The sequence below is a fragment of the Ruegeria sp. HKCCD9138 genome (genome assembly GCF_057220975.1).
Genome location: NZ_JBWVAZ010000002.1, coordinates 453,149 through 510,819, shown reverse-complemented (window position 1 = coordinate 510,819; position 57,671 = coordinate 453,149). Strand labels below are relative to the sequence as shown.

51 protein-coding genes and 1 tRNA gene (2 of these 52 running past the window's edge) are annotated in these 57,671 nt (G+C 53.4%); 26 read left to right on the top strand and 26 right to left on the bottom strand.

All coding sequences use genetic code 11. The annotated features are described in order from the left end of the window. From AC2TEL_RS05730 to AC2TEL_RS05675, 12 genes are all read right to left on the bottom strand, one after another. Positions 1–4, bottom strand: partial view of a hypothetical protein gene (locus tag AC2TEL_RS05730; protein WP_480862012.1) — the 5' end (the start) only. It extends 767 nt beyond the left edge of the window; 4 of the gene's 771 nt are visible here — the first part of the coding sequence; the start codon lies at positions 2–4; the stop codon falls past the left edge of the window. A 25-nt stretch (positions 5–29) separates the two neighbouring features. After that, positions 30–644, bottom strand: a complete 615-nt coding sequence (locus tag AC2TEL_RS05725) for a DUF2026 family protein (protein WP_480902468.1) — start codon at positions 642–644, stop codon at positions 30–32. A gap of 124 nt (positions 645–768) precedes the next feature. Continuing rightward, positions 769–2,085: a hypothetical protein gene (locus AC2TEL_RS05720; protein WP_480862010.1), complete on the bottom strand. Its 1,317-nt coding sequence runs from the start codon at positions 2,083–2,085 to the stop codon at positions 769–771. Then, positions 2,072–3,124, bottom strand: a complete 1,053-nt coding sequence (locus AC2TEL_RS05715) for a hypothetical protein (RefSeq protein WP_480862009.1) — start codon at positions 3,122–3,124, stop codon at positions 2,072–2,074. The genes AC2TEL_RS05720 and AC2TEL_RS05715 overlap by 14 nt, the downstream gene beginning before the upstream one ends. 211 nt (positions 3,125–3,335) lie before the next feature. Beyond that, entirely contained in the window at positions 3,336–4,895 is a 1,560-nt protein-coding gene (locus AC2TEL_RS05710; RefSeq protein ID WP_480862008.1) for an argonaute/piwi family protein, read from the bottom strand. Continuing rightward, positions 4,892–6,271, bottom strand: a complete 1,380-nt coding sequence (locus AC2TEL_RS05705) for a toll/interleukin-1 receptor domain-containing protein (protein WP_480902467.1) — start codon at positions 6,269–6,271, stop codon at positions 4,892–4,894. Before AC2TEL_RS05705 ends, AC2TEL_RS05710 begins: the two co-directional genes overlap by 4 nt. A gap of 503 nt (positions 6,272–6,774) precedes the next feature. Next, complete coding sequence (cuyB, locus tag AC2TEL_RS05700) at positions 6,775–8,214, bottom strand: cysteate racemase (protein ID WP_480862006.1); 1,440 nt, start codon at positions 8,212–8,214, stop codon at positions 6,775–6,777. Continuing rightward, positions 8,211–9,581: an aspartate ammonia-lyase gene (locus tag AC2TEL_RS05695; RefSeq protein ID WP_480862005.1), complete on the bottom strand. Its 1,371-nt coding sequence runs from the start codon at positions 9,579–9,581 to the stop codon at positions 8,211–8,213. Before AC2TEL_RS05695 ends, cuyB begins: the two co-directional genes overlap by 4 nt. A 9-nt stretch (positions 9,582–9,590) precedes the next feature. Next, positions 9,591–10,349, bottom strand: coding sequence for an amino acid ABC transporter ATP-binding protein (locus AC2TEL_RS05690; protein ID WP_480862004.1), 759 nt, complete (start codon positions 10,347–10,349; stop codon positions 9,591–9,593). 11 nt (positions 10,350–10,360) lie between these two features. Further along, the gene (locus tag AC2TEL_RS05685; RefSeq protein WP_480862003.1) at positions 10,361–11,221 is read right to left on the bottom strand and encodes an amino acid ABC transporter permease; all 861 of its coding nucleotides are present in this window, start codon (positions 11,219–11,221) and stop codon (positions 10,361–10,363) included. 10 nt (positions 11,222–11,231) lie between these two features. Beyond that, positions 11,232–11,987: an amino acid ABC transporter permease gene (locus AC2TEL_RS05680; RefSeq protein ID WP_480862002.1), complete on the bottom strand. Its 756-nt coding sequence runs from the start codon at positions 11,985–11,987 to the stop codon at positions 11,232–11,234. Between the two features lie 61 nt (positions 11,988–12,048). Next, positions 12,049–12,882, bottom strand: coding sequence for a transporter substrate-binding domain-containing protein (locus AC2TEL_RS05675; protein WP_480862001.1), 834 nt, complete (start codon positions 12,880–12,882; stop codon positions 12,049–12,051). A gap of 189 nt (positions 12,883–13,071) precedes the next feature. Between AC2TEL_RS05675 and AC2TEL_RS05670 the strand changes: the two genes are divergently transcribed. Next, positions 13,072–13,968 carry a LysR family transcriptional regulator gene (locus AC2TEL_RS05670; protein ID WP_480862000.1) on the top strand — a complete coding sequence of 299 codons (897 nt, stop codon included), beginning with the start codon at positions 13,072–13,074 and terminating at the stop codon, positions 13,966–13,968. 788 nt (positions 13,969–14,756) lie between these two features. Next, positions 14,757–15,251 (top strand): GNAT family N-acetyltransferase, encoded by a 495-nt coding sequence (locus AC2TEL_RS05665; protein WP_480861999.1) that lies wholly within the window; start codon positions 14,757–14,759, stop codon positions 15,249–15,251. 98 nt (positions 15,252–15,349) lie between these two features. On the opposite strand, the gene AC2TEL_RS05660 is transcribed toward AC2TEL_RS05665, so the two are convergent. The 3 genes from AC2TEL_RS05660 to AC2TEL_RS05650 all read right to left on the bottom strand — a co-directional run bounded on the left by AC2TEL_RS05660 (position 15,350) and on the right by AC2TEL_RS05650 (position 18,286). Next, complete coding sequence (locus AC2TEL_RS05660) at positions 15,350–16,825, bottom strand: gamma-aminobutyraldehyde dehydrogenase (RefSeq protein WP_480861998.1); 1,476 nt, start codon at positions 16,823–16,825, stop codon at positions 15,350–15,352. A 29-nt stretch (positions 16,826–16,854) separates the two neighbouring features. After that, the gene (locus AC2TEL_RS05655; protein ID WP_480842152.1) at positions 16,855–17,295 is read right to left on the bottom strand and encodes a nuclear transport factor 2 family protein; all 441 of its coding nucleotides are present in this window, start codon (positions 17,293–17,295) and stop codon (positions 16,855–16,857) included. 97 nt (positions 17,296–17,392) lie between these two features. Beyond that, positions 17,393–18,286, bottom strand: coding sequence for an alpha/beta hydrolase (locus tag AC2TEL_RS05650; RefSeq protein ID WP_480902466.1), 894 nt, complete (start codon positions 18,284–18,286; stop codon positions 17,393–17,395). 420 nt (positions 18,287–18,706) lie between these two features. Between AC2TEL_RS05650 and AC2TEL_RS05645 the strand changes: the two genes are divergently transcribed. From AC2TEL_RS05645 to AC2TEL_RS05625, 5 genes are all read left to right on the top strand, one after another. Then, on the top strand, positions 18,707–19,330 hold the full coding sequence (locus tag AC2TEL_RS05645) for a TetR/AcrR family transcriptional regulator (protein ID WP_480861996.1): 624 nt from the start codon (positions 18,707–18,709) through the stop codon (positions 19,328–19,330). 90 nt (positions 19,331–19,420) lie between these two features. Continuing rightward, positions 19,421–20,596, top strand: coding sequence for an ABC transporter substrate-binding protein (locus AC2TEL_RS05640; RefSeq protein ID WP_480861995.1), 1,176 nt, complete (start codon positions 19,421–19,423; stop codon positions 20,594–20,596). Between the two features lie 51 nt (positions 20,597–20,647). Next, positions 20,648–21,487 (top strand): ABC transporter permease, encoded by an 840-nt coding sequence (locus AC2TEL_RS05635; RefSeq protein ID WP_480861994.1) that lies wholly within the window; start codon positions 20,648–20,650, stop codon positions 21,485–21,487. A gap of 8 nt (positions 21,488–21,495) precedes the next feature. Further along, complete coding sequence (locus AC2TEL_RS05630; RefSeq protein ID WP_480861993.1) at positions 21,496–22,326, top strand: ABC transporter permease; 831 nt, start codon at positions 21,496–21,498, stop codon at positions 22,324–22,326. A gap of 37 nt (positions 22,327–22,363) precedes the next feature. Then, complete coding sequence (locus AC2TEL_RS05625) at positions 22,364–23,401, top strand: ABC transporter ATP-binding protein (RefSeq protein WP_480861992.1); 1,038 nt, start codon at positions 22,364–22,366, stop codon at positions 23,399–23,401. A gap of 923 nt (positions 23,402–24,324) precedes the next feature. On the opposite strand, the gene AC2TEL_RS05620 is transcribed toward AC2TEL_RS05625, so the two are convergent. Genes AC2TEL_RS05620 through AC2TEL_RS05610 form a run of 3 tightly spaced genes read right to left on the bottom strand, consistent with a single transcriptional unit; the run spans position 24,325 to position 26,137 of the window. After that, positions 24,325–24,876 (bottom strand): hypothetical protein, encoded by a 552-nt coding sequence (locus tag AC2TEL_RS05620; protein ID WP_480902463.1) that lies wholly within the window; start codon positions 24,874–24,876, stop codon positions 24,325–24,327. Beyond that, positions 24,873–25,820 carry a glycoside hydrolase family 19 protein gene (locus AC2TEL_RS05615; RefSeq protein WP_480902521.1) on the bottom strand — a complete coding sequence of 316 codons (948 nt, stop codon included), beginning with the start codon at positions 25,818–25,820 and terminating at the stop codon, positions 24,873–24,875. The genes AC2TEL_RS05620 and AC2TEL_RS05615 overlap by 4 nt, the downstream gene beginning before the upstream one ends. Beyond that, positions 25,817–26,137, bottom strand: coding sequence for a hypothetical protein (locus tag AC2TEL_RS05610; RefSeq protein WP_480902461.1), 321 nt, complete (start codon positions 26,135–26,137; stop codon positions 25,817–25,819). Before AC2TEL_RS05610 ends, AC2TEL_RS05615 begins: the two co-directional genes overlap by 4 nt. A 1,033-nt stretch (positions 26,138–27,170) precedes the next feature. On the opposite strand from AC2TEL_RS05610, the gene AC2TEL_RS05605 reads away from it, so the two are divergent. Then, positions 27,171–28,199, top strand: a complete 1,029-nt coding sequence (locus AC2TEL_RS05605) for a type 2 periplasmic-binding domain-containing protein (protein WP_480902460.1) — start codon at positions 27,171–27,173, stop codon at positions 28,197–28,199. 9 nt (positions 28,200–28,208) lie between these two features. Then, positions 28,209–30,266 (top strand): adenylate/guanylate cyclase domain-containing protein, encoded by a 2,058-nt coding sequence (locus tag AC2TEL_RS05600; RefSeq protein ID WP_480902458.1) that lies wholly within the window; start codon positions 28,209–28,211, stop codon positions 30,264–30,266. 108 nt (positions 30,267–30,374) lie between these two features. Here the strand turns inward: AC2TEL_RS05600 and AC2TEL_RS05595 are convergent, their stop codons facing one another. The 3 genes from AC2TEL_RS05595 to AC2TEL_RS05585 are packed head-to-tail and all read right to left on the bottom strand — an operon-like array spanning position 30,375 to position 33,165. Further along, positions 30,375–31,052, bottom strand: a complete 678-nt coding sequence (locus tag AC2TEL_RS05595; RefSeq protein WP_480902455.1) for a GntR family transcriptional regulator — start codon at positions 31,050–31,052, stop codon at positions 30,375–30,377. Continuing rightward, positions 31,049–32,080 (bottom strand): Gfo/Idh/MocA family protein, encoded by a 1,032-nt coding sequence (locus AC2TEL_RS05590; RefSeq protein WP_480902453.1) that lies wholly within the window; start codon positions 32,078–32,080, stop codon positions 31,049–31,051. Before AC2TEL_RS05590 ends, AC2TEL_RS05595 begins: the two co-directional genes overlap by 4 nt. Further along, positions 32,077–33,165, bottom strand: coding sequence for an isocitrate/isopropylmalate dehydrogenase family protein (locus AC2TEL_RS05585; protein ID WP_480838808.1), 1,089 nt, complete (start codon positions 33,163–33,165; stop codon positions 32,077–32,079). Before AC2TEL_RS05585 ends, AC2TEL_RS05590 begins: the two co-directional genes overlap by 4 nt. A gap of 136 nt (positions 33,166–33,301) precedes the next feature. Between AC2TEL_RS05585 and AC2TEL_RS05580 the strand changes: the two genes are divergently transcribed. Genes AC2TEL_RS05580 through otnC form a run of 7 tightly spaced genes read left to right on the top strand, consistent with a single transcriptional unit; the run spans position 33,302 to position 39,624 of the window. Continuing rightward, positions 33,302–34,309, top strand: a complete 1,008-nt coding sequence (locus AC2TEL_RS05580; protein ID WP_480838806.1) for a Bug family tripartite tricarboxylate transporter substrate binding protein — start codon at positions 33,302–33,304, stop codon at positions 34,307–34,309. Between the two features lie 56 nt (positions 34,310–34,365). Beyond that, the gene (locus AC2TEL_RS05575; RefSeq protein WP_480902452.1) at positions 34,366–35,115 is read left to right on the top strand and encodes a hypothetical protein; all 750 of its coding nucleotides are present in this window, start codon (positions 34,366–34,368) and stop codon (positions 35,113–35,115) included. A gap of 4 nt (positions 35,116–35,119) precedes the next feature. Further along, entirely contained in the window at positions 35,120–36,631 is a 1,512-nt protein-coding gene (locus AC2TEL_RS05570) for a tripartite tricarboxylate transporter permease (protein ID WP_480838802.1), read from the top strand. Further along, positions 36,631–36,918: a putative quinol monooxygenase gene (locus tag AC2TEL_RS05565; protein WP_480902450.1), complete on the top strand. Its 288-nt coding sequence runs from the start codon at positions 36,631–36,633 to the stop codon at positions 36,916–36,918. Before AC2TEL_RS05570 ends, AC2TEL_RS05565 begins: the two co-directional genes overlap by 1 nt. Further along, entirely contained in the window at positions 36,915–37,712 is a 798-nt protein-coding gene (locus AC2TEL_RS05560; RefSeq protein ID WP_480902448.1) for an N-acyl homoserine lactonase family protein, read from the top strand. The genes AC2TEL_RS05565 and AC2TEL_RS05560 overlap by 4 nt, the downstream gene beginning before the upstream one ends. Continuing rightward, positions 37,709–38,986 carry a 3-oxo-tetronate kinase gene (otnK, locus tag AC2TEL_RS05555; protein WP_480902446.1) on the top strand — a complete coding sequence of 426 codons (1,278 nt, stop codon included), beginning with the start codon at positions 37,709–37,711 and terminating at the stop codon, positions 38,984–38,986. The genes AC2TEL_RS05560 and otnK overlap by 4 nt, the downstream gene beginning before the upstream one ends. Further along, positions 38,983–39,624: a 3-oxo-tetronate 4-phosphate decarboxylase gene (gene otnC, locus AC2TEL_RS05550; protein WP_480838794.1), complete on the top strand. Its 642-nt coding sequence runs from the start codon at positions 38,983–38,985 to the stop codon at positions 39,622–39,624. The genes otnK and otnC overlap by 4 nt, the downstream gene beginning before the upstream one ends. Before the next feature lie 291 nt (positions 39,625–39,915). On the opposite strand, the gene AC2TEL_RS05545 is transcribed toward otnC, so the two are convergent. After that, positions 39,916–40,245, bottom strand: a complete 330-nt coding sequence (locus AC2TEL_RS05545; RefSeq protein ID WP_480838792.1) for a hypothetical protein — start codon at positions 40,243–40,245, stop codon at positions 39,916–39,918. Positions 40,246–40,280: 35 nt separating this feature from the next. Here AC2TEL_RS05545 and AC2TEL_RS05540 point away from each other — a divergent pair, with 35 nt between their 5' ends. From AC2TEL_RS05540 to AC2TEL_RS05515, 6 genes are all read left to right on the top strand, one after another. Further along, a complete protein-coding gene (locus tag AC2TEL_RS05540; RefSeq protein ID WP_480902443.1) occupies positions 40,281–42,482 on the top strand; it encodes a tetratricopeptide repeat protein in 2,202 nt (733 codons plus the stop codon). Positions 42,483–42,652: 170 nt separating this feature from the next. Beyond that, positions 42,653–43,984 carry an MFS transporter gene (locus tag AC2TEL_RS05535; RefSeq protein ID WP_480902440.1) on the top strand — a complete coding sequence of 444 codons (1,332 nt, stop codon included), beginning with the start codon at positions 42,653–42,655 and terminating at the stop codon, positions 43,982–43,984. A gap of 251 nt (positions 43,985–44,235) precedes the next feature. Continuing rightward, positions 44,236–45,204 (top strand): carbon-nitrogen hydrolase family protein, encoded by a 969-nt coding sequence (locus AC2TEL_RS05530; protein WP_480902437.1) that lies wholly within the window; start codon positions 44,236–44,238, stop codon positions 45,202–45,204. A gap of 77 nt (positions 45,205–45,281) precedes the next feature. Further along, complete coding sequence (locus AC2TEL_RS05525; RefSeq protein ID WP_480902519.1) at positions 45,282–47,999, top strand: aminotransferase class I/II-fold pyridoxal phosphate-dependent enzyme; 2,718 nt, start codon at positions 45,282–45,284, stop codon at positions 47,997–47,999. Between the two features lie 19 nt (positions 48,000–48,018). Then, a complete protein-coding gene (locus tag AC2TEL_RS05520; protein WP_480838784.1) occupies positions 48,019–49,470 on the top strand; it encodes a biotin carboxylase in 1,452 nt (483 codons plus the stop codon). A gap of 5 nt (positions 49,471–49,475) precedes the next feature. After that, positions 49,476–50,444, top strand: a complete 969-nt coding sequence (locus AC2TEL_RS05515; RefSeq protein WP_480902435.1) for a C45 family autoproteolytic acyltransferase/hydrolase — start codon at positions 49,476–49,478, stop codon at positions 50,442–50,444. Between the two features lie 621 nt (positions 50,445–51,065). Here AC2TEL_RS05515 and AC2TEL_RS05510 read toward each other — a convergent pair. Next, a tRNA-Arg gene (locus AC2TEL_RS05510) sits at positions 51,066–51,142 on the bottom strand. Positions 51,143–51,257: 115 nt separating this feature from the next. On the opposite strand from AC2TEL_RS05510, the gene AC2TEL_RS05505 reads away from it, so the two are divergent. Both AC2TEL_RS05505 and AC2TEL_RS05500 read left to right on the top strand, forming a co-directional pair. Beyond that, the gene (locus AC2TEL_RS05505; RefSeq protein WP_480838780.1) at positions 51,258–52,283 is read left to right on the top strand and encodes a LacI family DNA-binding transcriptional regulator; all 1,026 of its coding nucleotides are present in this window, start codon (positions 51,258–51,260) and stop codon (positions 52,281–52,283) included. Positions 52,284–52,287: 4 nt separating this feature from the next. Continuing rightward, complete coding sequence (locus AC2TEL_RS05500; RefSeq protein WP_480902432.1) at positions 52,288–53,502, top strand: winged helix-turn-helix domain-containing protein; 1,215 nt, start codon at positions 52,288–52,290, stop codon at positions 53,500–53,502. A 3-nt stretch (positions 53,503–53,505) separates the two neighbouring features. Here AC2TEL_RS05500 and AC2TEL_RS05495 read toward each other — a convergent pair whose 3' ends face one another. From AC2TEL_RS05495 to AC2TEL_RS05485, 3 genes are all read right to left on the bottom strand, one after another. Then, entirely contained in the window at positions 53,506–54,429 is a 924-nt protein-coding gene (locus AC2TEL_RS05495; protein ID WP_480902431.1) for a helix-turn-helix transcriptional regulator, read from the bottom strand. Between the two features lie 107 nt (positions 54,430–54,536). After that, positions 54,537–54,971, bottom strand: a complete 435-nt coding sequence (gene hpaR, locus AC2TEL_RS05490) for a homoprotocatechuate degradation operon regulator HpaR (protein WP_480838774.1) — start codon at positions 54,969–54,971, stop codon at positions 54,537–54,539. Between the two features lie 58 nt (positions 54,972–55,029). Then, entirely contained in the window at positions 55,030–56,190 is a 1,161-nt protein-coding gene (locus AC2TEL_RS05485; protein ID WP_480902428.1) for a DUF3095 domain-containing protein, read from the bottom strand. 132 nt (positions 56,191–56,322) lie between these two features. Between AC2TEL_RS05485 and AC2TEL_RS05480 the strand changes: the two genes are divergently transcribed. Both AC2TEL_RS05480 and AC2TEL_RS05475 read left to right on the top strand, forming a co-directional pair. Next, complete coding sequence (locus AC2TEL_RS05480) at positions 56,323–57,495, top strand: MFS transporter (RefSeq protein WP_480902426.1); 1,173 nt, start codon at positions 56,323–56,325, stop codon at positions 57,493–57,495. Between the two features lie 32 nt (positions 57,496–57,527). Continuing rightward, positions 57,528–57,671, top strand: partial view of a glycosyltransferase family 4 protein gene (locus AC2TEL_RS05475; protein ID WP_480902424.1) — the start only. The gene runs 894 nt beyond the window's last position; only the first 144 of its 1,038 coding nucleotides appear in the window; its start codon is at positions 57,528–57,530; the stop codon falls past the right edge of the window.

The following is a 57,671-nucleotide window of genomic DNA, read 5'->3' as shown; positions in this document are numbered from 1 at the left end:
TCATGCTTGCGCTACAACCTTACAATGCCTCACCAGTTCGACCTAAGTGAAACTGCTTTGAGTTTGATCGGGCGCATTTTTCCGTTTTGATCCACGGTAGCTGCAGACATTTGTATTTTTCTTGGCGTCTTCTTAAACCACTGAGAACACAGCTTTGCCAAATCTTGAATGCCAAGATGTTCGACGATTGGCATCAATACTTCTTCTGACAGTTCCGGACTATGCTTGAGAAAAAAATCACCCGCATGGGTCATATCGTTCGGGTGTTCCGCCATGTCTCCCACTCGCTTTTGGAACATCCTTGGACGGACCGTGAATTCTGTTTTCTTAAGTGCTCCGAACCTCGGGGCCATGAAATCAAGGAACCACCCGTCAGCCTCGACCCAGCAATGAAATCCTTCGTTTGTGCTCGTGACGCCCAAAGGGGTTTCCTCGCCAAAACAAAGAACCTGATGGTCATCGCCTAAGTGATAGGTAGCCAAGCCACAACGAACCTTCGCGTCTATTCTGAAGTGATCAACCAAAATGTTTGCGCCAAAAAGGCTGTAGTGAATGCAGGCATGCGCAGGATTGCCCTCTTCGCTTTCGACTACCGCCGAAATGATCTGAAAAATTCTTTCATAGTCTTTTAATTTGATGAGCATTAGCTGTCTCTGAGTTGCCCAAATTCTTCCGGCTAATCACAAGCATTAGGAACCTAACGACTTCTGGCAAATTAACCCACGGATATCTCTACGGTGCGGTTAGGCATTCCAACTGGCACATTATTCACTGTCTCAGGAGTGACGTGGCATTTGTTGTGATAACAGATGCCTTTGCCGTATCGCCGGTTACCGAAGCGGCCAACAACGCACCCAGCGGTTTGCTGCTCGTAACTGGCGCTTCGATTTCAGAAGCTCCAAGTGTACTAATCCAGCGCTTGGCGCAATCCGGGTTAGTGAGCTTCGAAAGGATAACCGAGTCTTGAGGCAATTGTTGCGTCAAATAATAGGCCCATCTATCGGAAGTCATGGTTTCGAGAATCTGGTCGGCATATTGCTGGGCGTCCCAAGAGACCCCATACCGGTTACCCAACTTAACGACCAGAACGGCAGTCATAACACTGGCAAAGGCTGGCCCGGGGATCGAAGAACCCATCGCGGCCAACTCCCTCATGGGTTTGGGTTCGTTGTAAAAGTTATTCATACCTTGATGAGCTGTAAGAACCGCATGCGCGGCCTTAGTGAAGCTGTTTGAGCGGAGGCTTTCGGGGACATAGTCAAACCCACTTGTTGCGACCAGAACACTATGAAGTGTCTTTATCGCAGCACTCTTGCCGTCGTTAAAAAGCTCCGAATAGGCTTGCCCCACTTGCCACTTTTCGGGACCTTTTAGTTCAGGCCAAACTAGTGGCACTATAGATGCGGTGTTTCTACTGCCGTTTTCGAGAGCTGCGCCCTTCGCAGATTTTAGAATATTCAAAAGAATACTGACGCAAGTTTTTTTGAAAAAGTAGGGTGATGATAGCAACTGAAGTACTTCAGGAGCGTCACTGCTTAGAGTTGTTGAGCTAAGTTTTTCTCGGAAATCGATGAAGCTTTGGGCAGCCTCCACTTTTTCGAGGCCCAAGACCGATTGCACACAAACTTTAATGCAACCGAGGGCCTCTTCCTGCAACATGTCAGCGCCATCATCGTTTGCATCGAACGAACGGGCAAAGTGACTAACAACGTCGGCAGAAACAAGAAGCCGCATTCGCTGTGTCTTGTTTATGGCTCCAAGTTCAAATGCGAGATCAATAGCTTCGAAATCCGAGACAGCTTGAGACGGATCAGAGTCAGCATCGATATCGGGCCTTTGCAGAAGCTCGCCGATGAAGTCCATTCCCATTGAGGCCAAGTTCATTTTCAACAAGGCCATTGATTTCGTCCAGACGTAGCTGCTGGCCATCTCGTAATTCTCAAGTTCGAAGTTGGAGATGATCTGCTTTTGCTCTTTTGGACGAAGGTTTATTGCCTTCCCAATAATCACGCTGGGCTCGAGCACCTTGTCCAACGAAACGAGGTTTTCAACCGGTTGCCATGGGACAACATTAGACTGGCTCATTGGAAACCTCCTTGTACTCTGTCGTGCCGTCTTGAGATCTAAAAAGCGCTGACTTTAGTTCATTAGATTGTAGCGAGGTCACGCCAGCAAATGCCCGCCTCCGCGCACCTCCGACTACTTGCTGTGCTTCCCCATTCTCCGCCGCTTCATAGAACACCCTGTACGAATTTATTTTGCCTTCAGGGGAAAATGTGATCATTCCATCGCAAGACAGAAATCCCTTTAATAGGTCTTCAGCCCGTTGAAGCTCGAGAAGCGATTCTGCATCATTGGATTTGCAGAAAGCCTCAAAAAGGCTGTACAAATCAATTTTTTCGTCCAGTGAAATACAGTCCTCAATACAGACCGATTTTTCATGAACATCATCTGAAGCGCACAATAAGATCGTTCCGTGACACTCCGTTAACTCTCTTATCAGCAACCTAGTTAGGTACTTCTTGAATCCATCTGTATCAGCATCGATCTCAGAAATTACGTCATCAATGAATTTGGAGATTTCTGCATCCGAGTCGTCGTCTTCCCGCACAGTCGACATTAATATGGAGACCGAATTACCTTTAGAGCCCAGCACCTTAAGGGTCGTCGGGGATGATTTCTTGATTAAAGCTGCAAACTGAGTTTCATCTAGAGTGAGGGCTTCCTCAATCCCTATTGCCGTTGGAGAGCGTAAAAAGGAGAAAACACCGTAGTCGAGTTTTTCACCTTGGCCGCAGCGCTCAACGAAGATTAGACTGCTTTCTCCTGTTAACGGCGCACAGTCCTTTAGAATCCTCTTCGCGGCTTCTTCACTAGAAGCGCAGTCGCCAATCACTAAACGCGAAAAGCCTGGAAGCTTTTGGGAAAACGCAACAATATCGTCAGCAAATATGATCGAAGGGCTGAGCTCGACACCTTCTTCTTTGTAATTCCAGAGCTTTCCAATAATTCCGGATATAACTTTATTTGAATAAGCGCAGTCCTTACCTTCGCGCTCTAGGAATTCAGCCAGTTCGCCGCGCGTGGAAACGCGCAAACTGACGGTCTTCTGCTCCACTGCCAAAATCGACCTCCATGTCGCTATGAGGGGATAGTATGTGCTACTTTTTCCCAATCCTAGATGCTGAGCATCAAAAATATGACTTCTTTACAATTACTTATATCTTAATTCCAGAACGGAAGCCAACTTTGATCAATCTCCCATCTTGTGGTCGATTCGGGCAGGCTCGGTTTATCCTTCACAGATTCGAACTCATTCCGAAACCCTTGGTTGCTCAGATATAGAACTTGAAGGGCTGCCTCTCGGCGTCTTGAGCGCTTCCCATCACTAAGACATCACCGACCTTATCTGCGAAACGGATCGTGACGGGTAGACCATCGTTGTAGTTTGCGGCGTTGTAGTTGATCTTAGTCAGATTCATGATGTCTTGAAGAACTGTTTCAATTCTTGGTGGATCATCCGTCGACCTCAATACCGTTACCGAAATCGGATTGGGTGTCTCTGGTCCCATATATGTATCGATGCGCGGAACGTATCCCGAAGTCCAAAGGAAGGCGTCGCTTTCCCCTAGGACTATCGCAGTCCCTCGAATGCAAGGATAGTCGCCTTCCCGAAAGAGCTTTACCTCTCCATGTGTCGGTCGAATTCGAACAGTGACAATGTTTGTCCCATCAGGTGCCGCCTCGGAGAACGCTTCCCACTCCTCCGCGCTAAATTTGGTCTTCCCGTGAATGAACAGCTCTCTTGGGTTTGAGCCGAACTTGTCTCGATAGGTTGCAAGAACTGAGTTGATCAGACCTTTTGCTGCGTCCTGTGAAAGATGAAACTCCTTATTTTCGGTCATCCAAGGTCCATTTGCCCCACGAAACACCACGCCATCCCCTTCACTTAGGAACATCTGAGCAGCACAACATGCGTGATTGTCCCGATGGTTCGGCAACAGCTTGAAAACCAGCCCAATGTAGCAGACTCCCTCCCTCATACCTGCGATTTTCCAAGGAGGCGAAGCTTGACTCTTGTAATAAATTGCCGTCGCCAAGTTCCACGAAATCGTTGCAGCGTCTTGGACGCCGCGGATGGGGTTACCGGCACGATTGAGGAATTTGCTAGGTGTCAACGTCGTTTCTCGTACTAGCTGGCAAACCTCTCCGATAGTTAGGAGTTTTGCTTTGATTTGACGATGGAAGTCGGGAATATCATCAAAGATATCCTCACCCGTCATTGTGGGATCTCCGGCAAATAATGGCAGATCCTCGCGTTTCTTTTGACGTTTGCTGAACTCACCAGGCACCAAACTTACCGATGCTCGACGTTTTATTGCCTCGGGCCTACATCGTTCGTGTACAATCTCCGGAAGCACCAAGAGCCAGACATCGACGGTTTCCTCCTCCTCGCGCTGGTGCCGAACAATAATGTCAACAAACAAATCTGCGGTCTTCGCAACGGCTTCATGACCGTTTTCAATTGAAGATGCTTCGTCAATTTCATCAAGTGTAAGCGTGTACTCGGTCAGCGCATCAACATCGACTTTGATACTGAGCGCTTCAGCAAGACCAGGAAAATCGGACAAGTGAAGCCGAACGTCCTTATCACGTTCTGTTCGCGCTGGAACGGCCACGCCCCTCAGCAATCGGGATAACCAATCTTTAAAGTCGGAGATGCCGTTAGAGGTACCGATAACCCCAAGCTTCACCTCCTTTCGCGACAGCTTCCCCTCAGGGCCGTAGAGGAATAGACCATCTTTGGGGTGATCTAAGACCTGCCCCAAGCCGAATTCCAACTCCGGTTCATCGATATGAATAACTTGAAGTGATGTTTCAGGAAAATCGATCACGCGTCATCCTCCGCAAAAAAGCCGTCGACCGTCGAAAGATCATTCTCTTCGCCATCCTCACCAAGCTTGTTTCTTTGACGCGCCGAAACTGGAGAGGTGGCTTGGATTGGCATTGCATCAAGCACAATAAACTGCCCTACACCAACCGGGAGGGACACATATGGGCTTTCTCCGGCCAACAACTCCATGAAGGCCATCATTCGTCCATGCCAAGCTTTGTTTCGCCATGTACTACAAATTGAACGGCGAAGGCGATGCTGAACCTTGGCGTCCTCAATCGACGCAACCTTCTCCTTCCCGTTCGCTTCCGAAAACAACACCCGTGCTTTTAGACGGAAATGCGGGAATGGGAAGAAACTTGGCTGGGCACTAACGCCGTACTCCCATACCTTTTTGCGCGCGATGTTTCGCAACATTGAATTTCGGCGATTTCCTTGCCGCCCCCAAGAAATGCGCTGTGAGATTCGAGCTCTTTCATCGCCAACAATGAAAGCAACACCATTTGCAAAACCAGCTTCTGTGAATCGCTGTCTCCGAAGGTGGAGTTCCCAAGCTTGACGGAATAAGTTCATAAGAGTCTTCTTCGCTTCGTTAGGTTCGACTCCTTGTTCAGGCCAACCCTCATCACGAAAATCCGAAAAACCCACTGATCCAACTATGTCAAACGATCCTATGCCCGGGAAGGACTGTTCAAAATCAAACGGACCCGCAAAGGTCAGATAGCCTTCTCCAAATGGAACAACGGGAAAATCGGAGTTGTTACAAATACCCTCCTTAGTTTTCTTTCCGATGCTGCCGACGGGAGCGACAAAGTTAACACTGTCAGGGGCGCTCAGTACCCGTAGCCAGTTCGATGTGAGGTTTTCAGGGCGAGCTTGGAGAGACACACTCTTCCTGCGCTGATACTTAGCCCAGTTCTGCTTTACATTAGGAGTACGGAGCTTGGGGATGTCTTCCTCTTCAAGAAAGGCGAGAAGTTGCGTAAGCCCCTCCGCCCAACTTCGTTCGAAGTCTATGTATTGAAGCCCGCCAATTCCAAATAGCTTTTTGTAGCGTTCCATTTTCAACGGAATGATGAAATTGGGGTCGGATAAATTCTTTGACAAGTCTTTGGCGATCTCAATTTCCTCAATGACGCCTTCTCGGTTAAGGGTTGCGTCGCTACAGCACAGCACCATTTTCGCGGCTTCGTCTTGAAGCGTTTTGGTAATCTTTAGTCGCCACCCATCACCCGGTCTGAGTTTTAGGATATCAGCAAAGACTTCATAACCCTCCGCTTCCAATCGAGGTGCAAGCCAAAGTGCAAACGCATCGTCGCCGGGCGTCGCTTTCGAGATAAAGACTATTTTTCGGTTTGCGTTTTGCTCGTTGCTCATAGTTTTAAGGTAGTGGTTGTCGGCCACAATTTATAGGGGTGTCAAAGCCCTTACCCACAACAAAAGGTGGGGCCACGAGGCATACTGATCGCTGCACGTCTCCGGTCAACCCGATTATCCATAGTGCAACAGAGGGCGAGTTTCCATCTTCGCTGCGGCCGTTGGTTCTTAGTAGGGGACCTATTTGGGCGCTAGTAGGGGATTAGTAAGGTGCGTGCGTCAAACAATCGGAAACACTCTGCGGCTACGTCCAAAGCTTAGCTCTGAATTAGTCAAGCAATCGTAGGGAGTTATGCGACCGACGACGACGCGGTCCGGCTCCATGCAACCAATCGACGTCAAAACTCGTAAGGTCTGGGGCGACTTTGTCCAACTTCGTCCAATTTACCTGATGCTGCAGTTTGGACAATGTCCGGTTGTTTCGGACAAGAACTCGATACTCCTCAAGAGTAATTGGTTGTCTTAGTTGCGAGTTTTGTTGCGTCGCTTCATGGGACCAGCCATCATTTTTCATACATTGCTGAATTTGCGACCTCTACACAGACCCGAGCTAGGATCTCAGTCGGATCGAACAACCTCAGCGAAGATTCCGACAAACGCTCAATCAGCGGAAGCTCCGTACAGCCAAGGATTGCGGCTTCGGCTCCCTGTTTGCGAACTGCTTCGATGACATGCGCGAGTTGATGGCTACAACGCCCTGACGTAAAACCCGCCTTGACGCCGGACTCTCCGTAGATTGCGTCCATCAGTGTATCCTGTGCAAATTCATAGGGAACGATAGGAGTGAGTCCCTGCTCCTGTAGAGCATTTTGATATAAACCGCTTTCGACTGTCCCGTTAGTTGCCAATACCGCCACGTTTTGAACCTTCGGCTCCAGCGACGCAATGTACCGCGCGGTGGCTGTGAGAATGTTCACAATTGGCACATCCAGATGCCGTTGTATCCGGTCGACAAACGCGTGTGCGGTGTTGCAGGGGATTGCGATGATCTGGGCACCTGAAAGTTGCAGCTTTTTGCAAGTACTGTATAGCGCCACAGTTGGATCAGGGCCGTTATTGATCAGGTTCTCGGTTCGGTCGGGAATTTGCGGGTTTTGCTCGACGATCAACTTGATATGGTCCTGATCGCGTTCGGCAGTAGTTGCATTAACAACTTTTCCAAGGAAGTCGACCGTAGCCGCAGGCCCAACCCCGCCGACGACTCCGATCTTGTAGGTCGGCGGTCGACGTCCCGATGTGCGGTCCAATGCGAAACGCGCATAAACGTCGTTTACATCCATGACCCTAATGTTTTGCGTGTCGCCACAAGCGTTTAGCAGAACCGGTAGCTCCGTCAGGCCAGGGATAACCACGTCGCAACCCTGCTCGAACAGCGAATTGAGCGCGCATCGAATCCGCTCGGCTATCACGCGAAGCTTGCCTCCGGCCTTAAACCCTTCGGCACCGTAAATGGCTTCAAGCATCTCTCTTTCGCACACTTCGGAGGGATAAACGGCCTCTTGCTTTGTGCCGAGCAACTTCTCGAAAAAGCCGCTACGACGAACAAATGGAGTTGTCAGAACGCCGATGCGTCGAGCCCCGACGTGATGCATCCTTAGCTCCTCCGCGATTGCATCCCCGATCGAGATCAGTTCAATGGGTAATTCGGCGGCCAGTTCATCAAGAAAGGTGTGTGTGATGAAGCATGGAAGCAATGCCGCATCACACGCGCTCTGATCCATCCGCGCCAGAGTATCGAAAACGTAGAACTTCCGATGCACAGGTGTGTAGTCATGGCTTGATACAGGAACAGGTTCCGTGAGTGGTTTTTGTTCAAACAGTATCTCGCGATGATCGCTTTCCGATTTGACAGGCGTGGCGGCGACCAGTTTGTTCAAGATGTCAGCGCCGCCACGCGCGCCCAACCCTCCAACGATACCAAGCTTGAGCCGACCGTTCTTCATGAATAAGAACCGATCTGCGAGACGTCCAGGCCCTGTTTCTCGCAAGCTTCGCGCAGGGTGATCCCTTCCGCCAGTGCTAGCTTCGAGACTTTTGAAGCGACATCATATCCAACCAATGGGGCCATGGCGGTGGCGAGGATGAGACTTCCGTCAAGCAACTCTGCGCACCGCCTTTTATCGGCCTTGATCCCGCAAACGCAACGCGTATTCAACACCTTCATCCCACCAGTCAGCGTCGTCATCGTTTCCATGATTTTGTAGAAGATCACCGGTTCCATTGCGTTGAGCTGAAGTTGCCCTGCCTCGGCGGCCATAGTCACTACCAGATCATTACCGATTGCCTGGAAACATATTTGGTTGACCACCTCTGGAATGACGGGGTTAACCTTGCCCGGCATGATGGACGAACCAGCCTGAGCGGCGGGCAGAATGATTTCACCTATGCCCGCGCGAGGGCCGGAGCTGAGAAGGCGAAGATCGTTGCAGATTTTGGAGAGCTTGATGGCCACCCGTTTCAGTGCACCCGAAAACATGACGAAAGCCCCGAGGTCGGAAGAGGCCTCGATCAAATCGCTGGCGGGCGTCAGGGCCACTCCCGTAATCTCCGATAGCTTTGTTACGACAAGAGGGCCATAGCCATCTGGCGTGTTTATGCGTGTCCCGATAGCTGTGCCGCCGAGATTGACCTCGGTTAGCAGCTGGCCCAGATCCGCGATGCGCTCGATATCCTCGGCAAGTGTATTGGCGAAACTGTAGAATTCTTGACCCAGGGTCATAGGCACTGCGTCTTGGAGCTGTGTGCGGCCAACCTTTTTTATGTCCACAAACTGATCGCCTTTGATCTGGAAGGCCTGGACCAGTTCGCTCAAAGCTTGGATCAGGTCCTGTGCTTTTGCCAATGTCGCCAGTCGAATTGCTGTTGGATAGACGTCATTTGTGGATTGAGAACGGTTGACGTCATCATTGGGGTGGAGGCGACTGTAATCGCCGAAATTTCCGCCCGCCTCGGCAATCGCCAGATTAGCGATGACCTCGTTGGCGTTCATGTTGGTGGATGTTCCGGCTCCCCCTTGCATGACATCGACGCAAAACGATGCGTGGTGCTCTCCAACGATGATCTGATCGCAGATAGAGGCGATCATTGTGGCCTTCTTCCCGTCCAGAGAACCCAATTCGGCGTTCGTCTGGGCGCAGGCCTTTTTGACCTGCGCCAGAGCCACGACGATTTCCGGATAGTGGCTGATCGGAATGCCTGTGATCGGGAAGTTTTCAACCGCTCTTTGTGTTTGTGATCCCCATGCCGCTCCTTTCGGAATGGCGCAGGCACCGATGCTATCGTGCTCGGTTCGGCAAGGCGAAGTGCTCATTTTTGCGACTCACAAGATCTGGCTGAGGAACAGTCTGGTGCGATCATCCTGTGCGTTGTCAAAGAACGTGTCTGGTGGACCATGTTCCACGATCACACCCCGGTCGGTGAAATAGATGTGGTCGGCCACTTCGCGGGCAAATCCCATTTCGTGGGTCACCAGAATGCAGGTCATGCCTTCCGCAGCCAGTTCCTTGATCGTCAGCAGAACTTCTTTGACCGTTTCGGGGTCGAGCGCCGCTGTCACCTCGTCAAACAGCATAACATCAGGTTGCATAGCCAGCGAACGAGCGATGGCCACACGCTGTTGTTGCCCACCTGAAAGCTCACCGGGATAGGAGTGTTCCTTACCTTCAAGACGTACTTTCTTGAGCAGTTCCCGCGCCCGTTTTTCGACCTCGACCTTATTTTGCTTCATCACCAGAACCGGAGCCATCATGATATTCTGTAGCGCGGTCTTGTGCGGGAAAAGGTTGTATTGCTGAAAGACCATCCCGATCTTCTTTCGCAGTTCCAGTTTGTCGAGCTTCGGGTCATGGACCTCCTGCCCTTCGACCGTAATCGAGCCTTCCTGAATGTCGTTGAGGGCATTGATGCAGCGTATCAGCGTCGACTTTCCCGAACCAGACGGGCCGATAATGCAGATCACCTCGCCCTTCATAATGTCCATGTCGACACCCTTGAGCACTTCCAATGCGCCGAAGGACTTACGTACACCCTTGATCGAAACTATTGGCTCCGAGGGGGTCCAGTTGGTTGATGTATTCATTGGTCGGCTCCTCAGAGTTTGACGGCGAATTTGCGTTCAAGTTTCAGGGTCAGGCGAGCGATCGGATAGCAGTAGGCAAAGAAGAGCAGCAGAACGAATCCGTAGAAGGGCATCAGGAGTTCCGGGCGGTTCTCTTCGGCGACAATGGCCTGACGGGTTAAGTTCACCACCTCTTCCACACCCAGGATTGAAACAAGCGGGGTGGCCATGGTCAGGATCGCATACCAGTTCATCCAGGGCGGGATCATCCGCTTGAAGCACTGCGGGAGGATGATGCGCCACAAGGTCTGCTTACGGGTAAAGGCTAGCGCCTCGGCAGCTTCCCATTGCGTGTTCGGCACGGACCGGATCGCGCCACGCACGATCTCGGAAATATTCGCCATAATGGGCAACGATAGACCCACCACGGCTTTCATCCACGCAGGCACGAAATAGGGTTGCCCAAAGATCGTGACTTCAAAGGGAAAGGCCAGCATTACGATGAACAGCAGCACCAGCCAGGGTGAATTGCGGAACAGTTGCGTCAGGAACCAGGAAAACACCCGAACCGGTCGTGATAGGGTTACCTGACCCAGGCCCAGAAGCACCCCGACAAATGTTCCAATTGCAAGGCACAGGAACGAGATCAGGATATTGAATAAGAATCCGTTCGTGATCAGGAAGGGCGCCCATCGCCAGAGAGCATTGAAGGGACGCACCGCATCTCCGGACTGCGCCAATGCCAGCGTTGGCCATAAGGCGCAGAAGATAAAGAGACCGAATGGGAGCCATGCCGGACAGGCAGCTAGCCACCGCGTCGCCGTCATCGGTTCATATAGAAGGCCAGCCGAGTTCATCGGTTTGAGTACAGCCATGGTTTTGGAAGGTGTCATTGGAAGCTCCTCAGTTGCCATAGCCGGGGATAGCAAGGCGGCGCTCCCAGCGGTTCATGCAAAGAACCATGATGCCGACGAGTCCGACATAGACGATAAAGAGCAGCAGCATGGCGGGGTACTGGGCAGACGGATAGTCATTCCAGATCGTCACCGCCTGATACAAAAGCTCAGGCACAGCGATGGCGAAGGCTTGAGTGGTGGTCTTGATGAGATTGACGAGATTGTTGTTGAGCGCGGGCAGGCTGACCCGGAAAGCCAGAGGCAGGATCACATAGATGTAGGTCTGAAGCCGCGTCATACCCAGAGCCTCGCTCGCCTCGATGGTCGATTCCGGAACAGCCTCGATACCGGATCGGAAGATTTCGACATTGAAGGCCCCCGCAAAGAACGAAAGCGAGATAATCGCCCACCCGACATTGGAGATGATCGGCACCTCCAGCCAGCCATCCGGCGAATAAGTGGGCGTCAGTTGGCCAAGCGCGAAGTAGAAGAACAACAGCTGGACAAAGGGCGGAGTGTTGCGGAAAAGCTGGATATACCCCTGCACAAGCGCCCTAAGAGGCTTAAGCTTGGATCCCTGTAGCCACGCGCCGACCACGCCGATGATGACGCTGAAGAAGAGGCACGCCACTGACAGTAGCAAGGTGTATTGAATCCCCGTCCATATCTTTCCGGCCTGTACTGGCTGGTAGAAAAAAACGAAGTTCCAGCGCGGATATTCATTTGCGAGCTGGCGGAAAAATTCCGTGAAAGCATCTAGCATGGGTGATCCTGAGATTGGTGCCCGCGCCGGGAAGAAAACGGCGCGGGGCTTGGGGGCGGGCTTAGTCAGCCAGCCAGTCGGCGAAACGTTCATTCTGTTGAGCAAGATAGTCGGTGGCCTGAATGCCCCACTTCTCTTCCAGTTCGATCAATTCGCCAGATTGGTGCCAGTTAAACTGCATACCTGACATGAAGCGGCCAAAGACACAGTTCCTCTCGGCGACTGGTACGGCCAGCGCCCAGGGGTTGTTGTCCTCGGACACCAATGGCATCTCGAAATCGTCATACTGGCCGGATGCCAGATCAGCAGCGATCGAGCTGTCGTCATAAACCCAGGCAATGCATTTCTTGTCACGCAGCGCCTGCAGCGCCTCGGCGTTGCTGCCAAATGCAGTTACCTGCGCACCATAACGCTCTTCAACGATCTGGTTGTAAAACGCGCCTTGCTTGCCACAGACGGGACGGCCCTCAAGGTCGGACCATTCGTCAACTCCTAATGCCTTGGGAGTCATCACATTGGTACCTGACGAATAATAGTTGGGCCCGACAACACCGACGATTTCGCGACGGTCTTTTCGATCTGACATGGTGGCAATCATCAGATCAATCCGGCCACCTTCAAGAAACTGCATGCGGTTGGAGGATTCCACTGCAACAAGCTCAAGTTCGACCCCAAGCGTGTCGGCCACTTGTTGCGCCATATCGGCTTCCATCCCGACGATATTGCCATCCTGATCGCGAAATCCCCAAGGCCGCGTATCGGCCTTGACGCCAACAACTATGGTGCCGCGTTCGTTGATTTTGTCCCAAGTTTCGTTGGTACACTGTTCGGCAACTGCGGCGCTGCTGGACATTAGCATTGCTGTGACAGTTGTGCCGCCGATAATCTTTTTCATTTTTTCCTCCGTGTTTTGCAGAGCGTGATGCGCTGCTTTCTTGCACGGCTCTTGTGCCGTGATGCATTCGGAGGTTTCCCGATGTTGCCAGTGCAATGCCACAACAACAAACGCAATCGCATTGCAAATTTTGCAACATGCATTTGGCAATTGATGGGCTACAGTTCACGCAACGAACAGGTGAGCACTATGGAAATCGATTGGTTGGAAGACTTTTTGGCGCTCTCTTCGGCGGGCGTCTTTGCGAAAGCCGCTGATGCAAGAAACATCAGCCAATCCGCCTTTACACGGCGCATTAAGAATTTGGAGTACTGGGTGGGCACGCCCCTTTTTGATCGCAGCGTGCACCCGGTCACACTGACACAGGCAGGTGAATCATTCCGCCCGGTCGCCCATGAATTGATCAACACGCTCAACACCGCCCGAGCCGAGGCCAAGGGGCTGGCGCGAAGAGAAGATGAAGTGCTCGAGTTCGTGGCGCTTCATACGCTTGCCATTTCCTATTTTCCTAAATGGATCAGTCAGATTTCCGCATCCATCGGGCCAGTCAAGTCGCGGGTCGTGGCCGAGAATTTTTCCGGCTGTGTAGAGGCCATTCTTTCTGGCTCAAGCGATTTCATGCTCTGCTATCACCACCACACCGTGCCGATGATTGCAGATGACGCGCGATACCCATCGATCAAAATTGCCGAAGATCGCATGATCGCGGTCAGCGCGGCCGACGCGGACGGCGACGCCCGTTTCACGCTGGATGGGAACAAAAACTTTCCTCTGCTCTACTACACCCGTGACAGTTTCTTAGGAAAAATGAGCAATCTGATCATCGATCGGGCGGGACTGCGATCGCGATGTGAATTCCTATACGAAAATTCGGTCGGAGAAGCCCTGAAAGCCGCATGCCTAGAGGGAATGGGCATAGCATGGTTGCCCATGGCCGCGGTCGAAAAGGAACTGGTCGAAGATCGTCTCATCCGGGTCAGCGACAATGAGACAGAGAATCCAATTTCCATCCACCTCTACCGGTCGATGGAACGAAGTCGCAAAGATGTCGAACGTTTCTGGTCCTATGCTTCAAGCTTAAGCTGATCATGTCTATGTTCGCCTAAAAGACACTTTTAGTGTTACCAACCAACAGAGTCGCAACCACCTGAAATAGACATCTCTCGAAAGCGGGCATTCAACCGTTTGTCCGGAATGGAAGCTTTGTCCGCATATCAGTCATCGCGCTGACTTCGTATGAAATTCTGCGTTTCCATCTCAAAGTGCGGGATGCACCGATTCTTCATAGAGATTGCGAAGTTATTCCCCAACTCCACCAAGGTGGGCATTCCTGTCAGCTATCCTCTTCCAGAACCGTCGATGGGATGGGGAAAATTAGTAGGGCCTTACTAATAACGCTAGTAGGGCATTAGTAGGGCGTGTTCGTCAAACGTTCTGAAACGCTGTGCGATAACGTCCAAAGGCGTTGCTGGAATTAGTCAAGCAATTGTATGGCCTTATGAGGTTACCTGTGGTGCTGTCTGGCTCCGTGCAACAACCCGACGTCAAAATTCGTAAGGTCCGGGACGACATTGTCCAACTTCGTCCAAGGGCATCCAACCTGTTAGGTTCCGAGATAGCGCTTGGATTCCTTCAGAACAGGAAGGCGCGGAACATCACGTTTCTTAGAGCCCGTTGGTGGGGTGGGGTCAAGACAGCGATGGTCGGAGCCGTAGTCGTTTCAAATTTCCAAGCTAACGCAATTCCCTTTCAGCAGGAAACGACACTGAGACCGGCGCTATTGAGCTAGACCTTCGTAGGGTGTTCGAATTCGTATTGGTCAGAAGACATGTTCCGCGAAATTGGCGGGTAACAGAACAATGCGGAAAGGCAAAATGCAAGAATTACGAACTGAGCGGCTTTTGTTAAGGCAATGGAGAGCAGAAGATATTGCACCCTATGCGCGCTATTTCAATGATCAGCATAGAGCACAGTATTTTGGCGGGAAGCGCAACGCTGACGACGCTTGGCGGCATATGGCCATGATGGTTGGACATTGGAGACTCAACGGCTTTGGATATTGGGCCGTCGAAGAACGCGGGACTGGAGCTTTTGTCGGATGTGTTGGACTTTGGAAATCTCTGGATTGGCCAGAACTGGAATTGGGCTACTGGATCGACGACCGGCAGCAACGGAAAGGCTTTGCCGAAGAAGCGGCAACTGAGTCTATAGGGTTTGCTCGTAACTCCCTCAAATCACCATCTCTGGTAAGCTACATCGCCTCTGACAACATTCCTTCGCAAAATTTGGCCACGAAGCTCGGCGCTAAATATGAGAGAACAATAGAATTGGTAGAGCAAGGACCACATATGGTTTACCGACATTTCTAAGCGGCTTGCCAGTCAATTCGCCCTCGGATGCCGCCATTGGGGCAGACAACAGTCTGGGACTCCGTCGAACAGCGCCGCGACGCTGTGAATAGTCACTGCTAGTGCGCAATCATTATGTGCCTTACTGCAGTGTAGTCTTCGAGTGCATACATAGACATGTCTTTGCCATAGCCGGACTGCTTCAGTCCTCCATGAGGCATTTCATTAACCAACATGAAGTGCGTATTGACCCAAGTGCAACCATAGCGCAGCTGCGAAGCAGCGCTCATTGCTTTCCCGACGTCGTTTGTCCAAACCGACGAAGCGAGGCCGTATCGGCTGTCATTTGCCCAGCTGATAACATCGTCGTCGTTTGTGAACCGCGTTACGGATACAACCGGTCCAAAAACTTCGCTTTGCACGATCTCGTCTTGCTGCATCGCCCCAGCGATCACGGTGGGTTGGTAGTAGAACCCGTTCCCCTCATGCATCGCACCGCCCGCAGTGATTTCCATGTGTTTGTGCTCAGCCGCACGTTGGACAAAGCCGGCAACGCGATCTCGCTGACGCTGACTGATCAGCGGTGGGATTTCATTAAGCGTATCGTCGGCATTGTTGAATACGATCGAAGATGCCGCCGAGGACAATTCGGCGACGAGCCGTTCATAGATTTGTGAACCCGCATAAATCCGGCAAGCAGCGGTACAGTCCTGACCGGCATTATAGTAACCAAACGATTTCAGGCTCTCGACAACGCGGTCCAGATCGGCATCGTCATAGACAATAACTGGCGCCTTGCCACCCAATTCGAGATGCGTGCGCTTGACTGTGCCGGCTGCCGCCTTGAGAACTTTTTTGCCAGTTGCGATGTCCCCTGTGATGGAAACCATATCTACATCTGGGTGGTTGATCAGCGTGTTACCGGCGCTAGCGCCCTGACCGACGATCACGTTTAATACCCCATTAGGAATGATGTCGGAAATGATCTTGGCCAGCTTGAGTGCGGTGACCGGTGTCTGCTCCGACGGTTTCATTACCACCGTATTGCCGCCGGCGAGAGCCGGGGCCAATTTCCAAGCCATCATCATTAAGGGATAGTTCCAAGGTGCGATCGAAGCCACGACACCGATCGGGTCTCGCCGAATAAACGATGTGTGACCATCCAAGTACTCGCCGCCGATAGGGCCATGCATGTTGCGGACCGCTCCGGCGAAATAGCGGAAACAGTCAGCAACTGCGGGCACTTCTTCGTTGCGGGTCTCGTTGATCGGTTTGCCGCAGTTCAGCGACTCAAGCTCCGCAAGTTCTTCAAGGTTTGCTTCAACCGCATCGGCGATTGCCAACAGGAGAGCAGAGCGTTCGGCCGGAGAAGTGCGCGACCAGCTAGAGAACGACGCCTTTGCTGCGGACACAGCCCGATTGATTTGCTCTGAGTTCGCTTCAGGCATCTCCAGAAGCACTTCGCCGGTTCGTGGATTTAGGACCCGTTCGGCGGCTTCGCTACCGCCCTCGAAGGTACCATCGATTAGCATTTTGCTTTCCATATTGTTCTCCATTTTTTGAAGAATGGTGACCGGACAGGGTGTGGCGATCATGTGACCTTGTGGCGAAGACAGACCATTGTTTAGTTCTCAACATCCCGGGTCTCACCGATAACCGAAACGATCCACCAACGGCCATCTTTCTTAACAAGATGAAAACTATCGAAACATCTTACGGGTTTTTGGTCACCGAACGTCATATCGAACAGAACTTTACAAAGCGCAAAATCGCCTTGAATAAACCATTCCTCAGATACAATTGTTTCGGAATATCCGTCCTCTTTCATGCCTGGTCGCATCTGAATAATGGTGTATTCGTCTAGGTTCATCACTGTCACACACTCGTCCTCCGGGAAGACCCGCAGACTAAGCACCGCCTGCTCCTGAAACAGTGATTTAAACTCCTCCCAATTGGGCTGCGAACCTGGGGGAAACCCAATCAAGCGATAGCATTCCTCGACGACTGCTTCGGGCGTTAATGTGATTGACGCGTCGAGCCGTGCCGGTGGCCAAACGTTTTCCATATCAGTCAGAACTCTCGTTTCTTGTTGGAAGCAACAGCATTGGTCCCGGCGATCGGAGAGCCGGACGAGTGTAAGGCCAAAGCGGTCATACTGCTCATTATCGACCTCGAACTTCTACGACATCAATATCGAGAGTGGCGAGTAGAGCGGGAACATCGTCTTCCAGCATGTTCTTCGCTTTGGCGTTTTTTCGTAGGATGGCATCCATGTGCGCAACGCATAGGCCGCGCCAGCAGAGCTTGGCTTTTTCGCCATCTGTTAGTTCGCTTGCCGGGAGCATACCCCTCGCGATTCCGGCCCAGTCGACGCCGCCAACTATCTCAACTTCGGCAAGGCTTGCCGTGAACTCACGAAGCCACTCGTGGCCACTTGTGACGTCGTCAACAAAGTGATTGTGGTCGGCGCGTTCGAGCACGAACATTCGTTTCTTGCCCGGTGCACGACGTAACAGTTCGATTTGGCCGTATAGCGGAAGCCAGGAATCCCGATCCGCTACCATGAACATTGTAGCCACACCGTCGTGCCAATCAAAATCGAGCGCTTCTGCGGCATAGTTTTTGTCACGAGGATAGATCGGCGCACTGCCGCCAGAAGGGCACATAGGCGCGCTAGCCACAATTTTGGGGTGCAGTGTAGGTGCCATCAGGGATGTCCATCCACCAAAGCTGGCGCCGGTGATGCCTAAGCCATCTTGGGCAACATCTAATCTCTCAACTATGTTTTGAACCAAGAAGGGGACATCGCCCTTGCGGTCCGCGATCAGCGTTGGCTGAAACTCGGTGCGGCTGAAGCGACGTCCGTTTTGTCTGGCTTCTTCAACAATTTGGTTGATGTCGACAAATGTGCTGCCGGTGTGATCTGCAGAAACAACAATGAACCCATGGCTAGCGAGATGAGTAGCTATGAACGTGGCCTCTCTACGATGTCCAGCATAACCGTGGACCAGTAGGACCGCACTGTGCGGTCCAGCTAATGGATCGGCATCACGCACTGCTTGTTGGTGTACTTGAGAGCCAGGCTCTGCGCTGAGACCAGGCGCGAAAAAGGTGTCTTGAGTGCCCGGGTCCATATCCTGGCCAAGGAAATCTCTGTTCGCCGGATACCAGATTTCAACGTCAAGTGATCGACCACGTTCTTGGTCGGGCCATGCCTGACTCGTTACTCCGACGGGATGGGGGCCACGCTCGAATGGGTCATAAGTCATTATACTAGCCTCGCGTAATGAAGTGGACTTGGCCGACAGTTTAACTTGCACCCAGAAGCGGGGTGACGGTCCAGTTGGTATCGGAAGATGGTCAAATAAAAAATAAAAGTCAACTAACAAAAATTAGTTAACATTGGATTTCCCGCTGCTTTGGCATTAAATTGGTGACTGAAGGTTGGAATTAAAGAACAGAAAGAGTGGGATGACATGAAAAGTTTGAGGGAGCGGCAAAAGGAACGCCGGCGGGATGCCATCCTGCAAGCGGCTCAAAAAAAGTTCCTTGAAAAGGGATTCAACAACTCATCGATTGACGAGATTGCTGCGGAGGCGGAAGTCGCAGTTCCAACGCTCTATAGGTACTTTAAATCGAAGAGTGAGCTCCTGCTGGGGTTGCAAGGGCTCGACTTGGATCGAATTTCTGCTCTTGGTCAGCGGGTGTTGGCCAATCCCCCTGATGATCCGGTCGAAGCCATTTATTCTCTAATAGTCGAGCAAAATACCGATCTTTTCGAAAGCACTCCGGGATCCAGTGAACTTGCACTTTGGCGAGTGGTCGCTTCAGAGGCGATTCGTAACCCTGAGTCTCTTGGGCGCGCATACTTGGTGGGTGACGGTGTGCTCACTCGCCAGCTTGAGATCCTATTGAGCTTGCTCCAACAGCGCGGTCAAATTTGCGAAGGGGAGGATCTCCGCAAGCTTGCGGAACTCATCGACATAATTTCCCGCGGCTATTTCCGGATTCGAATGATGGGCGCTGAGATCAGCAACGACGTCATAAGGGCATCCATTAGGCAGCATATCAAGACGATTTACAGTGGCATTTCGAGCTAGCCTCCAACTAGAGCTTGACAAGGAAGGGTTCAAGAACTTTTATGAAAGTCGACTTACAAAAGTATTTTAACTTTTATAAAGGAGAAGGCCATGAAGAACGATGTTGGTGAGCTTCGTCGCTTAGCGGACGACTTAGCAGCTGGGAAAGTTTCTCGACGCGCTTTCCTAAGGAGGAGCGGGCAACTGGGCCTGTCATCAGCAATGATGAGTGCGATGCTCTCTATAACGGGAAGCAGTCTGATCCTTTCGGCTTCGCCGCGCCGTGCCGAAGCTAGTGAGAATACACTTGTAGTATCCAGCTGGGGTGGCAGTTTTGGCGAAGCGCAGCGCCGCGCGCAATTCGACCCATTTACGGAAGAAACCGGGATTGAGATTGTTCTTGCGCCACAGCAACCGGACCCGGCGTTACTTCAGGCACAAGTCGACGCAGGGGATGTTACATGGGATCTCGCTGAGGTTTCGCTTGTTGGTGCTGGGTTGTTGTCGAACAAAGGGTATCTTGAGCCCATTAACTACGAGGCGATGAATCAAGACGTATTGGGCTTAGTTGAGCCTTCCGTCCGTCAGCGCGACAGCGTAGGCATCTTCTATTGGCCCTGGGTGTTGGGTTTCAATACGTCAAGCATAGCTAAGCGTCCAACAAGTTGGCGTGACCTTTGGAATGTCGAGGGGTTCCAGGCGCTTCGCGGCATGACGGAAATGAGCTATGAGCCGCCTCCTTTCGAGATTCCTTTCCTCGCCAACGGTGTGGCGCCAGAAGATCTCTACCCAATGAATATCGATAAGGGCTTTGAGTACTTGTCTGATATCCGTGAGCATATCACCGCATGGACTGGTTACGGCAAGAATGCTGCCACCATGACGGCACAGGGCGAATTGGACATGGCGCCTGCCGCAGCACCAACTTTTTTCCGCAACCGTCTCGAAGGTGGTCCTGTCGACTGGATTTGGAACCAAGGTCTACTTTACTATGATGCTTGGGTCATCCCCAAGGGCGCGCCGCATAAGGAAAACGCGACACGGTTCATTGAGTTTACACTACGGCCTGAGGTTCAAGCCCAGTTTGCCGAAGCCTATCCCGGCGGTCCGGTGTCTTCCGGGGCAACAGATAAACTCCCCGCCGAGATTCTCGATGTTTCGGTAGCAAAGCCGGACATCCAGGCGCAAACAGTTGCCGTTGATCTTGATTGGTGGACCAAGCCAGACAGCGAGGGAAAAGCGAATATCGAACACGTTTATGAGCGGTGGGCCAAATGGATACTATGAATTGCCAAGAGCCTAAGTCTTTAACCTCCGCATCAATGCCTGAGTGAATTGATGCTGAGGCCGGATTCAAAGAGAAAAGGCGCCGGATGGATCTTGGTAATCTTGCCCGGCGCCCTTTTCCTTTCTTTGATTGTTGTAATTCCACTATTCGTGGTACTTTCACGCAGCATTTTTGACCCCGGATTCACTACTGTTCACCTCAAGGCCGTCCTAGATACGCCGGCATACACTTTGGTTCTGCTGAATACATTCAGAATCGCCGCTCTTGTTACAATTGGTGCAGTGTTAATCGGGTATCCCTATGCATATGCTCTGGTCAGGGCGAAAGGCTGGGTCGCGACGCTTATGATCATAGCGTTGCTTCTCCCTTTGTGGACCAGCGATCTCGTCCGGGCGTTTTCCTGGGTGGTATTGTTAGGTCGGCAGGGTCCAATCAACGATATACTAGTCAGTCTCGGCATCGTCGACCGTCCGGTACCGCTCTTGTTCGGCGATCTCGCAGTTTTAATCGGTTCGATCCACATCATGCTACCCTTTATGATCTTGCCTCTTTACAGCGTTATGCGAGGCATCGACCTTCGCCTAATGACAGCGGCGCAAGCGTTGGGTGCCTCCCCAATCCGTGCTTTCGTTCACGTCTTTGTGCCCTTGAGTCTTTCCGGAGTGGCAGCGGGGGCGCTTCTGGTCTTCGTCTTAGCGCTCGGGTTTTATATCACACCGTCTACGCTTGGTGGCCCGAAACAGACTATGATCGCTCAGTTGATCGAGTCAGTTGGCAGGTCAACACTAAATTGGGGATTGGCTTCGGCACTTGCGCTGCTGCTTCTTGTTTCGACTGCCTTTTTGCTTTGGCTTTACACCCGGCTGAGCCGCTTCGGAAACCAAAGGTAGGTCAACTCATGAAAAACCTACGCATGTTGCGAACCGGGAAAATCTTGTTTGGTGCCTTGGTTGCGGTCATCGGTTTATTTATGGTAGCGCCTGCCTTCTTTGTGGTGCCAATCTCCTTCTCGGCTTCAAGCCTTATCATCTTTCCACCAGCTGATTACTCGCTGCGCTGGTATGAGGCATACTTCACAGTGCCAGAATGGACAAAGGCAACCTTGGCAAGCCTGGCTGTAGCATCGTTGACAACCGTTGTTTCCTTGTTCCTTGGTGTGCCGGCTGCGTTGGCCTTGGTGCGCGGAAATGTGCGGGGAGGCTTGGTTCTGGCAGGTTTGTTCCTGCTTCCGCTGGTTGTGCCTGTGATCCTGATTGCAATTGCCCAATTCGGTCTCATGTCGTCGTTGGGACTTATCGGAACACTTCCTGGCCTTGTAATTGCGCACACGACCATCGCAATGCCCTTTGTTGTGGTTGTAATCTCCTCAACGTTGCGGCGAATGGACTCGACCTATGAACTGGCCGCAATGAGCTTGGGGGCCAATCCGATTATGGCCTTTTGGCACGTCACATTTCCGTTGCTGCGCACCGGAATCGTGATAGCAGCGCTGCTGTCCTTTCTCGCATCTTTCAATGAATTCTTGATAACGCTGTTTGTTATCGGTGCGTCTGAAGCCACTTTACCGATCCAGCTATGGAAAGGTGTGCGCTTTGAAACAAACCCGACTATTGCAGCCGCCTCAACCATTTTTCTTGCTGTCTCTTCCCTGGCTCTTTTAGGGATCGAGACTGTCAAATGGAGGCAAAGAAAAGTCACCGGTCAAACCGGCGATCTTTTGGGAGGTTAGAAGGTAGATGATTCAAAGCGATACTGGAGAACTCAGATTGACAAACATCAGTTGTCAGTTTGGCAACGTGGTAGCAGTTGACGATGTTGACTTGGAGATCTCGGCTGGAGAGTTCATTTCGCTTCTTGGGCCGAGTGGCTCCGGCAAGACAACAACGCTCAACGTAATTGCGGGTTTCCAGCAACCCGATCGCGGCGAAGTCTTGGTGGACGGCAATCCGATAACCAACCTGCCTAGTCACCAACGGGGATTTGGCATGGTTTTCCAGCATTATGCGTTGTTCCCTCACATGACCGTGGGCGACAATGTTGGCTTTCCTTTGCGTATGCGGGGCATAGCTTCTCGTGATCGCGCTGGTGCAGTCGGCGAAGCCCTAGAAATGGTACGCCTCCCAGGCTTTCAAGACCGTTTTCCACACCAGTTGTCCGGTGGTCAGCAACAACGGGTTGCATTGGCTCGTGCGCTGGTGTTCCGGCCTTCGGTTTTGCTAATGGATGAACCCTTGGGCGCGCTGGACAAAAAGCTACGCGAAGAGATGCAACTGGAGATTTTGCGAATCCAAAAAGAGTTGGGCATTACGACGATCTCGGTGACGCACGATCAAACAGAATCACTTGTCATGTCCGACAGGGTTGCCGTTATGCGCGATGGTCGGATCGAACAAATTGACGTGCCGCTCGAGCTGTACGAACGCCCCCGGTCTCTTTTTGTGGCAGATTTCATCGGCGAAGCAAATATTATACCCGTTAGGGCGAACAAAGACGGCTATTTTGAAATGAAAGATGGCCGTCGTTTTCCAGGCAGGGCCGAAGTAAGGTCGGTCGCCGACGGGTACATCGTGCTGCGCCCCGAAAAAATCAGACTCAACTCGGAGGCGCGAAAAGCTGCTTCACTGGAGGCCATTGTTGAAGAGGTTGTTTATGGAGGCGACGTGGATCGTTACAAGCTTCGCATTGGCAACGAAACGACTGTCATAGTTAAACAACAGCGGCGCGCCGAAAGCGACAACCATCTTTCTGGAACTGCAGTTTCGCTTACCTGGGACGAGCGCGACTGTGTGTTCTTGCGTGACTGAAGACTTGCGAGCGTTTCACCGCCTTGTATTTGCGAGATCACCAAGAAATCAGCTTTCACGTTTGGGTTTTTGCTTTGTTCCGCATATCAGCCATCGCGCTGACTTCGTATGAAATTCCGCGTTTCCGTCGCAAAGTGCGGGAAGCACCGGTTCTTCATAGAGATTACGAAGTTATTCGCCAACGGCAACTAGGTGGGTTTCCTGTCAGCTAAGCACTCCAAGAACCGTCGATGGAGTGGGGTAGATTAGTAGGGCCCTACTAATGACGCTAGTAGGGCATTAGTAGGGTGTGTTCGTCAAACGTTCTGAAACGCTGTGCGATAGCGTCCAAAGGCGTTGCTGGAATTAGTCAAGCAATTGTATGGTCTTATGAGGTTGTCTGCGGCGCTGGTTGGCTCCGTGCAATAACTCGACCTCAAAATTCGTAATGATGGGGTCGTAGGTTCGAGTCCTATCAGCGGCACCACCCTTCGCCGATAGCACTCCGATTTTAGCACTAGAATCAACGCCTTCGGAAACTCCGAAGGGTGACGTTTGCGCTATCGATTTTCAGACATACGGGCTAGGCTGCGCTCAGGAATGGCAAACAGAGCTGATCCCGGGCGTAGTAACCCCTCCGCAAGCGGCCGGTGTTGGCCGAAATGACACCTCCTCGAACCCTATGGTCGGGGAGGCACTGGCGTATGTCCAGGGCTCCGGCCTAATGGCCAGCGCGGTCGTCTTGCGGCGGCTTACTAACTCCCCGGCTGCCAGAGGAAACTCTGGTGGCCGATTTCGTTAGTAGAGGAACCGCTATGAGCAGAAAAATTGCACTGTCTTATTTGTTTGCAGGCGTGGTGTGTGCGGGTGGTGTTGGACTTGCTTTGTGCGTATGACTTCAGTGGATCTGAGTAGGGGTGGAAATTTATGGGGTGAAGTTGAAGTTATGGAATTTGAGTAATTTCGACGAGTTCGAGCGCAAAGCCCTTTGGGCTAGTTTCGCACTCTACCTGATAGGATTGTGGGGCAATGTAATGCCAGCCGAAATCGAAGCCGATTTCCTGAAGTGCTATAGCTTCAAATGCGACCGGGGCTGAATCCAGATGGAGAAGCGTATCGGCGTGAAATGCGTGTGTTTCAAAACGAAACTGCCTGATATCCGCAAACCGTGGCGGCGAGTATCGAACAGTTAAAAAGATCACATCTTCACCGCAGTAGTTCACTCGATTGAATGCCGTCAGTTCTAACTGTCCAGGCTCCTGCTGAAATGTATGAGCAGTGAGAATTCCAGTTACTGGTTCAGACAACTCTATGCGATATGTTGGTTGGTCGTCTTGCCCTTCAAAAGACAAAACAGCTTCAAAGTCGGAGGTTCTAACCCGTTGATCTTCCCAGCCGTAAGTGAACAGCTTTTGACCATCCTCTAGCGCGATGTCTTGGCCAAGGAGCGCCGAAGCAGACAAGAACAAAACCGATATCGTTAGAATTATCTTCATTGGTCTTCAAACCTAGGCGCAGCGACAGAGAATTTGCAAACATTGGAGAAGGTGCCCTCGCGGTGTAAACGCCGAGTATTGTTCCAACGTTGACCATAGCTATCAGTGTGACGATTAATAACTCGGGTTATCGCATCGGTCGCGCTTCGGGTAATGCCGCGATCCGCAACGGTGTGAAGATTGTTATCGACCCAGAAAAATATTGCTGAGCGGACTGCATATTTAGGCTCCGAAAGAAGGTCCGGGTTCTGCTCGAAATCAATGGCCTCTCCGAATAACGCGCCATGATCCCTTGTGAAGGCGCGATAATTTGCTCTTCCGGTAAGTTGCTTCAGGCCACGCCCGCGAAAACGCCAACCATCACCGCTTGCCACGTCTCCATTGCCGATACGATTTGCATATACGCGGTTGGCAATGGCCTCTTGATCGGCCGGGTGATCCGAAGTTCGCCCGAATAGCTGGGCTTCTGCCCGGTTGCGCTGGAAATATGAGAAGATCAGAGGCAGAGCAGTTGCTCGATAGTTGAGGTTTTCTTCCAATCGAATAGAAGGGCCAACTTCCTGTCTCACTTGCCCAAAGAAATGAGCAAGCCGTTCGAGGCTATTCAAATTGCCTGTTACAATCTGCAAGTCGATTTCACGTGCTATAGCTTGCAGTCTTTCCTCGGCTGCATTGGGGAACAAGTCATTCAACATGGTTTTGTTGATGATGTCGCAAACCGCACCATCCGGGAAATTGATGCCCTCGGTCACGGGTTCAGCAAAGCACCTGCAATAAAACCCTTCACCGGGATGACCACCTTCTGGTGGACTGTCCCAAGAAAACACTTGGTCATCGTGTTGCATATGCAGAGAACGAACCCGATCATCGTCGCTGCTTCGCCAAATGTACTCTGCCACGCCCAAACCAGATTGCTGAAACCGCCCATTTAGCCGTTCAGCTATTGCCGGACAGCAGCTTCTATAACTGGATCGTTGGGGTCCACGGGTACGCCGGAATCATTTAGGCGCGACGTTATAGAATTTGAGAGTTCCACCTTCAGATCAGATGTATCCACCCCTGAGATGTTGATGGATGAGTTTTGCGGAAGAAAGACGTTCAGCCTCTCGACGCTTGTTCTGAGGGCATCGTCCATTATCGAAGCAAGCAGGCGCTGTGGTATCACGGTAAACTTGTGATCAAGAACTGCGGGGGTTTTGAGGTTCACGGTAAACTCACGCTGCCCACCCTTGCGTATCCAATTTGCGAATTTTTGTTTCATGCTTCATGGTTTGTGCCGCCCTTCAAGGTTAAAGCCGTATTAAAATGGAAGGCTTAATGAAGGGTTTCGGTATCGAACTGCTGACTCCCATTGGTGTTTTCCAACTCCGTCGAAGCGGGGTAGCCTGAGAACAAGCTACTTGGGAAGCCGTCGATGGGGTGGGGTCAATTAGCAGGGTCCTACTAATCAGGTTAGTAGGGCATTAGTAGGGCGTGTTCGTCAAACGTTCTGAAATGCTGTGCGACGTTGTCCAAAGGCGAAGCCCGAATTAGTCAAGCAATTGTATGGCCTTATGAGACTGCCTACGGTGCGGTCTGGCTCCGTGCAAACACTAGACTTCAAAATTCGTAAGGACAAGGTCGGGGGTTCGAGTCCCTCTTGAGGCACCAAATATTGTTACAAATATTAAATTAATCAGTGCGATAGAACGTGCGCCTCTTGTTCCCTCCACCTTACTGACCAAATTTTGTTGGTAGCGTCGCAAGTCGCCCGCAGGAAGCAAGGGGAGACAACGGCCAACATAGTTATACCGCGCTTCCGTTCGATCTACGGTTTTGTTGCTGCCACGCAAGACGACTTCCCGCCGAACCCGGTGCGGATACTGACGCAGGCCCGGGCGTGGGTGTGGGTTTGACGCGGCACATCCCAGCCACTCTTACTATCAACCAGTTCCAGATCGCAGAGCACCAAATCTATTGGTTGATTGGTATCATGGAAGATGTTCCAGACTTTATCTGGGGCGCATCTTTCTTGGGGTCTCATATTATGAAGACCGTTTTCAGCCCAAGCCGATATGCAAACTCGTCACCTTGGGGACGGAGACCAGTCCTTCGCTGCAAGCGCTCGGTGAAGTTGCCGGCGGCCCAAAAGCAGACGTTTGGACGTATTCGTTAGGCTAAATTTCTCCGATGCCGGGTCTGAACCCAACGCAGCTGAGGCCCTTGTGACCCCTTCTCTAGATCCCAGTCGGCTTCCTGCTCGCTCGAAAATCTAATCCTTCGTGGTACAATACCTTCGACTGAGGGAGGGACCAATGAAATCATTCGTCGTCCTGGCAACGTCAGCGTTGTCTTACCTTTTGTTGAATGCCGGCTTGGCTCATTCGGATGAAAGCGTTCTTGACGCAATTCGCGAGCGAGGTTTTGTGAAATGTGCGATCGGAAACAGGCTGGTCGGCGATACACGTATCGGTTCCGAAGGCTATGAAGGATTTTTCCCCGAGTTTTGCAGGGTTGCGGCCCTGGCCGTCTTCGGTGATCGAAATGCAGTTCAAATGTCGCCAGCTCTGATCCGGGCTGGACTGAAGAGCATAGCTGAAGGTGAAGTCGACATATACGTTTCAAATGTCACGTGGACGTTCTCTCGCGATTTCGTGCTTGGGCTGACACCAGCCGCAGTCCTTTTCTACGATGGCCAGGGGTTCATGTCGCACCGCGGAACGATCAGTGGCCGCCTGCAAGAATTGCCCGACGCGTCAGTCTGCGTTTCCCGGGCGACCACAACTATTGGCAATCTCGAGGACTACATTTCGCAGCACGGACTGGGTTGGTCTGTAATGGCCTTTGAATCCTCGCAGGGCCGGAATGATGCGTTTTTTTCCCGCCGGTGCGACCTGCTGACTACGGATCGTTTTGCGTTGGCAACGATGAGAAGCTCCGCATTCGATGACCCTGAAAACTATGTCCTGCACGAAGAAACCATCTCTAAGGAACCGCTGGTTGCCTACGTCTCCACTCGCGACGTAGTGTGGGTAAAAATTGTTCGTTGGGCGTTTCTTGCGACCGTTTTGGCTGAGGAGAAGGGTATTACCCAGTCAAACCTCAAATCGCATCTGGAAAGCACCGACCCCGAAATCCGCCGCTTGCTAGGGCTGGAAGTCGTTGAGGGTACGGCGGCCGCCGGATTGGCCCAGGACTGGGCGCGAAACGTAATCGCCGGGGCCGGCAACTATGGCGAGATCTTCGATAGATACCTAGGTCAAGGTAGCCCGATGAAAATGGACCGTGGGCTCAATCGGCTGTGGCGTGACGGCGGTTTGATGATCAGCCCACCATATCGATAGGGCGTCTCGGTGATAGATCAGCTTTCCACACGGATTAACGTTCGAAGGCGTATTTCCACGCTACTGTTCGCCGTACTGGTTTGTATTTCTACGTTGTTCGCGCTGGGTTTGATCCTGATCACACAACGCCTGCTCGAAGTTCGCAGTGAACTCGACGTCCTGAGGAGCCAATCGCTACCGGTGTTAATCCGCCTTTCACAACTGTCTCAGGATGCTTCCGCGTCCAGTTCCATCGCGCCAGCACTCAGCCAGGCGCAAACCCGGTCGGAATTCGAAACACTCATTGCCCGTATCCAAGACAAACAGGTGTCGCAAAAAACTCTCATAGACGAGTTGGAAGATTTGAACAGCGATCCAGAGTGGGTAACCACACTTAGATCCAACGCCGCGATGCTGACGGCTAATCTCGACCGCCTGGCGAATACAGTCGTGAACCAGATCGATGTTCGCCGCCAACTTGAAGCGCATGCCAAAGGGATTGAGCAGTATCTGACCGATCTGCAAAGTCGGGATCCTAGTGTAACGCCTTCGACCCTTGAACTGGCAGCGCGCGCGGCTTCCGAGATCAAATTGTTGCTGAATGACTCGGAGCGCGCAAAGTTGTCCCAAAACCGGCAATCCGCGGATGCAAGCGTCGAAGCACTGGCACATCACATCGATGACTTGAATGTCGGTCGAAACGAAAAAAACGAGGCAGGTGCGGAAAGTGACCTAGTCAAACGTTGGCCAGCAACGCGCGCGGACATTCTTGAAACCAAGACATCACAGCTGTCGAACGCATTTCAAATTAAGGCGCTGGTCGAGGAAAGCTCCCTGATCGCGAACAGGTTGCTTAGTAGTGCCAGTAGCGAATTCTGGCGCACCAGCAAGGAGCTTGAGGATCAGATTCGGTTAGTCTCTAACACGACCCGCTTCACGCTTATGGCGATTTTGGGAGTGGTGCTAATCCTCGTGACTGGGTCTCTCACAGTTGCCTGGATTCTCAGACATCGGGTATTCCTGCGGCTCGAAAAACTCAGAGAAGCTCTTGCAAATTACGCCAAGGACCGCCAGCACGGGCTTACCGACGATCGACCGGATGAGATCGGCGAAATCTCGGGCGCGATGGCGCATTACATGGAAGTCATTGATCAACGAGAAACCGAGTTGGCTGAAAAGACTGCGGCATTGGAGGGTCTGGCCAGCCAACTGGCCAAGTACCTGTCGCCCCAAGTTTACAACCTGATTTTCACAGGCAAGCAGGAAGTCAAACTTGCGAGTAGTCGAAAGAGGCTGACAGTCTTTTTTTCCGACATCGTGGGGTTCACGGAAACAGCCGACCGTTTGGAATCCGAGGAACTGACGCAGCTCTTGAATCACTACCTTACGGAAATGTCCCAGATCGCGTTGCAGCATGGGGCGACGATCGACAAGTATGTGGGTGACGCCATAGTTATATTTTTTGGCGATCCGGAAACGCGTGGCCTAAAGGCAGATGCTCTTGCCTGTGTCCGGATGGCCATCGAAATGCGCCACCGTATGAAAGAGCTTCAATATCAATGGCGCAAATCCGGCATTGAAAAGCCATTGCAGGTCAGAATGGGCATTCACTCCGGATTCTGCACAGTCGGAAATTTCGGAAGCGAGGATCGGTTGGACTACACAATCATAGGCGGTGCAGTGAACATTGCATCTCGACTTGAGGACATGGCGGCACCGGGTGAGATCCTGATTTCCTATGAGACCTTTGCGCTCGTGCAGGATCAAGTCGAATGCTCGGAGCGTGGCGAAATTGACGTCAAAGGTATTGCCTATCCCGTGGCGGCGTACCGTGTTCTCGATGAACCGGTCGGAGTTGAGCAGACTGAGTTGCAACTGCACGAACAGCATCCTCATTTCAGGATGGACATGGACGTCTCTGCGATGACCAAAGTTGAAAGGGACTCTGCTGCAAAAAGCCTTAAAAATGCACTAAAGCTACTTGAGCCACGCGCCCGAAGATCCTTGTCCCGTCCCGCACACACGTTGGAAGATCCCATTCAATCTACGAGTAGCGCTTGCCGAGGTAATAACGGTGATCATGATTAAACGCTCAACAAGCTCTTCAGTTCGCGTTGCGCGAGCTTCCCCCAAGCCCAAAGCAGCATTTACACTGGGGTAAGCGCGTTCCCAGTCTTTCTAAACTGACCGGGTGGATCACAGGCTGTTAAGCCTATGCTTCTCTAGTATTTCGCAAAGCATAGCCTGTGCTTGGAGCCGATGTTCTCTATGGCGATCGCGCGCTACATCCGGTCGACCTTCAAAAATTGCCTGAAAAACCGCACGGTGATCTTCATTGGATTTGACAGGTAAAGGTCTAATGAAGAGCGTCGTTGCGCGCGCGCGGCGAACCTGATCACTCATCATAGCCACAATCGCTTCTACACGTTTGTTTCCACCCAAACGCACGAGTTCCTGATGGAACAACTCATCGGCTTCTGCCCAGGCTTCCAGATCTTCGGTTTCGATGGCTTGATCCATCTGCTCGATTGAGCGAGCCAAAAAAGCCAAGTCCTTTTCTGAATAACCCGCTTCAGCGGCGCGTTGCGCCGCAAGACTCTCGAGCTCCGTAAGGATGTCATAGATTTCGCGCATATCTTCGGACGAAACGGGCAGGATTCGCACGCCTTTGCGTGGCCGCATTTCCAGCAGCCCTTTGCCTTCCAACATCAATGCTGCTTCGCGAACGGGAGTGCGAGACATGCCCAACGTTTCTGCCAGTTCCGACTCCAAGTGGTCGGTCCCGGCAGCGAGTTCGCCAGACAGGATCATCCTGCGCAAGTCCCGAACAGCGCGTTGTGTATTGGAAAGAGTTTTGTTGTCCTGATCCTTCACGGAGTCTCCAGGTTTATCTTTCGTCCCTCCGCAGCAGAGCGGTAGATAGCCTCCTCAATGCGGATCACGTCGAGGTAATCTCGGGCCGTGTTCTCCAGCGGCGTTCCCTTTAGAAGGCCTGAAATGACGTGGCTTTGCAAGGCATGGACGCAATCTCCTCCAAAACCGTCATGAGCGATTGGTGGCAAAACCTGCTGCCGTTCAAGTTCTCCAAACGCGCGTCGTTCTACTGAACCATCCCCGTTCAGGACCAACGAGCCTTCTGTACCTTCTATAAGCGCTTCGCCCATCGTCTGACGCAGGTTCATTGCGCTGTGGTCAAGGCACCTGTTTCCATCGAATAGAGCTTTCAAGCCGTTGGGGTAGTCAAACAAGATGTAGCCAGCGTCCTCGCCCGCGATAACGGGATTAACTTTGCGCAGGTCTGCGTAAACTGCGCTGGGTGCGTCGAACAAAAATCGGAACGTGTCGATCCAGTGAACCGCCGTTTCATGAACAAGAAAGCGTGGCATTTTTTGAAAATACGGCTGTCGATCAAGATAGGCGCCTGGCCCCTGTCCATCGCCAGGGCGCAGTCTGAAGGTCGCCTGCAGAGGCGTGCCAATCCGGCCTTCAGCCAGCGCCACTTTGATAGCCTGATACCAGGGTTGGAAGCGAAAGTTCTCGTGCACAACAATGATGGCATCTTCCTTTTCCGCCTCTGAAACGATCTCTTCGGCTTCTTGCAAAGACAAGCAGAAAGGTTTCTGGCAGATCAGCCACTTAATACCGGAGCGTAACACAATCCGGATGGCGTCGGCCTGCGCCACAGGTGGAAGGATGATGTCCACGAGATCCGGTTTCTCTGCCTCCAGCATATTGGACAGATCATCGTAGGCGGTCAGCCCTGTTTCCTTCGCCTTGTTGATATCGCGGTTGCAGGATGCAACCGGAACCGCTCCGGGCATACGCGACCAGCTATCGTAGTGGAACTTGCTGAAGTATCCCGCGCCTAGGCAGGCGACTCTGATGGCTTGCTGAGCATTCATGCCTGAAGTACTTCCAACACAGATGAGGCTGCGTCCTGCGTTCCGGCAGTGCCACCTAAGTCACGTGTCAAATTTTGACCGTTTATTGTCACCTTTTCCACGGCTTCACGTAAGCGTTCACCGTCCCTGGACAGTTCTGGGTGATCATGGGTCAAACCTAACCATTCAAGCATCATTGCAGCGGACAGGATCATCGCAAAGGGGTTGGCAATACCTTGTCCAGCAATGTCCGGAGCGGAGCCGTGGCAGGGTTGGAACACGGCGTGATTCAACCCGATATCTGCTGAAGGTGCCAACCCAAGTCCCCCCATAAGACCTGCGCCAAGGTCGGAAAGGATGTCTCCAAACATGTTCTCAGTTACCAAGACATCAAATTCCCAAGGTTTCTGAACCATCCAGAGCGCCGTAGCATCGACGTAGGCATGGTCTGCCTGCAAATCGGGATGGAGTGCGGCCTCTGCGTCAAACATTGATCTGAAGAATGCAAAGGCTCTGAATACATTGGCTTTGTCGACACATGTAACCCGTCCCTGTCCACGCCCGGATGCCTTGCGGTTTCTCGCGAGATCAAATGCAAAGCGGAACAGTTTTTCGGATACCTCACGGGTAATCAGCAGGGTTTCACGCGCCTCATCCTCTGTGACATCGCCTGCTCCTTGAGTGAAGAACAACCCTTCAGTGCTTTCGCGAATCAAGACAAAGTCGATCTCGTTGCCGTTGGGGAGCGACAAAGGAGTCGTTTGCCCATTGCTAACCTTTACCGGACGCACGCCGGCAAAAAGGCCGAGCTGCTTTCGCAGGTCGATCTGTGGTGAAATCTCAGTTCCGTCAGGGTAGCGAACATCCGGCAATCCCATTGCAGAAAGCAGAATTGCGTCAGACTTGCGTGCTGTTTCCAGTGATCCGGTAGGAAACGATTCTCCAGTTTTTGCATAGTAGGATGCGCCTGCTGGCGAGTCCTTAAACGCTAGCTCGTAGCTGGGATTGTTGTCGGAAAGCTGGCGCAGAATTTCAAGCGTAGGGGCCATGATTTCTGGGCCGATGCCGTCCCCGTGAAACACTGCCACATCGTAAGTTTTTTTCATCTTAGCCCGCTTCCTTCCCGTTTCGCATTCATAGCGCGATAGCAGCTTTCACTACAGCACGTTGACAATGCATTCTTTAATGTATACGCAAATAAATGCAATAACAAACGCGAAGTTGTTTTGGGAGGACTTGGAAATGAAACTGAAGCTAGGGCGGTTGGCTGCCGCAGCAGTGATTGCAACCGGCGTCGCAGGGGCTGCTGCCGCGCAGGATTACCCTTATCGGGATATCACCACAGCTGTAGTCTGGGGGGCCGGTGGTGGCACTGACACGATCAACCGCATGATCATGGCCGAGATGGAAAAGCACCTTCCGGTGTCGATTAACGTGATCAATCAAACAGGTGGGGTCGCGGGCTCCAACGGCATGGTCTACGTGATGAACCAGCCGGACGATGGCTACACATTGGTTGGCTTGTCGGAGTCGAACGTTACAGCCGCCGTACAGGGTGGTTGGGACAAGAAATTTGATTTCTGGTATCCGTTTATTGTCGGCGGATCGCCTGATCTGATCTCGGTTCCAGCGGACAGCCCTTACAATACATTGGAAGAACTGGTCGACGCTGCCAAAGCTGCTCCTGGCACTATTCCAGCGGCGGCTTCCGGTGCGGGTTCGATCCACCACTTGAACCTTCTGGCCATCGAAAAAGGGTCCGGTGCGGAATTCAAGTTTGTTCCATACAAAGGCTCAGCGCCCGGGCAGGAAGCAGCGATAGCGGGTGAAGTTGCGTTGGTTGTGACTTCACTGGCTGAACAGGCTCCGTTGATTGAGGGCGGTCAACTTAAACCGCTCGCGATGTTGACGCCTGAAGATGCGCAGATTGCAGGGACAACAGTGCCATCTGCCTTTGGTATCTATGACGGGCTCGACCAGTATCTGCCGCTCAAACAGGCCATCGGGTTTGCAGTTCACAGTTCAGCCGGAGATGACGTAAAGGCTGCGCTTGGCGATGCGTTCGAGCAGGCGATTGCGTCCGACACTGTCGCTGAATGGGCTGCGGCAAACAAATACGATGTCGGCGGTCAGCACGGCAAAGAAGCTCAAGAATTTTTTGCGAACCTTGAGGCTACTTTTGCCTATACCTTGCAAGATCTGGGCGCTGCCACGGTCGATCCGGCCTCGCTGGGTATCGAGAAGCCCTAATCCGCTCAATTTTGAAAGGGCGCGTTTGAACGTGCCCTTTCCTGTAGGAGGCAGGCATGGACAAACATGACGAAACACTGGTCATGCGGACCCGCGACTTTTGGACCGCGATAGTTCTTATTACCGTGTCCGTATTTTTCCTTTGGAAGACGTTGGACATCCCCCTTTGGGGTGAAAACCGCGCGGGTGTAAGTGGATCGGATTGGTACAACTCGGCTGCAATCGTACCGCTATTCATCTTCGGTGGATTACTTGTCTTGTCCTTCGTGTTGCTGGCGATTTCGATCCGTTCAGGAGGAGCCCAAAACGCACTTACGGCTTTGGGGATCGGATGGGACAAGTCGGAAGCCTATCGAGCTTCAACAATAGGCCTGATCCTGATCGCATATGTCGTGGGACTCGTTCCCAGAGTGGATTTCATTCTGTGCTCTGGGTTGCTGATTACAGCTTTGACCTACGGGTACTACGGCGGCCATGCTTCGCGTGCTTTGGTGGCCTGCATCGCCGTCGCCGCCGCCGGATTGTTTGCGTTCGTGGTATTTCCTGCGCAGGCGGATTGGAATGCACACATCGATGATTGGTTCACATTGGCCGTTTGGGTCGTGTTGACGCTTTTTCTGCTGACCAAAGCAGCCTCTGAACCCGTTCTGCGGTTCGTGCCACTAATCGCGATATTGGCCCCGCTGATCCTTGTTTGCGCGATGGCCTTTGTTTTCCGACAGAACGTGCCCGCACGCGGTGGTCTGATCTTCAAAGAGATCGAATACCACTATTACGTGACGCTTCGTCCGTTATGGAAAGACTGACCGGATGGACTTTATCCTTTCGCAACTGGCTGGATTTGGCTCGGCGTTCGCCGATCTGTCAGCGGACCCGCTGACCTATCTGTATTTGATCGCTTCCGTTTTCCTGGGCATCACGTTCGGCGCGTTGCCCGGCCTGACGGCAACCCTGGCAGTGACGATCCTGACGGGTTTCTTCGGCAACAAAATCCCGCTGGACTATTCACTCATCGCTTTGCTCGGGGCCTATGTCGGCGCGATTTACGGCGGCTCCTACCCGTCTATTCTGCTGAACATTCCGGGCACAGCAGCCAGCGCGGCGACAGCCATGGATGGCTACCCTCTGGCCAAAGCGGGTAGAGGTGGAGAAGCTCTAGGACTGACCACTACAGCCAGCTTCATCGGTACGGTAATCGGAACCCTCACGCTTTTGATTTTCGTTTGGGCGCTGCTTTTGGTTTCAAAGAACATCGCAAGCCCGGAGAAAGCACTGCTGGCCCTGTTCGGCATTCTGCTTTCTGGCACTTTGATGAGCGAAGACCTGGTGATCAAGGGATGGATTGCCGGTCTGATCGGGCTTGCGATGTCCATGGTGGGGCTCGACCCACTGTTGTCTGAGCCGCGCTATACCTTCGGCTGGTCTTACCTGATGAGCGGGTTTCAGGTTGTACCCGTTTTGATGGGGGCTTTTGCGATCCCTCAAATCATCGACGGTTTGCGGCACGTTGAGGCCGGGAAAGTTCTGGCCCTGAAAGGCCGTATTCTTCCAAACCTTCGCTCTATTCGACGCTACCTGCCGACGATTGGCCGTTCAGGAGTGATCGGGACAGGGGTAGGAGCACTTCCCGGAGTTGGCGAAGATGTGGCGGGTTGGGTCAGCTACGGTGTTGGCAAGACCGTTTCCGCCGAGGGCGACAAGTTTGGAAAAGGCTCCTTGGAGGGTCTGCTGTGTTCCGAGACCGCAAACAATGCCTGTATTGGCGGCGCGCTGATCCCGCTTTTGGTGTTGGGCATACCCGGTTCACCACCAGCCGCGGCTTTGATGGGGGCCTTCAAGATCAACAACGTGATCCCGGGGCCAACGATTGATCCCCAGATCATTCTGCGCGTGGTTGCGATACTCGTGCTGGCCTCCCTGACGATGTTCTTGATGGGCCTGTTCACTGCTCGGGTTTTCATAAGAATACTCGCCATCCCGCAGACCATCTTCTTGCCGGTTGTGATGGTTCTGACAACAATTGGGTCTTTCAGCGTCGGTGGTGGCATCAATGATCTTTACCTGATGCTTGGCGTCGGCGCCGTTGCCTATTTCATGAACCTGATGAAGTACCCAATCGCGCCGTTGGTGATCGGGGTTATTCTGGGCAGTCTGTTTGACGAAACCTTCCGCCGGTCGCTGTTCTTGTCGGATGGGGACCTTGCGGTCTTCTTTTCACGACCCGGTGCCGCCATTCTGCTGGTGCTCAACATTGGTCTGATCCTCAGCCAATTGCCCGTCGCAAAGCGCGCTTTCTCGCGTCTGAAAGGACTTTCTGTCTGATGTTTGTGGTTACTGTCACCTTCACTTTTAAGCCCGGAACGCGGGACGCCTTTTTGCCGCTGATGGTCGAAAACGCTTCAATCTCATTGCGTGAAGAACCCGGATGCCAGCAGTTCGACGTTTGCTTGGCCGACGAGCCCGAGACAGTGTTCCTCTATGAGGTTTACGATGACATTTCAGCATTCGACGCTCACCTCGAAAGCGCGCATTTCAAATCCTTCGATGCGGCTGTGGCTGATATGATCGCCACGAAGACAGTTCACCAGTATTCCGAGGTCATCCGATGAACGATTGGGAAATTCATGCCGTAAAATACGCGGATCGCAATGCCCGCACGCGGCGCGACAGTTTCATCTTGGATGACAATCACGACGCACCCCATGCGATGGATTATTTCATCTGGGTATTGAAGCGCGGCAGCGACGTTATTCTGGTCGATACCGGGTACGACACCGATGAGGCAGCCGCCCGCGGTCGCCCCATCGCGATGGACCCTCGAGAGGCTCTGCGCCCTTTAGGCATCACGCCGGAAGCAGTGACAGACATCATTGTGACCCATCTTCATTATGACCACGCGGGCGGGCTGCATTTGTTTCCGAACGCGAAGCTGCATATGCAGTCGGCGGAAATGGCTTTCGCCACCGGTCCCTGCATGTGCCACGACCACATGCGGGCGCCGTTTTCGGCGGGCCACATCTGCGAAGTCGTAAAGCGCCTCTATTCAGGAAAGGTCGTGTTTTACGACGGAGATGCTGAGATAGCAGATGGGGTGACCGTGCATTGCATCGGCGGGCATTCGCGCGGGTTGCAATGCGTTCGTGTAAGAACTGCGACCGGGTGGATGGTGCTGGCCTCAGATGCTTCGCACTACTATGAGAATTTCATGGCGCGCAAAGCCTTTCCCATCGTCGTCGATTTGCAGGACATGATGGATGGTTTCAAGACTCTGGAAACGTTGGCCTCGCATCCAAGATTGATCGTGCCCGGCCATGATCCACTTGTGCGTGAGGTTTTCCCAACAGGTGTTGCGCCTCATATCCATCGTTTGGATCCAGGGCCGACGAGGGACATTGAATTATGAAAATAGGTGTCATAGCGGACGACTTTACGGGTGCGAGTGATATTGCGAACACCCTGGCAAAGGGTGTTGAGCCGGAAGGTGGATTACGAACGGCTCAATTTCCGGGAATTCCGACTGCCCAGGCCGATGAGGAGATCGAAGCCGGTGTGATCTCACTCAAAAGCCGAACTGCATCGACCGAGGAAGCAATTGCAGACAGTCTGAGTGCTGTGCAGTGGCTCGTGGATCAAGGATGCCAGCAGTTCATCTTCAAGTATTGTTCGACCTTCGATTCCACGACGGAAGGAAATATCGGCCCAGTTGCGGAAGCGCTCGCCGACGAGCTGGGCGCGCAGAAGGTGGTTTTCTGTCCGGCCTTTCCGACAACCGGGCGCACCGTCTATCACGGTCACCTTTTTGTGCTCGGTAAGCTGCTACACGAGTCTGGGATGGAAAATCACCCTCTTACGCCAATGACGGATGCCAACATCAGGCGTTGGTTGCAGCGTCAGACCGCAGAAACGGTTGGGTTGGTGCCAATTGACACCGTGAAGCAAGGACCGGAGGCGATTGCTGCGGCTTTGCGGAGCGCCGACGAACGATATGTGATCGGTGATGCGATTTCGGACGAGGATTTGCTGGCCTGGGGCGAGGCTCTGAAGGATGCCCAGCTCATTACGGGGGGATCTGGGATAGCGCTGGGGCTACCCAGAAACTTCTTAAGAGAGGCTTCATCAAAATGTACTGGCAGTTTGTTCACCGGTGTCGCAGGGCCTGCCGCGATCCTTGCTGGGTCGTGTTCCGGTGCGACCCGTGGGCAGATTGATGTTCATGCGAAATCCTATCCAACCTTTGCCATTGATGTTCCGGGCGTCATGTCCGGGGATGTGACCACGCAAACGCTTCTGGATTTTTTTGAAGCGCATTCGGGCCGTGCCCCTCTCGTGTATTCATCGGGAAGTCCGGATGATGTCCGTGCCATCCAAAGTCAATTCGGTCAGGAAGCAGTTGCAAAAAAGCTGGACAATCTCTTTGCAGATACAGCGCGAGAACTTGTCCAAAAGGGCTACAAGCGTCTGGTTGTAGCTGGAGGGGAGACATCCGGCGCTGTTGCCAAGGCCGTATCCGAAGCATTGGGCTCACCAGCCATGTCAATTGGGCCAGAGATTGATCCGGGAGTTCCAGCCCTGATCGTTGGTAAAAATGAACCCATTACGATGGCTTTGAAGTCTGGAAACTTTGGCGCTGCGGACTTTTTCGAGAAGGCGCTGAAAATGATGGAGGCAGGCAAATGAGTTCTGAAGAACTGGCGCTGCGACAGCAAATGTCGGACCTGTGTGCATCGCTGTTTGCACGTGGATTTTCCGTCGGCACTGCGGGCAATGTCTCCGCGCGCTTGCGTGACGGAATCCTCATGACGCCAACCAATTCCACCTTGGGGGATATCGACCCCGAGCGCATCGCCAAGATTGATTTGAATGGGGACCACGTCTCCGGCGACAAGCCGACCAAAGAGGTTTTTCTGCATCAGGCCTTCTATGAGACACGACCTGAAGCGGGCGCGGTGGTTCATCTACACTCTACCTGGGCAACAGCACTGTCCTGCCTCGAAGACACCAGTCCGGACGATTGCATTCCGCCGCTCACGCCGTACGTGGTTATGCGCGTAGGTAAGGTCAAACTTGTTCCATACGTCACGCCAGGTGACCCGAGATCCGGTGATTTGATCCGAGATTTGGGTGGAGAATACGGTGCTGTTCTATTGGCGAATCACGGTCCAGTTGTATCAGGAAACGACCTCTTCTCAGCGGTCTGTGCCGCAGAAGAGCTGGAAGAAACGGCCAAGTTGCTCGTGGCTTTGCGTGGGATGCAAATCCGGATGCTGGATGCAGCACAAGTAAAGGAACTAAGGGAAATATTCGGAAGGGTTTAAACCAACATATAATGGGTAATTGTGTGATTACTGTTTTCCAAACAACGCAAAGTTGGGACTGCGCAAACACACTTTTCGCTATGCTACCGCTGTAGCAATACCGTCAGCAAACGATCAAAGAGGTCGGTGCAGTCCAAATGCTCGCGCGTCTCAATAGTGAAGGAATTGGCAGGGGCGCCAGAGCCTTCGTGATTCAGCCAAGGTAGCCGTTTTTGGAGCTGCAACGAATGCCAATTGGTCACGCACACCGCACCATGCAAAGCCCGGATTCTCCCGTGCTGCTATCGCAAGCTATGAATTCCATCCGTTGTTGCGCCGACCTGCTGGAGTGTAGCGGATCGCCTGAGTGCCGACGTGGCGCTTCTTCGGTGGTGTTTTGTCCTCCACTTGTTTGATGTGTTCCAGCACTGCGTTCAATCGCTTGTTTCCGGTGATCGCCGCATGGCTTACACGTTGATCTTTTTTGTAAGCGGAGTAGGGAGATTGTTCACCCATTGACCGGAATTCCAGCGTACTGTCCTGGAATTCGCAGCTAGGTGTTCGGCTGGCTTGGGCCTCTACACCAACGCGGGCAGGTTTTGAGCTCAGTTCGGATCCAGGAATCTCCGTTAACAGGCCCATTGGGAGTGTATAAGCTACTCTCGGAGGCTCTACAGATGGAACGCCGAATAGCTGCAATTCTGGCTGCCGACATGGTTGGGTATAGCCGTCTCATTGAATTGGACGAGGCGGGAATTGTTGCGCGGCAAAAGCAGTATCGCCTGGAACTAATCGATCCATTGTTCAAACAGTTTAACGGGATGGTAATCAAACTAACTGGTGACGGGTTGATTGCCGAGTTTGGGTCGGTTGTAGAAGCCATACAGTGCTCGGTGAAAATTCAGAAGGAAATGGCAGCCCGGGAAGCCCGAGAACCGGCAGAGCGAAAAATCATGTTCCGTATCGCCATAAACCTCGGAGACGTGATTTTTGACGAAGGTGACGTTTATGGGGATGGCGTCAATATTGCTGCTCGATTGGAGGGCTTTGCAGAGCCCGGCGGCATCGTAATCTCCGGTCCGGTTTTCGATCTGCTCAAGTCCCAAGTTGAGGTAGGCTATAAACCGTTGGGCGAGCAGCGGTTGAAAAACATCGCGACTCCTGTTCGCGTCTATCAGATCGTTGAGCAGCATGACGGCCTGCCTCAAATCCAGAGTAACAAGGCGAAACGGCCTCTCGTCGTCGGCGCAGGGTTTGCTGCCTTGGTGTGCTTTGTTCTATTGGTTCATACTTTGACACGGCCAGAATTTGCTCCGGCAGATTCAAGGAGATTTGCATTTGAGCTACCCGACAAACCTTCGGTGGCAGTGTTGCCGTTTGACAATTTGTCGGGTGACAAATCCCAAGGAATGTTTGCTGACGGGATGACCGAAGACCTGATCACAGATTTGTCGAAAATCGCTGGCCTGTTTGTAATCGCTCCACACACTTCTTTTTCTTACAAGGGAAAGACATTTGATATTCAAGAGGTAGCTGAGCAACTGGGCGTTCGATACGTGCTGGATGGCAGTGTCAGGCGGTCTGGAGACACCCTGCGTGTAAATGCTCATCTTGTCGACACCTCATCGGGAAACTCGGTCTGGGCCGACAGATTTGATGGTGAACTCAATGATGTCTTCACGATTCAGGACCAGTTTGTCCTGCAAATAGTTGACGCGTTAGAATTGCAGCTTTCACCGGCTGAGCGATCTGAGATCGAAAAAACCGACACAACGAAGATTTCTGCCAGAGAAGAATACCAGATGGGCTGGGAGCTGTACTCACGGTTCAATGAAGAGGACAGTATCGCAGCAATTCTGCATTTTGAGAAAGCAATTGAACTGGATCCCGACTACAGTCGCGCCTATGGAGCCTTGGCACTCGTTCATCAACGAAATGGCGTGTTTCGGTGGAACCATGATCCAACCATCCCGAGGAATGAGGTGTACGTAAAACACGTGCGCCCCAACCTGGACAGAGCAATTCAGGATAACATTTCACTGGCCCATCTTGTTCAGTCTATGCGGCACCTGAACTTCAGGGGTCAAGTGACAGGCGAAACAGGAAGTGCCCGTACAGAAAAAGCACAAATCGAGGCCCGAAAAGCATTGGCGTTGCAGCCCAACGATGCTGAGGCGAATATTATTATGGCTTGGGCGTTAGTCGCAGGAGGCAAACCTGAAAAAGCCCTGGAGTTTATTGAGGCTGCCAAACGGCACAATCCTGATCACCCAACTTATTACTATTTGTACGAAGCTGCCGCGCATTATGGACTGGGTAACGTTTTCCATGCAGCGGATATGCTGAACTCAGCTTTGGACGATCATCCGGAAGCAACTGAACTGCTACCCTTCGCGGCCTCATTCAACGCTCAGGTCGGAGAACGTCGGATTGCCTATACTCACGTCGAAAAATGGGTTCCTGGTCAGTTCCAAAACCTGCGTGCAAAGGCGGCTGCGGACTACTTTTCCCCGATACAGTGGGATATCGATTTGGATCTTCTGAATGAGCGCCTGTTGGACGGCTTGCAGATGGCGGCGTTGCCACCAGAGGTTTCAGTCTCAAGTCTGAAACAGGACCTGAAATTTCAGGATCCGTCAGAGCAGGTGTCAAGCATTCGAAAGCTTGGATGGTTCGGCTCGCACGCTGCGTCGTCGCTGCCTGAGCTTATTGAAGCATTATCCAGTCCGCAAAAACGGGTTCAGCGAGAAGCCGCGATAACACTTGGAAAGATCGGCGCTGAGGCCGAAACCGCGATACCTGCTTTGGAGGCCTTGGTTGATCTACCTATTGTTGGATTGCACGCGCAGAATGCCCTCCAAAAAATACGGTCTGGATGATGGATTCCGCGTCAATGATACTGCTAAGAGTGCTGAGTTCGAGAAACTATGACGTTCAGTGCGCATTTTGGGAATCAACAAATTTGGTCGCTAAAGCACGTTTCGGGCCGATACCGCCCAATAATCTCGCCAACTTTCATATTTCCAGATGAAGCGCTAGTCTGCCTGCCATGCTTCGCCAACTCATTCCGATTTCTGCATTGTTACTTGGATCGGGCCTTCTCTTATTCGCCGGCGGGGTTCATGGCCTGATTTTACCTGTCCGAGGTTCATTCGAAGGGTTTTCCGCCAGCGCTCTTGGTCTTCTGGGAACAGGTTGGGCTGTCGGTTATGTTGCGGGATGTCTCATCGCACCGCGACTTGTCGGCGCTGTCGGTCATATCCGCACCTTTGGTGTCATGTGCGCGTTGGCAGCTGTAACGATACTGTTTCAAGCAATATTCGTAGCCTCATGGGCGTGGATACCATCGCGGGCGGTTTCAGGCTTTTGCTTTGCCGGAGCCGCGATGATTGTCGAGTCTTGGCTCAACGACAGAGTTGAGCCCAACACCCGCGGAACCGTTTTCGGTGTATATACGATGGTAAATTTGGGCGCCGTTACGGCTGGGCAAATGGCCATTTCGCTGGGTGACGCAACAGGTTTCCTCTTCTTTGCCGTCGGCGCAATGGTCTATTGTCTGGCTCTTATTCCGACAGCCCTCTCAACTTCGGCCTCGCCTGCGCCCCTTACCTCTGTTCGGCTTGACGTTCCCGCGCTGTGGAGAAACTCGCCTGTTGCGGTTGCAGCCGTTTTCCTGGTCGGAATATCGAACGCTGCATTTGGAACCTTGGCTGCTGTCTATGCAGACCGGGTGGGTTTACCACTGACTGCGATTGCACTTTTTGCAAGCATTCCGGTCCTGGCAGGCGCCATTGCGCAGGTTCCGATCGGATTTGTCAGCGACCGTATGGATCGGCGCATGGTATTGCTTTTTACGGCGGTAGTGGCGCTTGCATCCGATCTCGCATTTGTTCTTTTGGCACCAGAGTCTCGAATGATGAACCTTGCTTTGGTCGCAGTATTTGGTGCCGCGATCTTTGCAATGTATCCGATTATCGTTGCCCATGCGAATGACCATGCGGCGCCGGGCACTTCTATCCAGGTTTCAGGTGGGCTTTTGATGGTTTTCGGGTTGGGTTCCATTATCGGTCCGCTGATCGCAGGCGTGGCCATGGCAGGGCTCGGGCCGCGGGGTCTTTTTCTAACGACGGTTGTTGCGCATTGCCTCATGATTGCATTCACGATTTGGCGCATCCTGACTAAGGCTGCTGTCCCGGACAGCGAGAAGACGGCATTTCGTGTCAGTGCCCCAGCCCGCGTGGTCACACCCGAAACCACTGCCCTTGCAGTGGGCGAGGATGAGTCTTTGTCACTTTCCGAGTCTGAGATCGAATTGGCCGGCAAAGAAGAAACGAGCACCGTCTCAGACGTCGCGCCTGTCTCCGAGAATGATAAACCCTAGCCATGTGACGATCTTGGAAACGAGTTTGAACTGTTTGCATTGCGCAGTGGCTTACAGAAGTGTTCGGCGACACCCGCATTACATTCAGCTTGGCAAAAGTTGGTCGACCAATTCACGCGTTCATTTTGAGAACCTCTCTGAGATATTCTGATTTACCCTGCGCCAGAAGAGCAGTGCCAAAAAACGCGCTGGCCACGAGGCTGATCGGAAAATAGAGTGGTCAGACAGGTTGAACGGGAGAGACGCCCAATATGACTCCATTTGCGATCGCCGGCGTTCAGATGCACGTCGCAGCGCTTCATTCAAACGTCCAGGCGATGCGCCATCGGATTGAAATTCTGATGGCCCGGTTTCCATGGACTCAGATGGTACTGTTTTCAGAACTCGCGCCATACGGACCACTGGACCGTTTCGCACAGACTTTCCCAAATGATGCTTTGTTGCAATTTCAGGAGGATGCGCGCCGTTTCGGTATTTGGCTGATCCCGGGGTCCATGTTCGAAAAAACAGAAGATGGGCGTATCCTGAACACTTCGGTCGTGATTAATCCCGACGGAGACATCGTTGCCAAGTATTCTAAGATGTTCCCCTTCCGCCCATATGAAGCGGGAATATCGGCAGGGACTGAGTTCTGTGTTTTTGATGTACCCGATGTCGGACGCTTTGGCCTTTCCATCTGCTATGACATTTGGTTTCCCGAAACAACGCGGCAACTGACCAGTCAGGGTGTCGAAGTTCTTCTTCATCCAGTCCTGACTGGTACCACGGACCGTGAAGCGGAACTCGCCATTGCAAGGGCGACGGCGGCACAGTTTCAGTGTTACGTATTTGATGTAAACGGCTTGGGAGCCGGCGGCGTCGGTCGTTCGCTGGTGGTCGATCCATCGGCGACGGTTTTGCATCAGTCCGCCGGACAGGAAGACATGTTCCCGATTGAAATCGATTTGGATCAGGTGCGGCGTCAGCGCGAAACCGGTCTCAAGGGTCTTGGGCAAGTGCTCAAGAGTTTCCGGGATCGTGAAGCCGACTTCTCGGTTTATGATCGCACCAGCGGCGCCGATGCTTACCTAAACACCCTAGGGCCTTTGGAAATTCCCCGTCAGGGCTCGGATCGTGGCTTGCTTGTATCTGACCCCAGAACCTCGATTGAAGAAGCAAAAACAGATTTGCCAACGCCGCCAAACATTTCTGTCTTACACGGAAAGACAGGTTCAGATTAATCGGATCAGAGGGCGGCACTGATCCGGACGCGACAGAAAGGAGGCAGGTTTTGAACTTGCACTCGCGGAAGAAGGAGTTGCCGTCAATACGAGATTATTACAGCGCGACGCAACTTCGCGCTGATCGATGGAGCGCTTTACGCGAGGCTGCTGAAGGCCTTGCACTTCACGGACGGGAAAAACGCCAGAGCCAAAAGTTGTTGTCGACGGCAGAACATTTGTTTGATGTTCTGGAACCGATCGAACTCTATTGGGCGTTTCCCGGAATAAACGCCTTCGAACATCTGCGACGCCTTCTGCTTAACGGCAATGTCGACGACCTGTCCATCTGTGTCCGCCGTATCGCACGCGCGTTGACATCGGGCGCATACAGGCGACGGTCGATCCCTCTGTCGTCTGATGAAATAGACAATGAGGACTACGAAGACGAAGCTTCGCTTGCGCCAGAAGCTCGTGCATTGGGGCGGCCCTATTTCGAGGTACTGATCGTCGATGATGTTACTGAACATCAGGAGAGGTTCCTGCGGCAAAACCTGTTGCGCATGCGCCGGCTGGAAGACCCCTTCATTTATGAACCGGTCATTGTCCCGTCGCTGGAGGACGCGCTGATTGGGGTCCTGTTCAACTACAACGTTCAGGCTGTGGTGATCCGGCCCGGCTTGTCGCTGAAATCCAAGATCGATCTTCCGATCCTGAACCAGTATCTGACACGCGTCAGCGAAGACGAAGATGTTGATGGCCTTGACCCGCATGAATACGGGCCGGAAGCCTGCCGCCTGATCGAGAAAATCCGACCCGAATTGGACGCCTATCTGGTCACCGATCGTTCTGCCGAAGATATCGCCGGATTGGATCTGGGCCGCTGCCGACGGGTTTTTTACAATCAGGAAGACTTTCAGGAACTGCACCTCAACATTCTTCGCGGTGTCGACCGAAGATTCAGGACACCGTTTTTCTCAGCCCTCAAGGAGTATTCGAAACAGCCAACCGGCGTTTTTCACGCGATGCCGATCAGCCGCGGGAAATCCATCAGCCGCTCGCACTGGATTCAGGATATGGGGGCGTTTTACGGGTCAAACATCTTCCTGGCCGAAACGTCGGCGACATCCGGCGGTCTGGACAGCTTGCTGGAACCACGTGGGCCGATCAAGGAAGCACAGGACATGGCGGCCCGGGCGTTTGGGGCGAAACACACGTTCTTTGCAACCAACGGCACATCAACATGTAACAAGATCGTCGTTCAGTCAGTGGTACGACCAGGAGATATCGTGCTCGTCGATCGAGACTGCCACAAGTCTCACCATTATGGCATGGTTCTGGCCGGAGCCAGCGTCGTCTATATGGACAGCTACCCGCTGCACGAGCATTCGATGTATGGCGCTGTACCGCTGAAAGAGATCAAGCACACGTTGCTGAAGCTGAAAGCCGCCGGAAAACTGGACCGCGTCCGCATGGTGCTGCTGACCAACTGCACCTTTGACGGAGTGGTCTATAACGTGCAGCGAGTCATGGAAGAATGCCTGGCGATCAAGAAAGACCTGATTTTTCTGTGGGACGAAGCCTGGTTCGGCTTTGCGCGTTTTGACCCGACTTACAGACAGCGCACCGGCATGGGCGTCGCTAATGTATTGCGGCAAACGCTGCGCACGAAAGAGGCCGCAGATGCATGGGAGGCGCAGCAGGACAAGCTTAGCGACGCGAGCCACGAGCAGGTGCTTGAAGCCCGGCTGGTTCCGCCACCAGATGCCCGCGTGCGCGTCTATGCTACGCAATCGACCCACAAGACCCTGACCTCATTGCGGCAGGGGTCGATGATCCATGTCAACGATCAGGATTTCAAAGGCGAAGTCGAGCAGGCTTTTCACGAAGCCTACATGACCCACACTTCAACCTCGCCGAACTACCAGATCATCGCTTCCCTGGACGTTGGGCGGCGGCAGGTCGAACTGGAAGGGTTCGAGTTTGTGCAAAAGCAGATCGAGACCGCCATGTCGATCCGACGCGCCATCTCGGACCATCCGGTCTTGCAAAAGTATTTCAAGGTGGTAACCGCCGGCGAAATGATCCCGGAAGAATACCGGGAAAGCGGAGTACAAGCCTATTACGATCCCGATCACGGCTGGATCGACAAATGGACGATGTGGAGCCAGGACGAATTCGTACTGGACCCCACCCGCATTACTCTGGCCGTAGGCGGAACCGGCTGGGATGGCGATACATTCAAGACCAAGATCCTGATGGACAAATACGGCATCCAGATCAACAAGACGTCGCGCAATACCGTGCTGTTCATGACCAATATCGGCACAACGCGGTCGTCAGTCGCATACCTGATCGAAGTGCTGGTCGAAATTGCAAATGACCTGGATGAATTGCTGGACGATGCCTCAAAAATGGAACGCCGATCCTTCGAGAACAGGGTCAAGGCGCTGGTCGAAGACGTGCCACCACTGCCGGATTTCAGCCGCTTCCACGATGCGTTCCGCGACGGGTCGGATACGCCCGAAGGCGACATCCGAACCGCGTTCTTCCTCGCATACGATGAGGACAATTGCGACTATATCCCGACCGATGACACGCTGATGGTGCGGCTTGAAGCGGGGGAAGAGCTTGTCTCATCCAGCTTCATCATTCCCTATCCGCCCGGTTTTCCGATTTTGGTGCCCGGTCAGGTCATCAGTCCGGAAATTCTGTCATTCATGCGGGCGCTGGACGTCAGCGAAATTCATGGTTTCCGCGAAGACCTCGGTCTGCGCGTGTTTACCCAAGAGGCCTTGGAGTCCGTCAAAGACTAATTCAAAGGGGAGAGGTTAGATGCCCAAGAAGGTACTCAAGAACATTTCGGAAATCCGCCGCTATTTCCACACGAATTCAGACCCGATCTATTTTGTCTCGGCAACCAATTTCAACCTTCTCGGCCTGGATGAATGGGTCAAGAACTTCAAGTACATTTGCTACATGGATTGCTTTGACGGGCGGCATCCGAACGTTCTTGTTCCTTCCGAACTCCCCCATGACGAATTTCAGTCTATCGAAGACATCAACAACTATCTGCTGCAGCACAAGGAAGTGGTCGATTACGTCAAGGCACGGGGCGGCAAGCCAAAATTCGTGTTCCTGATGTTCGACGAAAAGACGGAAAAACTGGCCAAGGACCTGGGCGGCGAAGTCTGGTTTCCCAAGGCCAAGCTGCGCACCAAGATGGACAACAAGATCGAAACGGTGCGGGTCGGCAACAAGGCAGGCGTTCCGTCGGTGCCCAATACCCTGTCCAAGGTCGACAGCTATGATCATCTGAAGAAGGTCTGCAAAAAGGCAGGGCTTGGCGACGATCTCGTGCTGCAAAGCGCGTTTGGCGACTCGGGCCACACCACCTTTTTCATCAAATCCGAAGCCGATTTCCGCAAGCACGAGCATGAAATCGTGGGCGAGGGCGAAATCAAGATCATGAAACGGATCGACTGCCGTGGATCGGCGATCGAAGCCTGCGCCACGTCCGAAGGCACGATTGTCGGCCCCCTGATGACCGAGCTTGTGGGGTTCAAGGAACTGACCCCCTATCGCGGTGGCTGGTGCGGAAACGAGATATTCTCAACCGCCTTCCCGCCCAAGACCCGTGAAAAGGCCCGCGAACTGACCTTCAAATTCGGCGAGCAACTGCGCAAGGAAGGCTATCGCGGTTATTTCGAGTTGGATTTCCTGATCGACAAAAAGACCGGCGACATCTGGTTGGGTGAGCTCAACCCCCGGATCACCGGAGCGTCCTCGATGACCAACCACGCAGCCTTTGCCCACGCAGATGCGCCGCTGTTCCTGTTCCATCTGCTTGAGTTTTCGAAGAAGCCGTTCAATCTGGACGTCGAAGAGCTGAACGCCCGCTGGGCCGACCCGGACATGATCGACTCCTGGTCGCAGATGGTGATCAAGCACACTGAAGACAGCGTCGACATCATCACCAACGCTCCGGAATCCGGTATTTACCGGATGCTGCCGGATGGTCAGGTCGTCTTTGACCGGTTCGATTACCACCGTCGCGCGGTCGAAAGCGAAGACGAGGCCTTTTTCCTGCGCATCTCGAATGTCGGCGATTACCGTTATGAAGGCGCCGATCTGGGCATACTGGTGACGCGAGGACGGTCGATGACCAAGGGGTTTCAGTTGACAGCCAAGTCAAAGAACTGGATCGCAGGCATCAAGAGCGCCTTTTCTTCGCGCCCGCTGCCATCCGCCCAGGCATTTGAGGATCCTGCGTTTAAGATTATGTAGGGTGCATGAAACTTACCTTTCGCGCCGTCGAAGAAAAGAAACCCGGGCAGAAGCTGGCCGCGATTTTCTCCGAATACAGGAATGCCTACCTGAAGTGGTGGGCAAGCGAGGGGTTGTCATCGCGTCCGACATATTCCGAGTGCCGCCACGCGTTGAAAACGCATATGCCGGAAATGCTCGAGCCGTATGACATGTTGTGCGCTGCCTTTGGTGCAGGTGATCTGGAGGCCCGGTTTCTGAGTTTCTATTGCCCGCCGCGGTATCTGGCCGGGTGCAGCCAGGCGATTTGGCAGGGACCGGAACCACTGATGGTGCGGAATTACGACTATGACCCGTCGGCCTTTGACGGGGTATTCCTGAAGACTGAATGGAATGGGCGCCAGGTGATGGGCACGTCAGATGGCTTGTTTGGATTGCTGGACGGTATGAATGATGCAGGGCTTACGGTTTCCCTGACATTCGGCGGTCGCCGTGCGGTTGGCGAAGGCTTTGGGGTTCCCCTGATCCTTAGATACCTGTTGCAGACCTGTTCGACGATCGAAGAGGCGAAGCAAGTTCTTTTGAGAGTCCCTTGTCACATGAGCTATAACGTTACGGTCCTGGACCGTGACCGGCAGTTCTTCACGGCATTTCTTGCACCGGACCGACCAACGCTCATAACCCGCGCTGCTGTTTCGACCAATCATCAGGAGCGTGTCGAATGGAGCAGCCACGCACGCCTTACCGCCACGGTCGAGCGTGAACGATTTCTTCTGCATCGCCTGACATTGCACCCCGAGAAGCAGGAGATCTTTGTCGGATCGTTCCTCAAACCCCCGCTTTATTCGCTCGCCTTTGATCGGGGTTTTGGCACTCTGTACACGGCAGCTTATCATCCTCGCGAATTGACAGCGGAACTGCTGTGGCCGGGCCGGAGCTGGCAGAAAAGCATAGATCAATTCAACGCGGATAATTTGCAGGTTGTTTATCCATGAGAGAGTGCTCGAACACACAATGGTCGCGTTCAGTGCAGAGGCCGCACCTTCACCACCCGGAGGTGTATTGGCCGAACTCTAAAATATCGATAAATCCAGTCCAGCCTAACTTGTGACATTGCCTACAACCTGACGTGGATTGAATTATGCGCTAGAGAAATCTGGCAGCCTTCGACAACTCTGAATTCTTGGCGCGAGCCTGTTCTGAACCGCTGCAGGCCCGTCCAGAGGCTAGACGGAGGTTGAATCGAAAGTCCTGCACGAGTTGTTGTCGCTTGAAGATACATTATCAAAAGTCACTCTTTCCGAGTGTTGTCGGTCATCAAAGGAAGGGCCGTGCGACAACAGACTTTCTTGCTATTTGGTTGCAGAAGATCCTGCACATCTTCTCTGATTGCGAACACCACTACTCAACCATAGATCGCAGTAAGAAAGCGGTTGCAACTTCATTGTAGAAAACTGAGTCGTTTCCGATAGTTAAGAAGCGCTAAAACTGGCTGCGACGCTTCGAATTGGAGGCACTAAACCACGCTTCGGCCTCTCACAAAACTCCACACAAAACAAAGAACATAGCTAAACGATTTCTGCACAAGCTGCTGTTTTTTATATATTTATCATGTGTGGCGACCCCGGCAGGATTCGAACCTGCAACCTGCCCCTTAGGAGGGGGCTGCTCTATCCAGTTGAGCCACGGGGCCGCGCGTCGCCTTCTGTAACCGGGTTTTTCAAGGTTGTCATCGCCTTTGCACAACAGTTGTAAAGATTGCCCTGTTCACGCTACCATCGGGCAAAACAACAACGCAGGTATTCCCGGTGACAACAGAAACAAAACGCCCGCTTACCCTTCGTGATGTCTCGGAAGCGTCCGGAGTGTCGGAAATGACCGTCAGCCGGGTCTTGCGAAACCGCGGCGATGTTTCGGACGCCACGCGAACCCGGGTCTTGGCCGCCGCAAAGGAACTTGGCTATGTGCCGAACAAGATCGCTGGCGCTCTGGCCTCAAGCAGAGTGAACCTGGTCGCGGTGATCATCCCTTCATTGTCCAACATGGTGTTTCCAGAGGTTTTGACCGGCGTCAATCAGGTACTGGAAGATACCGAGCTGCAGCCGGTGGTCGGCGTTACGGACTACCTGCCCGAGAAAGAGGAGAAAGTTCTGTACGAGATGCTTTCGTGGCGGCCCTCGGGTGTCATCATTGCCGGGCTTGAACATACCGACGCCGCACGGGCCATGCTGGATTCAGCGGGCATTCCGGTTGTCGAAATCATGGATACCGACGGCAAGCCCGTCGACGCGATGGTTGGTATTTCGCATCGGCGCGCCGGGCGTGAGATGGCGCAGGCTATACTGAAGGCCGGCTACGAACATATTGGTTTCATGGGCACCAAGATGCCCCTGGATCACCGCGCCCGCAAACGGTTCGAAGGCTTCACCGAAGTTCTGGGCAAGCACGGGATCGAGATCGAAGACCGCGAGTTCTATTCCGGCGGTTCGGCGCTGGCAAAGGGGCGCGAGATGACAAAGGCGATGCTGGATCGGTCACCCGATCTGGATTTCCTGTATTATTCCAATGATATGATTGGTGCGGGCGGTCTGCTGTATCTGCTGGACCAGGGCATTGATGTGCCCGGTCAGATCGGTCTAGCTGGTTTCAATAATGTCGAGCTTTTGCAAGGCTTGCCGCGAAAGCTGGCCACGATGGATGCCTGCCGGCTTGAGATCGGTCGCAAAGCCGCTGAGATCATCGCCGCCCAACTGCAAAACCCCGAAGTCGAGATTGACACCCGTGTCACTCTGACCCCCAAGATCAGTTACGGCGATACACTGAAACGGCGCTGATGCCTTGGCGTTGCAACAGGTAAACAACCGCGCGGCGCGTGCCGTGTTCATGAAGCGTCACGCGTTGTTGGAGCCGCCTGCCGGTAAGGCAAAGGGCGCAGATCTTCTGGATCTGATCCATCGGCTGGGGTTTGTGCAACTGGACAGTATCAACACTGTTGCACGTGCCCATGACATGATCCTGTATTCGCGCAGGCCAACGTATCGCGCGAACAACCTGAAACGGCTTTATGAACGCGACCGCGCTTTGTTCGAACATTGGACGCACGATGCCGCAGTCATTCCAATGGAGCTCTATCCTCACTGGCACCTGCGGTTTCAGCGCGACGCAGATGAACTGAAGGCCAGGTGGAAGAACTGGCGGCGGGACGGTTACGAAAAGCAATTCGAAACGGTTCTGCAACACATTCGTGACCACGGACCGGCCTGTTCGTCCGACGTCGGCAAGGATGAGAAGAAAGGCTCGGGCGGGTGGTGGGACTGGCACCCCTCGAAGACAGCTCTGGAGTATCTTTGGCGTTCAGGTGCCTTGACCGTAATTGGGCGAGAAAGTTTCAAGAAACGCTACGATCTTACGGAACGGGTGATTGAGCATCACCTTTGTCCGGGAAACATGACGTGCGACCCGCAGGAAACGGTGGATTGGCTTTGCAATGCTGCTCTGGACCGTCTCGGGTTTGCCACCTCGGGCGAATTGGCTTCATTTTGGGACACGGTCAGCCCGGCGGAAGCGAAGACCTGGTGCACAAAGGCTCTAACAAGGGGCGATGTCGAGGAAATCAACATCGAATGCGCCGATGGTCGGCTCCGACGTCTTTTCGCCCGCCCCGGATTGGCGACGGAGGTCGAAGCGCTGCCGCCCGCCCCCGGTCGTATCAGGGTGCTCAGCCCGTTTGATCCGATGCTGCGCGATCGGCAACGGGCCGAGCGGCTGTTTGGTTTTCACTACCGCATCGAGGTTTTTGTGCCCGCCCCAAAACGAACCTACGGGTACTATGTCTTTCCGCTGTTGGAAGGTGACCGCCTGATCGGTCGGATCGACATGAAGGCCCATCGCGATTGTGGGGAATTGCGTGTAAGGGCCCTGTGGCCCGAACGGTCCGTTCGATGGTCCGACGCCCGAACCGGGCGATTGGAAGCAGAGTTGGACAGGCTTCGCAGGTTCACCGGGCTTGAACAGGTTGTTTTTGAGAATGACTGGCTGAAACCATCCAAATAGACTCTATTCTTGCGGCACCAGACATAGGTTTCTGATCAATTTGTGTGCTTGCAGCAGAGAAGTCTCGAGGGATTGACCGGAAGTGTCCAGCTGCGCCGTTGCGCGGCTGTACATTGCCTCGCGACTGGACAGAATGGATTTCAACTGCTCCATTGCCGCCGGATTTCCAGCCATGGGTCGCTCATCTCCCTGCGCCCGGACCCGTTCCATATGCTCGACCGGGGAAGCACGCAGCCAAATTGTGTGAAACTGGCTGAGCAACATGTCAAACGTGGCAGGTTCGGCCACGATCCCCCCCGCAACCGCAAGAATCATCCGGCCATGTGACGCACTGACCCGATCCAGGGCCTGCGATTCCAACCTGCGATATCCTTCCTGCCCATAGAAAGCCATGATCTCTGACAGCGGCATGCCCGCCATGTCTTCGATCACGTCAGTCAATTCCACAAAGGGCAGATCAAGCTTCGCGCTCAGCAGCGCACCCAGTGTCGATTTCCCGGCCCCGCGCAGACCGATCAAACAGACGCGACCGGCCCGGACGTCATTGACAGGATCCGGTTGCAAGATGTTGCGGACCGCTTGTTTCACATCGTCACTGGCACGGCGGTACAGTTCCACGGTTTGCAGAGTGTCGGAGTCCCAGGGATCGTCCTCACCGATCAGCCATTCAATCCGATGCTCCAAAGCCCCAGCCACGCGTTGCAGCAATCCGATTGAGATATTGCCCTCGCCCGCCTCCAACTGCGCCAGATACCGGGGCGAGATTCCGGATTTCTCAGAAAGAACCCTGCGGGACATGCCGTGAAACTGCCGCGCCTTGCGCACGCGCGCGCCCACCCGCTGACCCAGACTCTGTGAAGAGCTTTCCGGGGATTTTGTCCCGTTCTGCTGCTGATCTGATCCGAGAGACCCAATAGGCGCAACCATGACACTCATTCCGGCTGTGTAATATAGTGCACAAATTACGTCACCGTATCGGCCCAGACAACATACATTGTCAGAGGCCTGCGCAACGGCGGGTTTTTTTGAGCGACCTAAATGTCGAGATCATGCAGTTCGCCCAGCAGGTCGAGCAGCATCTCATGTTTCTCCGCCCCCATCTTTGCGCGAATGCGTTCGGCTTGCTGCATGCTGGTCGACAGGTTGGCCTCGATGACCTGAGCGCCCTTGTCGCTGATCTCGACAATCTGCCGCCGGCGATCCTCGGTATCCGGGCGCCGGGCGATCAGGTCTTTGTCCTCAAGCTTTTTCAGGATGCGCGTCAGGCTTGGCAACAAAAGGCAGGCACGCTCGGCAATGCGCGTGGGTTCCTGCGGACCTTCTTCTTTCAACACACGCAGAACGCGCCACTGCTGTTCGGTGACACCCGCATCAGCCAACATGGCCCGAATGGGTCCCATGACCTTCTCCCGAGCGCGTAAAAGAGCAATCGGCAAAGACCGGGACGTTAGGGGAAATTCGTCGGTCATACTGAATTTTCGCCGAAATCTCCGAGCCTTGCAACCAGTCGTTGATTCTGCCCTGTTTTTACGTGTCAGACGCTTTCCGCATTCGCATCGACGCTGCGGCCTGCGCGTAGCCCCCCGAGGCTCCATCAACGAAATGCACATGATCGTCCCGCATGGCCGAGGGAACAAAGCAGGTCATCATCGCCTCTTGCTGAGCATGCAGACCATATCGGATTTTCCCGCCAGCCTGCGCCTCATCCAGCATCCGGGTGATACGGGCAAGTGTCGCCGCATCGCAGTCCAGCGTCATCTTGAGCCCGTCATCGAACTTTCGGAAATCCGCGTTGCGGCTGACCATGTAACGATACCTTGCCGGCTCGAATTCCCCCAACCGGATGCCGGTTTTGAACAACAAAGCGATCATCAGGTTCCCGCCCAGCAAAATCAGTTTTTGCAGGAACAGATTGCGCCCGGCCCGGGAAACATGCGCATCAAGATCGATGCCGGGCGGCGGCCATTTCATCGGCGGGCCCTCAGCCGGAACCGGATGCCCGGCCCTTTCCAGCCCCTCGGACATCGACAGCACAGACCGGGTCAATGCAGCGAAATCGTGATCGTTAGAGTCTGATGTAGACTGAATTACCAGTGAAACGATCTGACCATTCTGCGCCTGGCTGTTGGACCAGCGGCAGGACAAACCTGTAAGATCCGGCTGCGCTTTCGGATCGGCAGCAGCCACGACATAATTGCCGGCTTTCATCTGCTTTTCTGCCCAGGCAAGACCGCCGCCGGAAAACATCGCATAGTCCACCCCGGACGATGGCGCATGACGGGCCACACGCAGATCGCGACCCGCTTTTCTGATTTCCGACACGTCAACGATGGCTGCACGCAGAGAGATGGCGAATTCCGTCTCCGCCCAACTGCGCAATCGCGCCAATGTTTCACGCGCGATGTCTTCATCCGCCTGTGGAACCGCAAACGCCGCTCCATCACCGCCAAAGACATAAGGAAAATCCCGACCGCCCAGCCCGTTGATCATTCCCGATATCACGGCCGCACCGACCATGTTCACGGTCTTGTAGCGTCCACGTTCGATTTCCCCCGTTGAATCGACGATATCGGCCACGCCGACGATCCAGTCGTCCGGCAGAGGCGTGAATTCCGCCGGGTCGCTGAGGCGAAGAAAGTTGTCCGAAATTGGAACAGAAGAATAAAAATCAGTGTCGGTGGTCGCCATTACCATCCTCAATACAAATAAACCTTCGGTAGAAATAGCCCATTTGCATTAGGTTTCCGCTGTTTGCAGCAGAGCGCGGGCTCTTGTGCAAGGCATCGGGACATGTCAAGCATCCCGCCGAGGAGGACAGGGATGCAGGCAGGGTTGGTGATTTTATGCCTGGCGTATGTCCTCAGCCAGTTCTTCCGCGCCTTTCTGGCCGTCCTCACGGCCGATCTGGGACGCGACATTGGTGCTACGCCCGAAGATCTGGCATTTGCCTCGGGCCTTTGGTTTCTTGTATTTGCGGCCATGCAGATTCCGGTCGGCTGGGCGCTGGACCAATTCGGACCCCGGCGCAGCTCGGCCGCCCTGCTGCTGATCGGAGGTGCCGGAGGCGCCGGCCTGTTCGCAGTGGCGACCAGCCCCGCCCATGTCAGCGTTGCCATGGCGCTTATCGGAATCGGGTGCTCGCCGGTTTTGATGGCCTCGTATTTTATCTTTGCGCGCGAGTATCCGCCGGCAAAATTCGCAACATTGGCTGCCGTGATGCTGGGCGTCGGCTCGGTCGGCAATCTGGTTGCGTCCTACCCCACCGCGCTTGCGGTTGAGTGGGTTGGCTGGCGGGCGACGTTGCTGGGGTTGGCGGTTACCTCGGCCATCATCGCTATCGGCATCTGGTTCACCGTCCATGACCCTAAGCGGATCGAGACCGAGCACAAAGGGTCTTTGTTCGATCTGCTGAAAGAGCCCGCCATGTGGACGATTCTACCCTTGATGCTGGTCGCGTATGCCCCGTCCGGCGCGCTGCGTGGATTGTGGGCGGGCCCATACCTGCGTGACGTCTTTGAACTTGATACATCGCAGGTCGGACAGGCGACACTTGTGATGGGCGCCGCGATGATCGCGGGAACCTTTGCCTATGGTCCGCTGGACCGCATCCTGAGGACGCGAAAATGGGTCGTCCTTGGTGGAAATGTTCTGAGTTTACTGGCGCTGGTGCTTATGTGTGTGTGGATCAGCAGCGCGGCCTGGTTGTCGGTCCTGTTGCTGGCGGTAATCGGATTCACAGGGGCCGCTTTCCCGGTGATCATGGCCCACGGCCGGGCCTTCTTTCCGCCGCATCTGGTCGGGCGCGGCGTGACCCTGTTGAACCTGTTCGGTGTGGGCGGTGTCGGGCTGGCGCAATTCGCAACCGGGCGCATTCACGCGACGGCGATGGACATCAGCCCGACTGCGCCCTACACAGCGATTTTCGGCTTCTTTGCCGTCACCTTGAGTATTGGCTGCATCATCTATCTGTTCAGCCGCGACAGCATGGACTGACTTTGGTCAGGAACATCCGACAGGAGAGCGCAATGCAGGAAATCGAGGTTCTCGCGCCGAACCTGAAACACAGCCTCTCTGGCGTCACCACGACCGTTATCCGACTTCTTCCAATCCAGGCGAAAATGATCGGCATTCGCGCCACCGGTCCCGGCCTTCCGCGCGATATTCCGCAT

Coding starts and splice junctions, on each gene's coding strand:
- AC2TEL_RS05725 (WP_480902468.1), bottom strand. CDS start 644: ATGCTCATCAAATTAAAAGACTATGAAAGAATTTTTCAGATCATTTCG.
- AC2TEL_RS05720 (WP_480862010.1), bottom strand. CDS start 2,085: ATGAGCCAGTCTAATGTTGTCCCATGGCAACCGGTTGAAAACCTCGTT.
- AC2TEL_RS05705 (WP_480902467.1), bottom strand. CDS start 6,271: ATGAGCAACGAGCAAAACGCAAACCGAAAAATAGTCTTTATCTCGAAA.
- cuyB (WP_480862006.1), bottom strand. CDS start 8,214: ATGAAGAACGGTCGGCTCAAGCTTGGTATCGTTGGAGGGTTGGGCGCG.
- AC2TEL_RS05695 (WP_480862005.1), bottom strand. CDS start 9,581: ATGAGCACTTCGCCTTGCCGAACCGAGCACGATAGCATCGGTGCCTGC.
- AC2TEL_RS05690 (WP_480862004.1), bottom strand. CDS start 10,349: ATGAATACATCAACCAACTGGACCCCCTCGGAGCCAATAGTTTCGATC.
- AC2TEL_RS05685 (WP_480862003.1), bottom strand. CDS start 11,221: ATGACACCTTCCAAAACCATGGCTGTACTCAAACCGATGAACTCGGCT.
- AC2TEL_RS05680 (WP_480862002.1), bottom strand. CDS start 11,987: ATGCTAGATGCTTTCACGGAATTTTTCCGCCAGCTCGCAAATGAATAT.
- AC2TEL_RS05675 (WP_480862001.1), bottom strand. CDS start 12,882: ATGAAAAAGATTATCGGCGGCACAACTGTCACAGCAATGCTAATGTCC.
- AC2TEL_RS05670 (WP_480862000.1), top strand. CDS start 13,072: ATGGAAATCGATTGGTTGGAAGACTTTTTGGCGCTCTCTTCGGCGGGC.
- AC2TEL_RS05665 (WP_480861999.1), top strand. CDS start 14,757: ATGCAAGAATTACGAACTGAGCGGCTTTTGTTAAGGCAATGGAGAGCA.
- AC2TEL_RS05660 (WP_480861998.1), bottom strand. CDS start 16,825: ATGATCGCCACACCCTGTCCGGTCACCATTCTTCAAAAAATGGAGAAC.
- AC2TEL_RS05655 (WP_480842152.1), bottom strand. CDS start 17,295: ATGGAAAACGTTTGGCCACCGGCACGGCTCGACGCGTCAATCACATTA.
- AC2TEL_RS05645 (WP_480861996.1), top strand. CDS start 18,707: ATGAAAAGTTTGAGGGAGCGGCAAAAGGAACGCCGGCGGGATGCCATC.
- AC2TEL_RS05640 (WP_480861995.1), top strand. CDS start 19,421: ATGAAGAACGATGTTGGTGAGCTTCGTCGCTTAGCGGACGACTTAGCA.
- AC2TEL_RS05635 (WP_480861994.1), top strand. CDS start 20,648: ATGCTGAGGCCGGATTCAAAGAGAAAAGGCGCCGGATGGATCTTGGTA.
- AC2TEL_RS05630 (WP_480861993.1), top strand. CDS start 21,496: ATGAAAAACCTACGCATGTTGCGAACCGGGAAAATCTTGTTTGGTGCC.
- AC2TEL_RS05620 (WP_480902463.1), bottom strand. CDS start 24,876: ATGAAGATAATTCTAACGATATCGGTTTTGTTCTTGTCTGCTTCGGCG.
- AC2TEL_RS05610 (WP_480902461.1), bottom strand. CDS start 26,137: ATGAAACAAAAATTCGCAAATTGGATACGCAAGGGTGGGCAGCGTGAG.
- AC2TEL_RS05605 (WP_480902460.1), top strand. CDS start 27,171: ATGAAATCATTCGTCGTCCTGGCAACGTCAGCGTTGTCTTACCTTTTG.
- AC2TEL_RS05590 (WP_480902453.1), bottom strand. CDS start 32,080: ATGAATGCTCAGCAAGCCATCAGAGTCGCCTGCCTAGGCGCGGGATAC.
- AC2TEL_RS05585 (WP_480838808.1), bottom strand. CDS start 33,165: ATGAAAAAAACTTACGATGTGGCAGTGTTTCACGGGGACGGCATCGGC.
- AC2TEL_RS05580 (WP_480838806.1), top strand. CDS start 33,302: ATGAAACTGAAGCTAGGGCGGTTGGCTGCCGCAGCAGTGATTGCAACC.
- AC2TEL_RS05575 (WP_480902452.1), top strand. CDS start 34,366: ATGGACAAACATGACGAAACACTGGTCATGCGGACCCGCGACTTTTGG.
- AC2TEL_RS05570 (WP_480838802.1), top strand. CDS start 35,120: ATGGACTTTATCCTTTCGCAACTGGCTGGATTTGGCTCGGCGTTCGCC.
- AC2TEL_RS05565 (WP_480902450.1), top strand. CDS start 36,631: ATGTTTGTGGTTACTGTCACCTTCACTTTTAAGCCCGGAACGCGGGAC.
- AC2TEL_RS05560 (WP_480902448.1), top strand. CDS start 36,915: ATGAACGATTGGGAAATTCATGCCGTAAAATACGCGGATCGCAATGCC.
- otnK (WP_480902446.1), top strand. CDS start 37,709: ATGAAAATAGGTGTCATAGCGGACGACTTTACGGGTGCGAGTGATATT.
- otnC (WP_480838794.1), top strand. CDS start 38,983: ATGAGTTCTGAAGAACTGGCGCTGCGACAGCAAATGTCGGACCTGTGT.
- AC2TEL_RS05545 (WP_480838792.1), bottom strand. CDS start 40,245: ATGGGCCTGTTAACGGAGATTCCTGGATCCGAACTGAGCTCAAAACCT.
- AC2TEL_RS05540 (WP_480902443.1), top strand. CDS start 40,281: ATGGAACGCCGAATAGCTGCAATTCTGGCTGCCGACATGGTTGGGTAT.
- AC2TEL_RS05535 (WP_480902440.1), top strand. CDS start 42,653: ATGCTTCGCCAACTCATTCCGATTTCTGCATTGTTACTTGGATCGGGC.
- AC2TEL_RS05530 (WP_480902437.1), top strand. CDS start 44,236: ATGACTCCATTTGCGATCGCCGGCGTTCAGATGCACGTCGCAGCGCTT.
- AC2TEL_RS05520 (WP_480838784.1), top strand. CDS start 48,019: ATGCCCAAGAAGGTACTCAAGAACATTTCGGAAATCCGCCGCTATTTC.
- AC2TEL_RS05515 (WP_480902435.1), top strand. CDS start 49,476: ATGAAACTTACCTTTCGCGCCGTCGAAGAAAAGAAACCCGGGCAGAAG.
- AC2TEL_RS05495 (WP_480902431.1), bottom strand. CDS start 54,429: ATGGTTGCGCCTATTGGGTCTCTCGGATCAGATCAGCAGCAGAACGGG.
- hpaR (WP_480838774.1), bottom strand. CDS start 54,971: ATGACCGACGAATTTCCCCTAACGTCCCGGTCTTTGCCGATTGCTCTT.
- AC2TEL_RS05485 (WP_480902428.1), bottom strand. CDS start 56,190: ATGGCGACCACCGACACTGATTTTTATTCTTCTGTTCCAATTTCGGAC.
- AC2TEL_RS05480 (WP_480902426.1), top strand. CDS start 56,323: ATGCAGGCAGGGTTGGTGATTTTATGCCTGGCGTATGTCCTCAGCCAG.